General features: G+C 39.8%; 49 protein-coding genes and 1 pseudogene (1 of these 50 running past the window's edge). 47 read left to right on the top strand and 3 right to left on the bottom strand.

The window, feature by feature from the left end; genetic code table 11:
* The 5 genes in view from nadB to nadA (HZR21_RS12170) are tightly spaced (at most 49 nt apart) and all read left to right on the top strand, a layout consistent with a single transcriptional unit that may run on beyond the window.
* A protein-coding gene (gene nadB, locus HZR21_RS07575) for an L-aspartate oxidase (RefSeq protein ID WP_180747121.1) crosses the window boundary here: on the top strand, positions 1 to 1,337 show its 3' portion. It extends 154 nt beyond the left edge of the window; only the last 1,337 of its 1,491 coding nucleotides appear in the window; the start codon falls outside the window, past its left edge; it ends in the stop codon at positions 1,335 to 1,337.
* Positions 1,338 to 1,344: 7 nt separating this feature from the next.
* A complete protein-coding gene (gene nadC / locus HZR21_RS07570; RefSeq protein ID WP_180747120.1) occupies positions 1,345 to 2,211 on the top strand; it encodes a carboxylating nicotinate-nucleotide diphosphorylase in 867 nt (288 codons plus the stop codon).
* A 49-nt stretch (positions 2,212 to 2,260) separates the two neighbouring features.
* Entirely contained in the window at positions 2,261 to 2,395 is a 135-nt protein-coding gene (locus HZR21_RS12180; RefSeq protein ID WP_259276398.1) for a hypothetical protein, read from the top strand.
* Entirely contained in the window at positions 2,392 to 3,024 is a 633-nt protein-coding gene (gene nadA / locus HZR21_RS12175) for a quinolinate synthase NadA (protein WP_246307833.1), read from the top strand. The genes HZR21_RS12180 and nadA (HZR21_RS12175) overlap by 4 nt, the downstream gene beginning before the upstream one ends.
* Entirely contained in the window at positions 2,964 to 3,374 is a 411-nt protein-coding gene (gene nadA / locus HZR21_RS12170; protein WP_310592567.1) for a quinolinate synthase NadA, read from the top strand. Before nadA (HZR21_RS12175) ends, nadA (HZR21_RS12170) begins: the two co-directional genes overlap by 61 nt.
* A 53-nt stretch (positions 3,375 to 3,427) precedes the next feature.
* Here the strand turns inward: nadA (HZR21_RS12170) and HZR21_RS07560 are convergent, their stop codons facing one another.
* The 3 genes from HZR21_RS07560 to HZR21_RS07550 all read right to left on the bottom strand — a co-directional run bounded on the left by HZR21_RS07560 (position 3,428) and on the right by HZR21_RS07550 (position 7,276).
* Complete coding sequence (locus HZR21_RS07560; protein ID WP_180747119.1) at positions 3,428 to 4,147, bottom strand: GntR family transcriptional regulator; 720 nt, start codon at positions 4,145 to 4,147, stop codon at positions 3,428 to 3,430.
* A 268-nt stretch (positions 4,148 to 4,415) separates the two neighbouring features.
* Entirely contained in the window at positions 4,416 to 5,393 is a 978-nt protein-coding gene (locus tag HZR21_RS07555; protein ID WP_180747118.1) for an L-lactate dehydrogenase, read from the bottom strand.
* A 254-nt stretch (positions 5,394 to 5,647) separates the two neighbouring features.
* The gene (locus tag HZR21_RS07550; RefSeq protein WP_180747117.1) at positions 5,648 to 7,276 is read right to left on the bottom strand and encodes an Rqc2 family fibronectin-binding protein; all 1,629 of its coding nucleotides are present in this window, start codon (positions 7,274 to 7,276) and stop codon (positions 5,648 to 5,650) included.
* Between the two features lie 143 nt (positions 7,277 to 7,419).
* On the opposite strand from HZR21_RS07550, the gene HZR21_RS07545 reads away from it, so the two are divergent.
* From HZR21_RS07545 to HZR21_RS07340, 42 genes and pseudogenes are all read left to right on the top strand, one after another.
* Positions 7,420 to 7,884 (top strand): hypothetical protein, encoded by a 465-nt coding sequence (locus HZR21_RS07545; protein ID WP_180747116.1) that lies wholly within the window; start codon positions 7,420 to 7,422, stop codon positions 7,882 to 7,884.
* 46 nt (positions 7,885 to 7,930) lie between these two features.
* On the top strand, positions 7,931 to 8,917 hold the full coding sequence (gene trpX / locus HZR21_RS07540; RefSeq protein WP_180747115.1) for a tryptophan ABC transporter substrate-binding protein: 987 nt from the start codon (positions 7,931 to 7,933) through the stop codon (positions 8,915 to 8,917).
* A gap of 52 nt (positions 8,918 to 8,969) precedes the next feature.
* On the top strand, positions 8,970 to 9,809 hold the full coding sequence (locus tag HZR21_RS07535) for an ABC transporter permease (RefSeq protein WP_180747114.1): 840 nt from the start codon (positions 8,970 to 8,972) through the stop codon (positions 9,807 to 9,809).
* Complete coding sequence (locus tag HZR21_RS07530; RefSeq protein ID WP_180747113.1) at positions 9,799 to 10,566, top strand: ABC transporter ATP-binding protein; 768 nt, start codon at positions 9,799 to 9,801, stop codon at positions 10,564 to 10,566. The genes HZR21_RS07535 and HZR21_RS07530 overlap by 11 nt, the downstream gene beginning before the upstream one ends.
* Positions 10,567 to 11,001: a DUF3592 domain-containing protein gene (locus tag HZR21_RS07525; protein WP_040526054.1), complete on the top strand. Its 435-nt coding sequence runs from the start codon at positions 10,567 to 10,569 to the stop codon at positions 10,999 to 11,001. It begins immediately after the preceding gene.
* 14 nt (positions 11,002 to 11,015) lie between these two features.
* Positions 11,016 to 11,429, top strand: a complete 414-nt coding sequence (gene ndk / locus HZR21_RS07520; protein ID WP_180747112.1) for a nucleoside-diphosphate kinase — start codon at positions 11,016 to 11,018, stop codon at positions 11,427 to 11,429.
* 71 nt (positions 11,430 to 11,500) lie between these two features.
* A complete protein-coding gene (gene lepA / locus HZR21_RS07515; RefSeq protein ID WP_219605594.1) occupies positions 11,501 to 13,330 on the top strand; it encodes a translation elongation factor 4 in 1,830 nt (609 codons plus the stop codon).
* Between the two features lie 348 nt (positions 13,331 to 13,678).
* Complete coding sequence (locus HZR21_RS07510; RefSeq protein WP_180747111.1) at positions 13,679 to 14,332, top strand: hypothetical protein; 654 nt, start codon at positions 13,679 to 13,681, stop codon at positions 14,330 to 14,332.
* Between the two features lie 168 nt (positions 14,333 to 14,500).
* The gene (gene argC, locus HZR21_RS07505) at positions 14,501 to 15,538 is read left to right on the top strand and encodes an N-acetyl-gamma-glutamyl-phosphate reductase (RefSeq protein ID WP_180747110.1); all 1,038 of its coding nucleotides are present in this window, start codon (positions 14,501 to 14,503) and stop codon (positions 15,536 to 15,538) included.
* 1 nt (position 15,539) lies between these two features.
* Positions 15,540 to 16,739, top strand: coding sequence for a bifunctional glutamate N-acetyltransferase/amino-acid acetyltransferase ArgJ (gene argJ / locus HZR21_RS07500; RefSeq protein ID WP_180747109.1), 1,200 nt, complete (start codon positions 15,540 to 15,542; stop codon positions 16,737 to 16,739).
* A 15-nt stretch (positions 16,740 to 16,754) separates the two neighbouring features.
* Positions 16,755 to 17,891, top strand: a complete 1,137-nt coding sequence (gene argD / locus HZR21_RS07495; RefSeq protein WP_180747108.1) for an acetylornithine transaminase — start codon at positions 16,755 to 16,757, stop codon at positions 17,889 to 17,891.
* A 35-nt stretch (positions 17,892 to 17,926) separates the two neighbouring features.
* Positions 17,927 to 18,766 carry an acetylglutamate kinase gene (argB, locus tag HZR21_RS07490; protein ID WP_246307832.1) on the top strand — a complete coding sequence of 280 codons (840 nt, stop codon included), beginning with the start codon at positions 17,927 to 17,929 and terminating at the stop codon, positions 18,764 to 18,766.
* Positions 18,767 to 18,921: 155 nt separating this feature from the next.
* Positions 18,922 to 21,405: a DNA gyrase subunit A gene (gene gyrA, locus HZR21_RS07485; protein WP_180747106.1), complete on the top strand. Its 2,484-nt coding sequence runs from the start codon at positions 18,922 to 18,924 to the stop codon at positions 21,403 to 21,405.
* A gap of 22 nt (positions 21,406 to 21,427) precedes the next feature.
* Positions 21,428 to 22,465: an FAD:protein FMN transferase gene (locus HZR21_RS07480; RefSeq protein WP_180747128.1), complete on the top strand. Its 1,038-nt coding sequence runs from the start codon at positions 21,428 to 21,430 to the stop codon at positions 22,463 to 22,465.
* Positions 22,466 to 22,501: 36 nt separating this feature from the next.
* Positions 22,502 to 23,230 (top strand): class A sortase, encoded by a 729-nt coding sequence (locus HZR21_RS07475; RefSeq protein ID WP_180747105.1) that lies wholly within the window; start codon positions 22,502 to 22,504, stop codon positions 23,228 to 23,230.
* A gap of 102 nt (positions 23,231 to 23,332) precedes the next feature.
* Entirely contained in the window at positions 23,333 to 23,554 is a 222-nt protein-coding gene (locus tag HZR21_RS07470; RefSeq protein ID WP_180747104.1) for a hypothetical protein, read from the top strand.
* Positions 23,555 to 23,759: 205 nt separating this feature from the next.
* Entirely contained in the window at positions 23,760 to 26,048 is a 2,289-nt protein-coding gene (gene pcrA / locus HZR21_RS07465; protein WP_180747103.1) for a DNA helicase PcrA, read from the top strand.
* Between the two features lies 1 nt (position 26,049).
* Positions 26,050 to 27,420: a DUF2130 domain-containing protein gene (locus HZR21_RS07460; RefSeq protein ID WP_180747102.1), complete on the top strand. Its 1,371-nt coding sequence runs from the start codon at positions 26,050 to 26,052 to the stop codon at positions 27,418 to 27,420.
* A gap of 2 nt (positions 27,421 to 27,422) precedes the next feature.
* Positions 27,423 to 28,319 carry a tRNA pseudouridine(55) synthase TruB gene (gene truB, locus HZR21_RS07455; protein ID WP_180747101.1) on the top strand — a complete coding sequence of 299 codons (897 nt, stop codon included), beginning with the start codon at positions 27,423 to 27,425 and terminating at the stop codon, positions 28,317 to 28,319.
* Complete coding sequence (locus tag HZR21_RS07450) at positions 28,316 to 29,212, top strand: bifunctional riboflavin kinase/FAD synthetase (protein ID WP_180747100.1); 897 nt, start codon at positions 28,316 to 28,318, stop codon at positions 29,210 to 29,212. The genes truB and HZR21_RS07450 overlap by 4 nt, the downstream gene beginning before the upstream one ends.
* A gap of 175 nt (positions 29,213 to 29,387) precedes the next feature.
* Positions 29,388 to 30,524 (top strand): radical SAM family heme chaperone HemW, encoded by a 1,137-nt coding sequence (gene hemW, locus HZR21_RS07445; protein WP_180747099.1) that lies wholly within the window; start codon positions 29,388 to 29,390, stop codon positions 30,522 to 30,524.
* A 22-nt stretch (positions 30,525 to 30,546) separates the two neighbouring features.
* Entirely contained in the window at positions 30,547 to 31,362 is an 816-nt protein-coding gene (locus tag HZR21_RS07440) for a glycoside hydrolase family 25 protein (protein WP_246307831.1), read from the top strand.
* Positions 31,363 to 31,403: 41 nt separating this feature from the next.
* Positions 31,404 to 32,129 carry an acyl-ACP thioesterase domain-containing protein gene (locus HZR21_RS07435; RefSeq protein ID WP_180747098.1) on the top strand — a complete coding sequence of 242 codons (726 nt, stop codon included), beginning with the start codon at positions 31,404 to 31,406 and terminating at the stop codon, positions 32,127 to 32,129.
* 1 nt (position 32,130) lies between these two features.
* On the top strand, positions 32,131 to 32,895 hold the full coding sequence (locus HZR21_RS07430; protein ID WP_180747097.1) for a TIGR01457 family HAD-type hydrolase: 765 nt from the start codon (positions 32,131 to 32,133) through the stop codon (positions 32,893 to 32,895).
* A gap of 10 nt (positions 32,896 to 32,905) precedes the next feature.
* Positions 32,906 to 33,526 carry a TIGR01906 family membrane protein gene (locus tag HZR21_RS07425; protein ID WP_180747096.1) on the top strand — a complete coding sequence of 207 codons (621 nt, stop codon included), beginning with the start codon at positions 32,906 to 32,908 and terminating at the stop codon, positions 33,524 to 33,526.
* Complete coding sequence (gene rapZ, locus HZR21_RS07420; RefSeq protein WP_180747095.1) at positions 33,513 to 34,406, top strand: RNase adapter RapZ; 894 nt, start codon at positions 33,513 to 33,515, stop codon at positions 34,404 to 34,406. Before HZR21_RS07425 ends, rapZ begins: the two co-directional genes overlap by 14 nt.
* Complete coding sequence (locus tag HZR21_RS07415; protein WP_180747094.1) at positions 34,403 to 35,380, top strand: YvcK family protein; 978 nt, start codon at positions 34,403 to 34,405, stop codon at positions 35,378 to 35,380. The genes rapZ and HZR21_RS07415 overlap by 4 nt, the downstream gene beginning before the upstream one ends.
* Positions 35,377 to 36,282, top strand: coding sequence for a DNA-binding protein WhiA (gene whiA / locus HZR21_RS07410; protein ID WP_180747093.1), 906 nt, complete (start codon positions 35,377 to 35,379; stop codon positions 36,280 to 36,282). Before HZR21_RS07415 ends, whiA begins: the two co-directional genes overlap by 4 nt.
* Positions 36,283 to 36,459: 177 nt before the next feature.
* On the top strand, positions 36,460 to 37,785 hold the full coding sequence (locus HZR21_RS07405) for a citrate/2-methylcitrate synthase (protein WP_180747092.1): 1,326 nt from the start codon (positions 36,460 to 36,462) through the stop codon (positions 37,783 to 37,785).
* Positions 37,782 to 40,385, top strand: a complete 2,604-nt coding sequence (gene acnA, locus HZR21_RS07400) for an aconitate hydratase AcnA (protein ID WP_180747091.1) — start codon at positions 37,782 to 37,784, stop codon at positions 40,383 to 40,385. The genes HZR21_RS07405 and acnA overlap by 4 nt, the downstream gene beginning before the upstream one ends.
* Complete coding sequence (gene icd, locus HZR21_RS07395; protein ID WP_180747090.1) at positions 40,378 to 41,610, top strand: NADP-dependent isocitrate dehydrogenase; 1,233 nt, start codon at positions 40,378 to 40,380, stop codon at positions 41,608 to 41,610. The genes acnA and icd overlap by 8 nt, the downstream gene beginning before the upstream one ends.
* 570 nt (positions 41,611 to 42,180) lie before the next feature.
* A complete protein-coding gene (locus HZR21_RS07390) occupies positions 42,181 to 43,431 on the top strand; it encodes a CapA family protein (protein WP_180747089.1) in 1,251 nt (416 codons plus the stop codon).
* A 131-nt stretch (positions 43,432 to 43,562) separates the two neighbouring features.
* The gene (locus HZR21_RS07385) at positions 43,563 to 43,925 is read left to right on the top strand and encodes a CidA/LrgA family protein (RefSeq protein ID WP_003139277.1); all 363 of its coding nucleotides are present in this window, start codon (positions 43,563 to 43,565) and stop codon (positions 43,923 to 43,925) included.
* Positions 43,922 to 44,617, top strand: a complete 696-nt coding sequence (locus tag HZR21_RS07380) for an LrgB family protein (RefSeq protein ID WP_003139278.1) — start codon at positions 43,922 to 43,924, stop codon at positions 44,615 to 44,617. The genes HZR21_RS07385 and HZR21_RS07380 overlap by 4 nt, the downstream gene beginning before the upstream one ends.
* Positions 44,618 to 44,845: 228 nt before the next feature.
* Positions 44,846 to 46,270: a glycoside hydrolase family 1 protein gene (locus tag HZR21_RS07375; protein ID WP_180747088.1), complete on the top strand. Its 1,425-nt coding sequence runs from the start codon at positions 44,846 to 44,848 to the stop codon at positions 46,268 to 46,270.
* Between the two features lie 5 nt (positions 46,271 to 46,275).
* The gene (locus HZR21_RS07370; RefSeq protein WP_180747087.1) at positions 46,276 to 47,139 is read left to right on the top strand and encodes an ROK family protein; all 864 of its coding nucleotides are present in this window, start codon (positions 46,276 to 46,278) and stop codon (positions 47,137 to 47,139) included.
* Between the two features lie 317 nt (positions 47,140 to 47,456).
* On the top strand, positions 47,457 to 49,610 hold the full coding sequence (gene topA / locus HZR21_RS07365) for a type I DNA topoisomerase (protein WP_180747126.1): 2,154 nt from the start codon (positions 47,457 to 47,459) through the stop codon (positions 49,608 to 49,610).
* A 308-nt stretch (positions 49,611 to 49,918) separates the two neighbouring features.
* Positions 49,919 to 51,874 (top strand): DNA topoisomerase IV subunit B, encoded by a 1,956-nt coding sequence (parE, locus tag HZR21_RS07360; RefSeq protein WP_180747086.1) that lies wholly within the window; start codon positions 49,919 to 49,921, stop codon positions 51,872 to 51,874.
* A 43-nt stretch (positions 51,875 to 51,917) separates the two neighbouring features.
* Positions 51,918 to 53,216: a TrkH family potassium uptake protein gene (locus HZR21_RS07355; RefSeq protein ID WP_180747085.1), complete on the top strand. Its 1,299-nt coding sequence runs from the start codon at positions 51,918 to 51,920 to the stop codon at positions 53,214 to 53,216.
* 43 nt (positions 53,217 to 53,259) lie between these two features.
* Complete coding sequence (locus HZR21_RS07350; protein WP_003139287.1) at positions 53,260 to 53,913, top strand: potassium channel family protein; 654 nt, start codon at positions 53,260 to 53,262, stop codon at positions 53,911 to 53,913.
* Between the two features lie 18 nt (positions 53,914 to 53,931).
* The gene (gene parC / locus HZR21_RS07345) at positions 53,932 to 56,379 is read left to right on the top strand and encodes a DNA topoisomerase IV subunit A (RefSeq protein WP_180747084.1); all 2,448 of its coding nucleotides are present in this window, start codon (positions 53,932 to 53,934) and stop codon (positions 56,377 to 56,379) included.
* Positions 56,380 to 57,409: 1,030 nt separating this feature from the next.
* A pseudogene (locus tag HZR21_RS07340) lies at positions 57,410 to 57,671 on the top strand (transposase); the annotation flags it as partial.

The following is a 57,671-nucleotide window of genomic DNA, read 5'->3' as shown; positions in this document are numbered from 1 at the left end:
CCAAGCGTCTCGAAAAGGAGCAAGAGCCCGATAATGAAGCATCTCATGTTGCGGATACACTGTCTGCTGGTGTTTTTCATAATCAGAAAAAAGCAGTTGAGAAAATGGTACATGAAGGTCCTCAAGTGATTCAAGATTTGATTGATTTGGGCATGACTTTTGATACAACAATTGATGGTCAATTAAATATGGGGCTTGAGGGTGCGCATTCGCATAAACGAATCTTACATGCTGGTGGAGACCAAACAGGTCTTCAGTTGACGAGTTTTGTTCATGAACAGTTGAGCAAGGTTAACTGGTTGTCCCACACTTTTGCTTTAGATTTTGTGGTAGAAGAAGGCAAAGTTCGTGGTGTAAGCTATCTTGATACCAATAATCAAAGACAAACGATAGATGCAGATGAGGTTGTCTTAGCAAGTGGTGGCATTGGGCATTTGTTTCAGGATACAAGTAATGATCAGACGATTACTGGAGATGGTATCGCCATGGCCATACGTGCAGGATGCGATTTGTCGGATATGGAATTTTTACAATTTCATCCTAGTCTTTTAGACGGTGGAAAAAAAGTGCATCCGATTCTGATTTCAGAGGCTGTCAGAGGTGCTGGTGCAATTTTAGTTGATGAAAATGATTGTCCGATTATGGTTGGACGCTCCAGTAAGCTCGACCTAGCACCACGAGATGTCGTCAGTCGGGTCGTCAATGAACAGATACAAGCGGGGCATCAGATTTATTTGGATATCTCTCGTGTCACGAATTTTTCTCAACAATTTCCAGCCATTGCAAGCTATTTGAAACAGAATAATATTGATTTTGAAACCAGTCAGCGCATCCCTATTAAACCAGGCATGCATTTCCTGATGGGTGGCGTTAAAACAGACTTTTCAGGTCATACAAAGCTTGGCAACTTATATGCAGTAGGAGAAGTCGCCTTTACAGGCGTCCATGGAGCTAATCGTTTGGCGAGTAATTCTTTACTAGAAGGGCTTAGTTTTGCTAGAAGTGTGGCAGATGCTATTTTGTCAGACAAGGAGAATAGTTCTGCAAGTGAGCAAGTGCAGCAGGTCACACAATCTTCAACTAAGATGCGCCTACCAAATCGCGCAGATTTAGTCAAACGAACATCAGATGCACTTGGTATTATTCGAAAACCAGAAACCATACGTCAGTTTCAAGACTGGCTGTCAACCTTTGACTATCATATCTTAGACCAGACTTGCACAAATCGTCACCAAATTGAGACAGCTAACCTATGTCTTGTCGCAGAAACGATTGCCAATGCAGCGCTAGCTCGGACTCAAAGTCTCGGTGCACATTATCTATTACCGGAGGAATAACCGTCGCATGAATTTACAAGCAAAAGAACAACTAAAAACTTTCTTGATTGAAGATATTGGCACTGGCGATTTATCGGCGGATTTAATTTTTGATGCGCACGAACAAGCAAGCGGCGTCTTTGTTGCCAAAGCAGAAGGCATCATTGCAGGACTAGAAGTTGCCCAGCAAGTCTATGATTTACTCAGTCAGGATGCGACTTTTATCCCCACCGTGGCAGATGGTGACAGGGTTAAGAAAGGTGAGATTATCGGCCGAGCGACAGGTAACATCAGAACACTGCTAACTGGAGAGCGCGTGATTTTGAATCTCTTACAGCGGATGAGCGGTATTGCGACTTTCACCGATATAGCGATTCAAACATTAAATGATTCAACGATTAAGATTTGTGACACACGAAAAACAGCCCCGGGTTTGCGCTATTTTGATAAATTAGCCGTTAAAATTGGTGGTGGCTTTAATCATCGGGTTGGACTCTACGACGGTGTCATGCTCAAAGATAATCATATTGCTTATGCGGGTAGCATTTCAAAAGCAGTTAAAAAAGTTCGCGAGCAGATTGGCCAAATGGTTAAAATTGAAGTCGAAATCGAAACTGAGGCGCAATTGCTTGAGGCGATTGATGCCAAAGCTGATATTATCATGTTTGATAACCGAACACCAGAACAAGTCGCTGCTTGGACAAAGCTAGTGCCTGAGACGATTTTGACTGAAATTTCTGGTGGCATCACACTCGATAACTTAGCAGACTACGCGCATACAGGCGCTGACTACCTCTCGCTAGGTGCCTTAACACATTCAGTCCTAGCTTTTGATATTAGCTTTAACAGTCAAAACGGCGAAAAAGGTGAAGTAAACTTGCCTCATGTTGACTGACTAAAAGCGAGACTAAATGACCCTAGACGAGATAAGATGAGGAGAAACCATGGCAGCTAGAGAGACAACTAACCCGACATTTGACAAGAAACATATCATTCCTGAACGCTATTTACACCTATCAGACGGTGAAATGATTCGTAAAATCTATGAGAAAAAAGACAATTTGGCAACGATTTATTGATATTAGCACATCATTACCAAAAAAATGAAATTATCCCCTTTGCAGATTATGTAGGCGATTCATTACAATTAGCCAAAGAAGCAGCAGCTAATCAGTCAGCTAAACACATCATTTTTTGTGGCGTCCATTTTATGGCTGAGACAGCTGATATGCTCACAACAGCTGATCAGAAAGTCTACTTGCCAGATGCTTTAGCAGGCTGTTCAATGGCAGATATGGCTAATTTAGAGCAGTTGGAACAAGCATGGCAAGTCTTAGAAACAACCTATACTGAGCCTGTCATACCAGTTACTTATATCAACTCAACAGCAGCGGTTAAAGCATTCGTTGGTAACCACGATGGTGTCATCGTGACATCTAGTAATGCTGAGACCATTTTAAAACGTGTCTTTGACAAACACCAACGTGTCCTCTTCTTACCAGACCAGCATTTAGGGCGTAATACAGCCTACCAATTAGGGATTCCACTTGAGCAAATGGCAGTTTGGCATCCTAAGCAAAATAGATTGGAAGCAGAAGGTGTGACCTTCAAAATCTCAAAGTTATTCTCTGGCAAGGGCGCTGTTGTGTGCATCAACAATATACCGTTGAACAAATTGCAACCTTACGCAGTCAAATTTCAGACTTGAAGGTCATTGTTCACCCTGAATGTCCGATTGAGGTCGTGCAAGCATCAGATAGTTACGGTTCAACTAAAAAAATCATTGATGAGGTCGCAGCTAGCCCCGAAGGGACAAAGTGGGCAATTGGCACGGATAACAATTTAGTGAATCGCATGATTCATACCTTCCCCAATCATGACATCAGGTCTATTAATGCCTCTGCCTTTTCATGCATCACCATGAATCGCATTCGCCTAGCGCATCTTTTATGGACACTAGAAGAAATAGAGCAAGGTTCAACCATTCAACAAATAACAGTAGATGAGGCCACACAAATCTATAGCCTCAAGGCACTCGACCGGATGTTGGCAAAATAAATAGATAAAAACTCCCTCACACAAGCTAAAAGCTGATGTGAGGGAGTTTTTTATTAATCGTGTTCGTTAGCGATTAAAACAGTTTCAAAAGCAAATTCACTTGGAATATGGCTAGCGATTGAAAATTCGAAGATTCTGCCGTCATCTAGGTAACCAATTTGTTCTGTTTGCATCAGAAAATCCGTATCTTTTAATTTGAGATAGGCTTTTTCAAGAATACTTGGTCGAACACCAGCAACTTTAATGTGTGCACTTTTAATCGTTAGATTAAGTATTTTATGGATGTAGCGATAAATCGATGTTTCTAATTCTTTGGTTGTCAGGCCTGGGATAATCTCAAGTGGCATCCAGGTATATTCGATGATAGAAGGGACATTTTTAATGGTCCGAAGTCGAATGATTTTGTAAACTAAACTTTCTTTGTCAACACTTAATTTATCAGCGATGTACTGAGTAGGCGCCTCAGTTGAAAAACCAATAATTGTAGAGGTGACTTCTCCTTCATGTAAAGCAGTACTACCAGTTAAAGGTGAAAATTTAGTAATGGTCGAATTTCTAAAGTTTTTGACAAAACTACCTGAACCTCTACGACGCACGATATAGCCTTCTTGAACTAATAAATTGATGGCTTTGGTAATTGTCAATTCACTGACATTAAACTGGTCTGCGAGGATGCGTCCTTGAGGTAATTTCTCATTGATTGGATATTTACCGGACTCAATATCGTATTTAATTTGCGTATATATATCAATATACTTGGTGTTGGTTCTCATGACTGCTCCTTGAATCTATTCTATATAGATATATTATACCATTTTTATCCAAAAATAAACTATATAGTTTTTATTTGTATTGGATTTTAAAAAGTTCTTTTTATAAAAGAATATATAGCGGTACAAGAGAATAAAAAGTGTGAAAATAAGGAGAAGATGTCTAAAAGTTCCTTTAAATAGATATAGATTGATCAGTTATAAATGATTTAAATACAAAAAAACTCTCATCCTTCGAAATTTGAAAGACAAGAGCTTGCAGGAATTTTAATTATTTAACAGCTGAGCTGAATTCTTCTTGAGAGAATGCTTCATCAATGATTGATTTCAATTCTTTAGCAGAAGCTTCCATTTTTTGTTGTTCAGCATCATTCAAAGGAATGTTTACTGGACGTACGAGACCGTGAGCACCAACGATAGCTGGTTGACCGATAAAGACGTCGTTGATACCATATTGACCAGATTGGTAAACTGAAAGTGGCAATACAGCATTTTCATCATCCAAGATAGCTTTTGTGATACGTGCCAATGCAGCAGCGATACCATAGAAAGTTGCACCTTTTTTGTTGATGATTGAGTAAGCAGCATCACGAACGTTGATGAACAAGTCAACTAAACCTTGTTCGTCGATGTCACGGTTGTCTTGCAACCATTGTTCAAGTTTAACACCGGCAACGTTAGCGTGTGACCAAACTGCAAATTCAGAGTCACCGTGTTCACCCATGATATAAGCATGGACTGAACGTGCGTCAATACCGATTTTTTCAGCAAGCGCTTGACGGAAACGAGCTGAGTCAAGTGAAGTACCTGAACCGATAACGCGTTCTTTAGGGAAACCAGAGAATTTCCAAGTTGAGTAAGTCAAGATATCAACTGGGTTAGCGGCAACAAGGAAGATACCGTTGAAACCTGAAGCAACGATTTGAGTCACAACATCTTTGTTGATACGAAGGTTCTTTTGAACCAAATCAAGACGAGTTTCACCTGGTTTTTGTGGCGCACCAGCTGTTAAGACAACAAGGTCAGCGTCATGAGCATCAGCGTAAGTTGCTGAATAGATGTTTTTAGGTGAAGTAAATGCAAGCGCATGGCTCAAATCTTCTGCATCACCTTCAGTTTTTTCTTTGAAGATATCAACGATACCAAGTTCTTGAGCGATACCTTGGTTAACAAGAGCGAACGCGTATGAAGAACCTACAGCGCCATCGCCTACGAGGATTACTTTTTTGTGCAATTTTACATCAGTCATAATGAGATGAATTCCTTTCAAATTCTTGGTATTTCCAAGTTTTTCAAACAGTTAAATTATAACATTTTAGAATGGCTTTGTCAGGTATTATGTTAAATTTTTTCAAGAAAATTTCTGCAAACGTTTTCTAAAAATGCGACAAAATTAAATCATAGGTGTTATTTTGTAGAAAATTAGAAAATCAAAACTCAGCACATATGACAGAATTAAAATAAAAGCTCACCGTTGTATTGCATCAACGATAAGCTTAAAGATTAATCACATTTCATCTCACGAATTTTAGCCTCATTAGCTGTTACCCGCAAGGTTTTTTGCCCAACATAAGTCACAAAACCAGGCGGTGTCCCCGTTGGTTTATGTAATTTTTTGACATCAATCATATCAACCTGTACCAGATTGGATAGACGTGCTTTTGAAAAGTAGGCAGCAAGTTCAGCAGCCTCAGTAATCGTTTCATCAGAAGGTGTTGGATTACCCGTGATAATAACATGAGAACCAGGAATATCTTTGGCGTGAAACCATAAATCCCCTTTTCGAGAAAGTTTAAAACTAACCTGTTCATTTTGTAGATTATTTTTACCGACTAAGATAATCGTGCCATCAGATGCTTGATATTTTTCAGGAGGCAATAATTTTTGTTTCTTATTATTACGGTGTTTCTGCTTGATAAAACCAGTCTGAATCAATTCTTCCTTGATATCTGTAATCTCAGTTACAGTGGCTTGCTCTAGCGCATTCTCAACGGACTCTAAATAGGTAATCGTCTGTTTAGTGTTGGCAATTTGCTCACCCAAAAATTTGACAGCTTGCTTGAGCTTAGAGTATTTATGGAAATATTTTTGAGCATTTTGATTAGGCGTTAAAGCTGGATTAAGCGCAATCTCAAGTGGCTCATTCGTATAGTAGTTATCCAGAGTAACAGACGGTTTATTGTTAGGGACTTCATGCAAGAAAGTCGTCAAAAGCTCACCTTTTTGACGAAAAATTTCAGCATTATCCGTCGCTTTCAATTCACGCTCTTGTTTTTTCAATTTCTTACGATTTTTATCTAGCTCACCAGCCACCTTGCGAATCACCTCGCTTGCAACTTGACGAACCCTATCGCGTTCCGCCTTATTTTGGTAATAATGGTCTAGCATAGCAGATAAGGTATCAAAAGATTGGTAATCGTCAGATAATCGAATCGCAGAAAACGTATCATTCGTATAAATGGAGGGTGTCGCCGTCATTAAGATAGACTTGAAGTCAGCTAGACTCAAACCTTTTAAAGCCATAGCGTTATCACGCCCCAATCCTTGAAACACTTGCTGTAAATTGTCACCAGTTTGCAAAACTTCAAATATCTTTTCATCAGATGCCGTGAAAGGATTGACTTTACCATCACTAGGTGGTGCGATATAAGTCGAGCCAGGAAGGATTGTTCGATATTGGTTTTGTGAAAAGCCAACATGCTTAATGGATTCAAGAATCTTATTAGATTCTCGGTCCATGAGAATAATATTACTATGTTTCCCCATAATTTCAGCGATCAAGGCAATTTTCATACGGTCGCCGATTTCATTTTTAGATGAAATTTCAAAGATGATTTGACGGTCATTGTCAATCTGATAAATCTTTTCAATAAAAGCACCACTGAGATATTTCCTTAAAATCATGGTAAACGTCGTCGGTGTTTTAGGGCTCTCAAAAACAGTTTGCGTTAATTGGATACGCCCAAAAGTTGGATGAGCGGACAATAATAATTTATGTGATTTTTGATTACTACGAACTTGCAGCACCAATTCATGGTCGAAAACTTGATTAATTTTCTGTATGCGACCACCTGTTAATTGCTCAGTTAATTCCTGAGTCATGTGGTGTAAAAAAATACCATCAAAAGACATGGTAACTCCCTTCTGTTGATCTCACTTTGTGAAATCTTGAAACTTGACCTATCTTGGCACAAAATAAATAGAGACTTTTGCTCTTTTCTACTATTTTATCAGAATTTTTTGTAAAATGCCCATTTTTCAGTTATAATGATAACATGAATAAAAAATATAGAATTTGGGGAATATGCGTCGTCGTTGTTTTGTTTTTGGTTATCATAACACCAAACATTCATCGACACGTTCGACGTGAGGAAGGTCGAATTATTCCCAAGGTTACGGTAACAGACCAAATTCAGGCCGTGCCAAATGATGATATCAATGCACTGCTTAAATCCCACCCCAAAGCAACCTTGATTATTTTGAATGTTCAAAATTCAAAACTTAATAAAAAATTTGATGCGTTTATCAATCAAAATCAAAATTTAGGTTTATCTCAAACAATCTATATTTTTCAAGAACTCTATCATGATAAAGTTCTTGCGAAACTTAATCTCGACAAGACAGCCATCAATGTCGTGCAATTTGAAGGTGGAGAGCCACAAGCCATCTATCCGATTACATCAAAAACTGCTTTTGATCAAAGTTTAGTCGACCAACTAAAAAAACTTTCGGCTAATTAAGTCGAGTTTTCTTGCCCCCTATCTTTTATAAAGGAGTTATTACCCAATGAAAAATAAAAAAATGATACTTGTTGTTGCTATTATTGTTATCCTAGGTTTGGGCTCAATTTTCATTCCTAAATTTTTCAAACAACAAAACAAGGTTAAATCAGCTGATGTTAAAATTGGCGTCTTACAATTCGTGACTCATCCTGCCTTGGATGAAATTTACAGTGGTATTAAAGAAGGCTTAGCTGATGAAGGCTATTCAGATGCTAAAATCAATTTTTACAATGCGCAAGCTGACCAATCAAAAGTAACGACAATGGCAAGCCAACTCGTAGATCAAAAAAATGATGTACTCATTGGTATCGCGACGCCGACAGCTCAAGGCTTAGCTAATGCGACATCAGACGTACCAGTAATCATGGGTGCTGTATCAGATCCAGTAGGGGCTAAACTCGTTAAAAATGTAAAAAAACCAGAGGGTAATGTAACGGGTGTATCAGATAAGTTTCCGGTTGCGAAAGAAATAGATCTGATTAAAGAAATGACACCCAATGTTAAAAAAATCGGTATTTTGTACAGCTCATCAGAAGATAACTCTAAATCACAAGTTGCTGACTTTAAAAAAGTTGCGAGCGAGCAAGGTTATGAAGTTTCTGAATATGCCGTTTCATCAACTAATGACATCACGACAACAGTTAACGTTGCACTTTCAAAAGTAGATGCCCTCTATGTACCTGTAGATAATACAATTGCCTCAGCATTTCCGACAGTTATCGAGCTATCAAATGCAGCCAAAATTCCAGTTTTTCCATCAGTTGATACAATGGTCGAACAAGGAGGTTTAGCGGCAGTTACTATTAATCAACATGATTTAGGTGTGGCAACAGGGAAAATGGCAGCACAAGTCTTAAAAGGTAAAAAAGTTTCAGAGCTACCCGTTGAGTTTTACGATACAACAAAACCAGTGATTAATGAAACTGCAGCTAAAACTTTAGGCATTACTATTCCTGAAAGTGTTGCTAAAGCTGCAAAAGCAGCAGAATAGAAGGGGACAAAATAAAGCATCGTGTCAAAATAAATGATGCTTTAGATTTACTATGATATTATCAACGATTAATCAAGGTTTATTATGGGCGATTTTGGGTCTGGGCATCTTTATGACTTTCCGGATTTTAAATTTTCCAGATATGACGACAGAAGGGTCATTTCCTTTGGGTGGTGCGGTTGCCGTGACACTCATCACACAAGGTGTTAATCCTGTCATTGCAACGTTTGTTGCCTTTCTTGCAGGATGTGTGGCAGGTCTCGTGACCGGTTTACTCTACACCAAAGGTAAAATTCCGACGCTTTTAGCCGGGATTCTGGTCATGACATCGTGTAACTCTGTCATGCTCATGATTATGGGGCGTGCTAATCTAGGTCTACTTGGTGCTGATAAGCTCAAAAGCACTTGGATTAGTGTATCTGCCGTCCTCCTTGTGTTAATGCTCATTTTCTATTTTCTCAATACCAACCTAGGTCAGGCATTCATTGCAACAGGTGACAATGTCGAGATGGCTCAGTCATTTGGGATTAACACGGGAAGAATGGAAGTCTTAGGCTTAGTCGTGTCCAATGGTGTCATAGCGCTATCGGGTGCTTTAATTTCACAAAACGATGGGTATGCAGACGTTTCTAAAGGAATCGGTGTCATCGTCATAGGACTTGCCAGTATCATTATTGGTGAGGTTTTCTTTGGTAATGTCTCACTTTTTGAACGTTTGTTTGCAATTGTTATCGGATCGATTTTTTATCAATTTTTGATTTTGGCTGTGATTAAACTTGGTTTCAATACCAATTATCTCAAACTTTTCAGTGCCATTGTCTTAGCTATTTGCTTGATGATTCCGACCTTTAAAGACAAATTTTTTAAGGGGGTGAAGCTCAATGCCAAATGACAAGAACCCAATTATTGAACTCAAAAATGCGACGAAAGTCATTGAAAATGGTGACGAGCGTAAAGTTATTTTAGATGATGTGTCATTAAAAATATTCGACAAAGATTTCATTACTATTTTAGGTGGAAATGGTGCTGGAAAATCAACTTTATTTAATGCGATATCAGGTACTTTAACACTAACTTCAGGTTCAGTGTTCATCAAGGGCAACGATGTGACAAATCACAGTCCAGAAAAACGTGCTGCTGCCATTTCACGAGTGTTTCAAGACCCAAAAGTGGGCACGGCGCCTAGGATGACGGTTGCGGAGAATATCGCAATTGCTGCGCTACGTGGGCAGAGAAGAAGTCTCAGATTACGTAATATCGCCAAGTATAAGGAGAGTTTTGCTAGTCTTGCTGAGCAAATCGGTAATGGCTTGGAGAAACATCTGGATACGCCAACAGGTAATTTATCTGGTGGGCAAAGGCAGGCACTGAGTTTGTTGATGGCGACGATTGTGCCACCAGATTTGCTTTTATTAGATGAGCATACGGCGGCATTGGATCCGAAAACGTCAGTGGCTTTGATGCAGTTGACGGATGATTTGGTTACTAGCAAAGATTTGACTGCGTTAATGATTACGCATCACATGGAGGATGCGCTCAAATATGGTAATCGTTTGATTGTCATGAAGGATGGTCAAATCGTACAAGATTTGCCAACTTCGGAGAAAGAACAGATGAAGTTAGAAGATTTCTATAGGATATTTGATTAAATGAATAAGATACTACAAAGAATTTCACGGGTGATATTGGGATTTTTCGCTCTGATTCTACTGTTTGTCGGGGGGATGAATTTCCAACGTTACTTGACGGAGCATAAAGAAGTTAAGACTTTGGTTATCGGTCAGGTAGTCAAAAATTCTGAGCATGGCAAAATGGTGGCTTATACTTTTGAGGGAAAGGACTATCAGGCTGTACCGGTAGCTAATTTTCTAAAAACTTTTGGTAAAGTGGGGACGCAGATTCCTGTCTATGTTAACCATAATCATCCGACAAAAATCTACATCAGAAAAGGTGCGACCAGTCTTTTGATTTTAGCGCTGGCTTTGATTGGGTGGGCGATGTTGATTGTGCTGGTCTTATTCTTCGAATATTGGTTTCTTCATAAATTGAAGAAGATGGCTAGAGAAGAAAATAAGGAATTATAAAAGGGAGAATTCAAATGGAAAACACTTTTTTTATCATCAAACCTGATGGTGTTCGCAGATCTTTGGTTGGTTCAGTACTTTCTCGTATTGAGCGTCGTGGGTTTACGATTGAAAAATTGGAGATGCGTCAAGTCACAAAAGAAATCCTTGATCAACACTACGCAGATTTGGTTGATCGGCCTTTTTATCCTGATATTGTGACTTACATGACGACTGGTCCAGTAGTTATCGGCATTTTGAGGGGGTCAAATGTCATTAGCTCTTGGCGCAAAATGATGGGCGCGACAGATCCAGCAGACGCATTGCCTGGAACGATTCGTGGCGATTTTGCTCACTCTTCTGATAATGGTTGTGTCGAAAATATCGTCCATGGTTCAGATTGTCTTGAGTCAGCTGAACGTGAAATTGCCCTTTGGTTTGGTAAATAACAACTATAAATAAAGATAACTTGTCTTCGGACAGGTTTTTTATTTGGAGAAAATATGGTAAAATAAAGCTTATGACTATAGACTTAAATGAAATTAAAACACGGCAAAAAAATATTCGAAATTTTTCGATTATTGCCCATATTGACCACGGGAAGTCGACGCTGGCTGACCGTATTTTGGAGCAAACCAAAACGGTAACGGCGCGTGAAATGCAAGCACAACTTCTAGATTCGATGGATTTGGAGCGTGAGCGTGGGATTACAATCAAGCTGAATGCGATTGAGCTGAATTATGCAGCTAAGAATGGTGAAGATTATACCTTCCATTTGATCGACACGCCCGGACACGTCGATTTTACTTATGAAGTGTCACGTTCTCTTGCGGCTTGTGAGGGTGCGATTTTAGTTGTCGATGCGGCGCAAGGAATCGAAGCTCAAACCCTTGCCAATGTTTATTTGGCCTTGGACAATGACCTTGAAATCTTGCCGGTTATCAATAAAATTGACTTGCCAGCAGCAGACCCTGAGCGTGTTCGCGCAGAAATTGAAGATGTCATTGGTTTAGATGCCTCTGAAGCAGTCTTGGCATCAGCTAAGGCAGGCATCGGGATTGAAGAAATCTTGGAACAAATTGTTGAAAAGGTACCAGCACCGCAAGGCTCTGTCGATAATCCTTTGAAAGCTTTGATTTTTGACTCAGTTTATGATGCCTATCGTGGCGTTATTCTTCAAGTTCGGGTCATGGATGGCATCGTCAAACCGGGTGATAAAATTCAACTCATGAGCAATGGCAAAACCTTTGATGTCACAGAAGTTGGTATTTTCACGCCCAAAACAGTTGGTCGTGAATTCTTAGCAACAGGTGACGTTGGTTATATCGCTGCTGCCATTAAGACAGTTGCTGATACGCGTGTTGGTGATACCATTACCTTGGCGGATAATCCTGCAGAAGAACCGCTCCATGGCTACAAACAGTTGAACCCAATGGTCTTCGCGGGTATTTATCCGATTGAATCGAATAAATACAATGATTTGCGTGAAGCCTTGGATAAATTGCAGCTTAACGATGCCAGTCTCCAGTTTGAGCCTGAAACATCACAAGCTCTTGGCTTTGGTTTCCGTTGTGGTTTCCTTGGCTTGCTGCACATGGATGTCATTCAGGAACGTTTGGAACGTGAATTCAATATTGATTTGATCATGACAGCCCCAAGTGTGGTCTATCATATCAATACGACAGATGGTGAAGTATTAGAAGTAGCCAATCCCTCTGAATTTCCTGATCCGACGCGCGTTGATAATATTGAAGAACCTTTTGTCAAAGCACAAATTATGGTGCCTCAAGACTATGTTGGTGCCGTAATGGAGTTAGCACAACGTAAACGTGGGGATTTTGTGACCATGGATTATCTGGATGAAAATCGCGTCAACGTGATTTATCAAATGCCACTGTCAGAAATTGTGTTCGACTTTTTCGATAAGCTGAAATCAAGTACCAAGGGCTATGCCAGCTTTGACTATGAAATTTCGGAATACCGTAAGAGTTCTCTTGTTAAGATGGATATCATGCTTAACGGTGAACGTGTCGATGCCTTGAGTTTCATCGTCCATAAAGAATTTGCCTACGAACGTGGTAAAATTATCGTGGACAAACTCAAGAAAATCATCCCACGTCAACAATTCGAAGTCCCAATTCAAGCCGCCATTGGGCAAAAAATTGTCGCCCGTAGCGATATCAAAGCCTTACGTAAAAACGTCCTCGCCAAATGTTACGGTGGTGATATTTCACGGAAACGTAAACTCCTCGAGAAACAGAAAAAAGGTAAGAAACGCATGAAGTCTATCGGTTCTGTCGAAGTGCCACAAGAAGCTTTCTTGAGCGTTTTGAGTATGGATGATGAGTAGGTTTAGCAAACTATTGAAAATTCGCAGAGATGCGTTTTTTTTCGATTTAATTTCATATTTAACTACAATCATTACGACAGAAAAGGGATCAAAACGAAATTTTAAAATAAGGAAGCACCTGAAAGTCGTTATTAAACAGTTAACAGGTGCTTTTTTGTATATATTTTTATCAAATAAAACTTTATTTCTGGTATAATAAGCTTTGGTATTTTTGTGCTTATTAAACTTTATTTGAAAGATTTTCAAGTAATCTATGTACCTGCACTAACATCCAAAGTGATAGGACTTGTTTTAGCAGTTGCTTATGGTTGTTTGACATATACTTGGTTGAAAGAAAGGGATTAATTGATGGCTGGTGAAAAATATCGCGTGCAGCTTACAGCTTTAGCGGAAAACTTAAATCCTAAAAATCGATTATATTTTGATCGTCTGTACGATACTTTGTTGCTTAATGGTGCAATCTATAATTCAGAAGTTGTTTCTGAATTAGCTTATGATGTTTTGCTAGATTTGTTGGATGCACAAGCTGACGGCATTGGTGCTGAATCATATTTTGGTCTTAGTGCTATCCAGATGTCCAAAAAATTATTGAAGCAAGTTGATAAGAAAACAAAGAGTTTAAGAAATTTAACGATTTGGACTGTATTGATAGGTTTATTTTGGAATTATGCAGTCAGTATTTCTTGGTTTGGAATAGAGCCAACACCAATTTCTTGGGTTTGCTATTTATTTGAAATTATTTTGCTGAGTTCAGGTGTCTTTTTATTGTTCAAAGTTTTCTGGTTCAGTTTGCTTGTCAAAAGTAAGCGATTATCTGTTATTATCCTTTGGGGTTATATTTTTATCGTACTCAGTGTATTTTTGTGGGGACAGAGATTTTTGAAGGATTTTCAAGCACTCTATATTTCTAGCTTTTCTTCTAAAATTATCTGTCTTATTTTATTTTCGCTATATGTCTTATGGGCGATCAAATTTATCAAATCAACGGCAAATAAATTATAAAAAGTTCTTTACTATCTATCCAAAATTCGCAGAGATGCGATTTTTTTGTATACCAAGACAGGATTCCTGAAAATCTTGCATAAAGTTGCAAAATAACCCACATTCCACTTGACAAATGCAAAAATATACATTATTATTGTATATATATTCAATTAAAGGATAACGCTTATGAAAAAAATAGCCATCATTGGTATCTCGGGATACTCAGGATTAGAATTGCTGAGGCTGCTCCATAGTCATCCAGACGCTGAAATCGTCAATGTCTATGGCACGTCAAATATCGGCGCCAAATTAGCTGATCTTTTTCCAAAACTGCTCAATTTTCCAAAATATGCAGCTTTGACCATCAAGACCTTTTCGTCTGATGAAATCATGGCTACAGCAGATTTGGTATTCTTTGCGACACCAGCTGGCATTGCGGCAGAGTTAGCAACAGATTTCATCGCAGCAGACTTTCCAGTCGTCGATTTGTCAGGCGATTTCCGTTTGAAAATTCCTGCGCAATATGAAAAATGGTACAAAAAAACAGCCGTCCATAAAAATTTATTATCAAAAGCGGATTATGTCTTAGCTGATTTTGACCGACCGACGCAAGCTTATATCTCTAATCCCGGCTGTTATGCGACTGTAACGCTATTAAGCCTAGCACCGCTTTATCAAGTCAACCTGATTCAGCTAGACAGTGTCATCATCGATGCCAAATCAGGTTTGTCAGGTGCAGGTAAGAAATTGACCGACAGCAGTCATTACGTTAATGCTAACGAAAATGTCAGTCTCTACAAACTTAATCAGCACCAACACATACCGGAAATCTTTAACAAATTAGTCTCTTGGAATGTCAATGCTAAACCAATCCAATTTTCAACGTCTCTGATTCCGGTCAATCGTGGGATTTTTGTTTCAACCTATGCCAAATTAGCTGAGGGAATCACCTTCTCAGATGTGGTAGCGGCTTATCACCAGACTTATGACGATAAATACTTCGTCAGAGTCTTAAATGATGGTCTCTTGCCTGATTTGCATAGTGTTGTTGGTACAAATTTTACCGACATTGGCCTTGGCTATAATGAACTGACTAATACCTTGACGGTTGTGACCGTTATTGATAATCTCGTGAAAGGAGCGGCAGGGCAAGCGATTCAGAATATGAACCACTTTTTCGGTTTTGACGAAAAAGCAGGGCTTGACCTCGTGCCGATTTTATAACATGACAAAATTTAAAGCAATCAAAGGAAATATCGCCTCACCTAAGGGGTTCACGGCAGATGCCACACATGCGGAGCTTAAATTCCAAAAACTGGACTTAGGGCTCATCCTTTCAGACGTTCCCGCAGCAGTTGCTGGTGTCTTTACGACAAATAAAGTCGCAGCTGCACCGATTGATCTGGATAAAGCAGTGGTCGCAGGTGGCGTGGCGCAAGCTATTATTGTCAACTCAGCCATTGCAAACGCCGTGACAGGAGATGAAGGGATCACGAATGCCAAAAAAACGCAGCGTTTGTTGGCAGAAAAATTCGACCTCAACCCAAGTCATGTGGCGGTTTGCTCAACAGGTGTTATCGGCAAACAACTTCCCATGGACAAAATCGCATTGGGCATTTCCAAACTATCTGCTGAAAATGGGCATACCAACGGTTTCGCTGAGGCTATTTTGACAACTGATCTGGTCACAAAAGAAGTGACTTATGAAGTTGAGATTGCAGGCAAAACGTTCACGGTTGCAGGTGTCTGCAAAGGTTCAGGCATGATTCATCCCAATATGGCGACCATGCTTGGATTCATCACAACCGATGCCAAAATCGCCCAACCCTTGCTGCAGGACATGCTATCAGAAATAATTGAAACGACTTTCAATCAAATCACGGTAGACGGCGATACTTCTACCAATGATACGGTGCTAGTCATGGCAAATGGTAAAGCTGACAATGCTGAAATCCTAGTCGATACCGAAGATTACCAAGTTTTCAAAGCTGTCCTAGCTATCGTCTGTCAAGATTTGGCGAAAAAAATCGCAGCAGACGGTGAAGGTGCAACCAAACTTATCGAAGTCAACGTTACCGGCGCACCAGATGAGCTGTCAGCACGTCTGATTGCCAAACAGATTGTGGGCTCTAGCCTTGTTAAAACAGCGATTTTTGGTGCTGACCCTAACTGGGGGCGCGTGATTTCAGCAATTGGGCAAGTCGCACCTTTTGACGTCCCAGATATTGAGTTGGAAATTCAAGGTGATTTGGTCTTACTTCATTCAACACCTGTTGATTTTGATCAAGCAGAACTCTCTGAAAAACTCAAAGAAAAAATCGTTATTATTGATGCAGATCTCAACAATGGCACACAATCTGGAACAGCTTGGGGGTGTGATTTAACCTACAAATACGTTGAAATCAATGCCCTTTACCATTCTTAAGAAAGAAAAAAGCCTATGACACATTTACTCCAAAATTACGGAACTAGAATTCCCATGACCTTTACGCATGGCGAAGGCGTTTATTTATTTGATGAAACTGGCAAAAAATACTTAGATTTCACGAGTGGCATAGGCGTGATGAACCTAGGCTATTCTTTTGAAGCGGGCAAAGCTGCTGTAAAAACACAAGTGGATGCCCTCGCCCATCTCTCTAACCTCTACAACAATCCTTTGCAGGAAGAAGTGGCGGATTTACTAGAACAGGCGGACGACTACAAGGCATTCTTCGCAAACTCTGGCGCAGAAGCCAATGAAGCAGCACTAAAGCTAGCCCGTTTGATCAGACCAGGCAAAGAAATCTTGGCCTTCGAAGACGGCTTTCACGGTCGGACTTTCGGCGCCATGTCAGCCACCATGCAGGACAAAATCCAAAATGGCTTCTCGCCCATGGTATCAGGCTTCTCAAAAGCCATCTATAACGATGTCGACAGTCTTAAAGCCTCTGTCACACCTCAAACGGGTGCCATTCTTTTTGAAATCGTCCAAGGTGAAGGAGGCGTGACCCCACTCACAGCAGAATTTGCGGCAGCACTCAAAAGCTGTCAAGAACAGGGAATTTTGCTGATTGTGGATGAAGTTCAAACTGGTAATGGTCGGACGGGTAAATTATTTGCCTTTGAACATTTCGACCTGCAACCGGATATCTTTACGACAGCTAAAGGTCTGGGCAATGGTCTACCAGTTGGCGCCATGTTGGTTAAAAATTGCTACGCTGACTGTTTTAGTGCCGGCAAGCACGGCTCAACTTTTGGTGGGAATCCTTTAGCCATGGCAAGTGCTAAGGCTGTCTTGACTGAACTGACTTCCGATGGTTTTTTAGCTGAAGTGGCAGATAAAGCAGACTTTCTCAAAGCGCAGCTCAAGGAAAAATTAGCAAGCAAACCAACTGTTAAAGCCATCCGAAATCTGGGTCTCATGGTCGGTATCCAACTCACTGACGGGACTCAGTTGCAAGAAATCTTGTCAGACGCCAGAGCGCAAGGTCTCCTAGTCTTGTCCGCAGGTAAAGACGTTGTTAGACTGCTGCCACCATTAGTCATGACGAAAGCGCAGTTGGCGGACGGCGTTGCGATATTGGAGGGAATTTTATGAATGTACCTGAAACGCTGACGGCGGCGTTGCCTTTCATGCTCAAGTATCAGGGGCAGACGGTCGTTATCAAGTATGGCGGCAACGCCATGACAGATGCTGCTATCAAAAAATCAGTCCTGAGTGATATTTTGCTGCTGAAGACACTGGGGATCAATGTCGTTCTTGTGCACGGTGGCGGACCTGCCATTAATGAATTGCTAGTCAAGTACGGCAAAGAATCGAAGTTCATCAACGGCTTGCGCTACACCGACGAGGAGACCGCTGAGCTTGCACTGACGGCCTTGTCGGGCATGGTGAATAAAAGTCTGGTTCGGGATATTCAACGACTAGGGGGCGAAGCGATTGGCATCTCTGGCATTGATGGGCGGATGATTGAAGTCGAGCAACTGTCTGAAGACTTGGGCTACGTTGGGAAGATCACCAAGATTAATACTGAAATCATTGAACGGATTGCGAAGACCTCGGCTATTCCTGTCATTGCGACTGCGGGTGTTGATGCGGCGGGCGAGATTTATAATGTCAATGCCGATACCGCAGCTAGCCGAATTGCAGGAGAATTACAGGCTGAACGCTTTATTTTATTATCAGATGTTCGTGGTTTGTATTCGAATTTTCCAGATGAAGCGTCATTTTTACCAGAAACGACGCTGGCAGAAATTGATCACTTGATTGCGGCAGGTAAAATTTCCGGTGGCATGATTCCGAAACTGGAGGCCATTAAATACGCCATGCAAAATGGTTTAAACGAGGCAGTGTTGTTAGATGGTTGTATGAAAAATTCTTTGATTTTTGAATTATTCACAAGCGAAGGCTTTGGGACGTTAATTAAAAAAGACAATCTTGATTTGACAAAATATAACCAACTAACGTCTTAAAATAAGGACATATTATGGGTTACGATAAACTTGTCTATCGTTGCTATTTATAAGACTAACGAAATACTGTAGAGCTAGGACATGCCTAGCTTTTTTCCTATTTTTTTGGTACAATAGAAACAATACGTGATTAGTATTTGAAAGGCTGTAAATCAATGCAAGACAAAAATTTGGTCAGTGTCAATCTGGCTAGTGAAATGAAAACAAGTTTCATCGACTATGCTATGAGTGTCATTGTGGCACGGGCGTTACCCGATGTACGTGACGGTCTAAAACCAGTGCATCGCCGTATTCTTTATGGGATGAACGAACTGGGTGTGACCCCTGATAAAGCACATAAAAAATCTGCCCGTATTACTGGTGATGTCATGGGTAAATATCACCCACATGGCGATTCGGCTATTTATGAATCAATGGTTCGGATGGCGCAATGGTGGAGTTATCGCCATATGCTTGTCGACGGTCATGGTAACTTCGGTTCTATGGACGGTGACGGCGCCGCTGCCATGCGTTATACAGAGGCGCGGATGAGCAAGATTGCGCTTGAAATGTTGCGCGATATTAATAAAAAAACAGTCGATTTTATCGATAACTATGATGGCACAGAACGTGAACCTGTTGTACTTCCTGCCCGTTTCCCTAACCTTCTGGTTAATGGGACGACAGGGATTGCAGTTGGTATGGCGACCAATATTCCACCGCATAATCTTGGTGAAACGATTGATGCCGTCAAACTCCTCATGACCAATCCTGAGGCGACAACTCGTGATATTATGGAAGTGATGCCTGGTCCTGACTTTCCAACAGGTGCTCTTGTCATGGGACGTAGTGGCATTCACCGCGCCTATGAAACAGGGAAAGGTAGCATCACTTTACGTGCCAAATCAGAGATTGAAGTGACAAAAACTGGTAAGGAACGCATCGTTATTACTGAATTTCCTTACATGGTTAACAAGGCTAAATTGCATGAGCATATCGTTCGCTTAGCGCAAGAAAAACGGATTGAAGGCATCACTGCAGTCCGTGATGAATCTAACCGAGATGGCGTTCGATTTATTATTGAAGTACGACGTGATGCATCTGCCAATGTTATCCTGAATAACCTTTACAAATTAACTAGCGTTCAGACCAACTTCAGCTTTAATATGCTGGCAATCGTTGATGGTGCACCGAAAATCCTGTCAGTTAAAGAAATCCTGACACATTATATTGCGCACCAAAAAGAAGTCATTACCCGCCGGACTCAGTTTGATAAAGAAAAAGCTGAAGCGCGTGCGCATATTTTAGAAGGCTTGTTGATTGCCCTTGATAATATTGATGAAATCATCAAAATTATTCGTGGGTCTGAAACAGATGCCATTGCCCAAGCTGAATTGATGTCACGCTTTGAACTCTCTGAACGTCAATCACAGGCCATTTTAGACATGCGTCTGCGTCGTTTGACTGGTTTGGAACGTGATAAGATTCAAAAGGAATATGATGATTTATTAGCTTTGATTGCTGATTTGATTGATATTCTAGCGAAACCTGAGCGCGTTGTTGCCATTATCACGGAAGAAATGAAAGAGATTAAGCGTAAATTCGCAGATGCGCGTCGGACAGAACTGCTCGTTGGTGAAGTTCTCAGTGTAGAAGACGAAGATTTAATCGAAGAAGAAGATGTCTTGATTACCTTGTCAAATAAAGGCTATATCAAACGTCTCAACCAAGATGAATTCCGTGCGCAAAACCGTGGTGGCCGTGGTGTACAAGGCTCTGGTGTGTCAGATGAAGATTTCATCAAACACATGGTGTCAACCTCAACACATGATCATCTCCTATTCTTCACCAATCGTGGCCGTGTCTACCGGATGAAAGCTTACGAAATTCCAGAGTATGGTCGTCAGGCAAAAGGTTTGCCGATCGTCAATCTGCTTAAACTAGATGAAGGCGAATCAATTCAAACAGTCATTAATGTTGAGAAATCTGACCAAGAGCGTTTCCTACTCTTTACTACCTTGCGTGGTATCGTTAAACGGACTAATGCCAATCACTTTGCCAACATTAGAACCAATGGTTTGAAAGCTCTCAACCTTCGTGAAGATGATGAGCTAGTCAACGTTTTACTTACAACTGGTCAGGAAGAATTAATTATTGGCACACATGACGGATATTCTGTTCGCTTTAAAGAAAATATTCTCCGTGACATGGGTCGTGCAGCGACAGGTGTTAAAGGGGTTAACCTCCGTGACGGTGACTTTGTTGTCGGTTCAAGTACGATTAACGACAGCCAGGAAGTCCTCGTTGTCAGTGAAAATGGTCTCGGTAAACGGACAAGCGCTGAACAGTATCCAACCAAAGGACGTGGTGGTAAAGGGATTAAAGTCATGAACGTGACCGAGCGAACTGGTAAATTAGCCGGCCTCGTGACCGTCAATGGTGACGAAGACCTCATGCTGATTACTGATACAGGTGTTATCATCCGGACCAACGTCGACAACATTTCCCAAACCGGCCGTAGCGCCCAAGGTGTGAAAGTCATGCGTCTGGATAAAGAAGCTCACATCGTAACTTTTGCCTTAGTCGAGCGAGAATCTGAAATGACGGAAACTGAAACAGCTGAAAATGGTTCTGAGGAAGTGACAAGTGAAGAAGTTTAAAAAAGGACTAGGCTTATTTGCCATGCTTTTAAGCCTCTGTCTAGTTTTGATAGCTTGCAGTACACACAAGCGTGATTTACGTTCAAAACCCTATGTCAAAGAAGTCTTTACAATGGGAACCTATGTCAAAATCACATCCTATGATAAAGGTCACGAAAAAGATGTTGCGTCAGCGCTTGCAATTGCCAAAGATTACGATAAGAAAACCTCAGTTAATCAATCTGGTAGCGAGCTAGACGAAGTAAATGACCAAGCCGGTATCAAACCAGTCAAAGTTTCAAAATCAGTTTATAAACTGTTGAAAGAAGCATATGACTATTCTGATAAACAGACAGGTTTTGATATGATGATTGGGGCTATTAGTAGCCTCTGGCATATTGGATTTGACGATGCCAGAAAACCAAGTCAAAGTGAAATTGATCAAGCCCTACCACTGGTATCTCATCGTTTAATTAAATTCGATGATAAAAAACAAACAGTTTATATCACCCAAAAAGGCGCAAAAATTGATTTGGGTGCCATTACCAAAGGTTATGTATCAGATAGGATGACTGATTATCTAAAAGAACATGGGGTGACAACAGCGATTGTTGATTTGGGCTCATCAAGTCTATCTCTGATTGGTCATTCGTATCGAGGAGATAATGAGCCTTGGACGATTGGTATTAAAGACCCCAATAAAGAGGTCTCTACTCAAGTTGGTCTCTTAGAGGCGCAAGATGAATCTGTTTCAACCTCTGGTATCTACGAACGCTTTTTAAAAGTAGATGGTAAAATCTATCCGCATTTACTAGACCCCAAAACGGGCTATCCTTTTGATAATGATATTCAAAGTGTCACGATTGTCAGTAAAAAAGGGGTAGATGGTGATGCGCTTTCAACCACAATCTTTTCTTTAGGCACCAAAAAAGGTTATGAGTTTGTCGAGCAGCATAAAAATATCGAAGCCATTTTTGTTGATAAAGATAATAAAGTCTACGTTAGTAAAAATCTGAAAGAACGCTTTGAAATTGATAAAAAATCTGAGTATCAACTCGGTGATATCGCTGATTTAAAATAATGCAATAAGTTACAAGTGTAGCAAGGGAGAGACCTAATGAAAAAATTGAGACGCTGGTTAGTGAATATCTTTCTGATATTGCTATTATTGCTAGGCTTATTACTCATTTTTAACAAGGGTTATCGAAACATGATTATGGCATGGAATGCCAATAAGTATCAGGTGACGAAGATTGATAAAAAAACATTGAAGGATAATGATAAAGATGGCGTCGGTGATTTTGATTTTTCAAAAGTGAATCCAATTTCCTTTGAAGATGTCATGAAGAATCAATTAAATGCTCAGAAATTACCAGTAATTGGGGGCATCGCTATCCCTGATCTGGGCATCAACCTTCCAATTTTTCGTGGTATTGGCAACGTTGAACTTACTTATGGTGCTGGTACTATGAAACCTGATGCTGTTATGGGGCAAGGAAACTATGCCCTGGCAAGCCACCATGTCAGCGGAGTGACTGGTGCACCTCAGTTACTATTTACACCACTTGAACGTGCTAAAAAAGATATGGTGATTTATATCACGGATAAAGAAAAAATTTATCAGTATAAAATTCGGGATGTCCAAGTCATGACACCTGAACATGTTGAAGTGATTGACGATCATCCCGGTAAGAAAGAATTGACGCTTGTTACTTGTGATGATATTGAAGCTGTAAATCGGATTATTGTTTTTGCAGATTACGTCAATGAATTTCCTTTCGATACGGCTAAAAAAGATGTTAAACAAGCTTTTGAAGTGAGTTATAATCAATTTACTAATTTTTAAAGGGAATAAGAGAAGTCCTGAGTATCTATTAAAGATGCCAGGGCTTTTTAGTTTAAGGTAAAATTAAGAAAAATATATTATTGTCTAATTAAAGGAGATGAAATGCTTAAATTTGAAGAAAAGTTTCAGCACCCCAACTTGGTGCATTTGACTGTCATGCTTGTTTTAGCTCTGCCATTTTTGATAAGTATGGTGAATTTTTATCGACATGGTTATATGCTAGTCATGTTTAAAAGTATCCCAGTAACACTTTTTTGGTTACTGAGTCCAGTAATGATTTACTTGCTCATTATTCTTATGATGAAAAAGTTTAAACGTCAATAAAACAAGAGATCTCTAAAAAATAGACTAGAAAATTTTGAATTCTGGTCTATTTTTTATTTTTGGTATTCATTTTTTTACTAAACTGCGCGGTAATTCCACCATACTTATGTTGCAAAAATGAGGGTGTTTTCAAACGTCACTGTTTCTACACCTTTAGTCATTTATGTTATAATAATAGAGATGTCAAACAGGAAAAGAGAGTAAAATGAATCCATTATTACAAGGTATGAACGACCGCCAAGCTGAGGCGGTACAGACAACAGAAGGCCCGCTTTTAATCATGGCGGGAGCAGGTTCTGGTAAAACACGTGTTCTAACGCATAGAATTGCGTATTTGATTGAAGAAAAAATGGTCAATCCTTGGAATATCCTTGCGATTACCTTTACTAATAAAGCAGCGCGAGAAATGCGCGAACGGGCGATTGATCTTAATCCTCGCACACAAGACACTCTTATCGCAACTTTTCATAGTATGTGTGTTCGCATTCTCCGTCGTGATGCCGACCATATCGGTTATAATCGAAACTTCACGATTGTTGACCCAGGTGAACAGCGCACTCTTATGAAACGTATTTTAAAAGAGCTCAATGTTGACCCGAAAAAGTTTACAGAGCGTACGATTTTAGGGACAATTTCTAACAGTAAAAATGATTTAGTCACAGCAGAAAGCTATGCTAAAAACGCCAACTACCTCTACACTGAAATCGTCGCCAAGGCCTATAAATGCTATGAAACAGAACTCAAGCGCAGCGAATCTATGGACTTTGACGACCTCATTATGAACACGATTCTTCTTTTCGATAAAAATCCAGATGTTCTTGCTTATTATCAAGGGAAATTTCAGTACATTCACGTTGATGAGTACCAAGATACCAACCATGCCCAGTATCAATTGGTGCAGCTATTAGCTAAACGCTTTAAAAACTTATGCGTCGTAGGGGATGCAGACCAATCTATTTATGGCTGGCGTGGCGCTGATATGCAAAATATTTTGGATTTTGAGCAGGACTATCCCGAGGCTAAAGTCGTTTTGTTAGAAGAAAATTATCGTTCAACTAAAACAATCCTACAAGCTGCCAACGAAGTTATCAATAACAACCAAAAACGTCGCCCTAAAAAACTCTGGACGCAAAATGCGGACGGAGAAAACATCATTTATCATCGGTCTGGTGATGAACGTGAAGAGGCCAATTTTGTTGCGGGACAAATTAACCATGAACTGCAAGAAAACAAGCGGCAGTACTCAGACTTTGCTGTTTTGTATCGCACCAACGCCCAGTCTCGTGCCATCGAGGAAGCGCTCCTTAAATCTAACATTCCTTACACCATGGTCGGAGGCACTAAATTCTACTCTCGTAAAGAGATTCGGGACGTTGTTGCTTATCTCAACGTCATTGCAAATGTTCGTGATAACATCTCGTTTGAGCGGATTGTCAATGAACCTAAACGCGGCGTCGGTCCTAAGGCGCTTGAAACACTTCGCGATTTTGCGACTCAGCAAGATGTTTCTTTGTTGGAAGCAGCGCGCGATGTGACGCTCAGCTCGCTTAAAGGCAAGGCGGCATCAGAACTCTTTAATCTAGCGCATATTTTGCTTAATCTCGCCGATGATGTGGACCAGTTTACCATTACTGAGTTAGTCGAAAAAGTCCTAGATAAAACGACTTACAAAAAAGCGCTAGAAATTCAAACAACTAGTCTTGAAGCCCAAAATCGTCTGGAAAATATCGAAGAATTCTTGACCGTTACCAAAAGCTTTGATGACAAGGAAGCTGAAAACGCAGTTGAAGACGAGACAGGTTTAGATAAACTTAGTCGATTCCTAAATGACCTTAGCTTGGTCGCAGATACCGACAGTTACGACGAAACATCGCAAGTGACCCTCATGACCTTGCACGCGGCTAAAGGCCTAGAGTTTCCTGTTGTATTCCTCGTCGGCATGGAGGAAGGCGTCTTTCCACTCAGTCGGCAAGCCGAAGATGAAGACGAATTAGAAGAAGAACGCCGACTAGCATACGTCGGTATCACACGAGCAGAAGAAGTTTTGTATATGACAAATGCCAGCTCACGCATGCTCTTTGGTCGTTCAAGCTATAATCAACCGTCGCGTTTCTTACGTGAAATTGACGATGAGTTGCTGACTTATACAGGTCAAGCCAGAAAAGCTAATACGAGCTTTAATGCAACTTATAAATCTTCCAGCACATCGTCAAGAAGTCAATTTGGTTCAGGTGTCAGCTTAGCAGATGCTATTAAAGGTCGGAAATCCGCAGTGTCATCGACTGGCTCAGTTTCAGCAAGACAAGGTGCGACAGAAAAACCAGTTGGCAACTGGAGCATCGGCGACACCGCCCACCATAAAAAATGGGGAGATGGCACGGTCTTAGATGTTTCAGGTACAGGCTCAAACATGGAATTGAAAATCGCCTTCCCAGAAGTTGGCTTAAAACGCTTGCTGGCGCAGATGGCACCGATTGAGAAAAAGGAAAATTAAAATGAATCAAATCAAATGCCCACATTGTGGGGAGGTCTTTACGGTTGATGCATCAGGTTTTGCGGATATCTTGGCACAAGTTCGGACGCATGAATTTGAGCAAGAAATCGATGCGCAGCTTGAAAAAGAAAAAGAAATCCTAACCGTTCAGTCTGATGCTAAGTTAGCTGAGCTTGAAAGCCAGCTCAAAAACTTGGAAGTGTCGAAAAATGCTGAAGTGAAATTGGTTGAAGAACAGACAAAGTCTGCCTTACAAACAGAGTTAACGGATTTAAAAGCAGCTCTCGAAAAAGCGCAGCTTGAACGTGAAAATTTGGAGCAAGCGAAAAATGCTGAAGTGAAATTGGTTGAAGAACAAACCAAATCAGCCCTCCAGACTGAACTGTCAGAACTCAAAGCGCAGTTACAGCAGCTTGAATCTGAGAAACAACTCACGTTACAACAAACAGTGTCCGAAAACGAAAAAGCCCTAGCGGAACTTGCCAAAGAACGGGATGCGATTAAAAATGAACTCCTGTTAACCGAAAAAGAGCAAGAACTGAAAGCCAATGCTATCAAAAATGAGTACGAGATTTTACTCAAGGCAAAAAACGATGAAGTGGATTTCTACAAAAACTTCAAGGCCCAGCAATCCACTAAAGCCATTGGCGAAAGTCTCGAGAACTTTGCTGAAAATGAATTCAATAAAGTGCGTGCGACCATGTTTCCAAAGGCTTATTTTGAAAAAGATAATGACGCGAGAACAGGCAGTAAGGGCGATTTCATCTACCGTGAAAATGATGAATATGGCAATGAAATCATCTCTATCATGTTTGAAATGAAAAATGAAGGTGATGAAACAGCAACCAAGCATAAAAACCGTGATTTCTATAAGGAATTAGACAAAGACCGCAAGGAGAAAAACTGTGAGTATGCTGTCTTAGTGACCATGCTAGAAGCCGATAATGATTATTTCAATACTGGGATTGTGGATGTTTCGCATGAATATGCTAAAATGTATGTTGTACGTCCCAATTTCTTTATTCAATTGATTGGTTTGTTGCGCAACGCTGCCATGAACTCACTGGATTATAAACAAGAACTTGCTTTGATTCGTGAGCAAAATATTGATATTACAACATTTGAGGCTGACTTAGATATCTTTAAAACAGGTTTTGCTAAGAATTATACTTCAGCTAGCAAAAATTTTGCTAAGGCAATTGATGAGATTGATAAATCAATCAAACGCATGGAAGAAGTTAAAAAAGCACTCTCAACGAGTGAAAATCAATTACGTTTGGCTAACAATAAACTAGAGGATGTCTCTGTTAAGAAATTAACCAGAAAAAATCAAACCATGGCTGAGAAATTTGCCAATCTAAACAAGGACTAAAAATGACAGTTAACGGAATTTTAAATATCTATAAAGAAGCAGGCATGACCAGTCATGATGTCGTTTTCAAATTGCGTAAGATTTTACAGACGAAAAAAATCGGGCATGGCGGGACTTTGGATCCTGACGTGACTGGTGTTTTACCGATTGCTGTTGGTAAAGCGACGCGCGTGATTGAGTACATGACTGAGGCCGGAAAGGTCTATGAGGGGCAAGTTACCCTGGGTTATTCGACGGAAACAGAGGATGCAAGTGGTGCAGTGGTCGCATCTACTCCCGTTCTAAACATGCCAACGACGACAGAGATTGATGCTGCCATGGTCGACTTTGTCGGCGAAATCACGCAGATTCCACCGATGTACTCAGCAGTTAAAGTCAATGGTCGCAAACTTTATGAGTATGCGCACGCTGGTGAGACGGTTGATCGACCGGAGCGACAGGTGACGATTTCAGAGTTTTCAAGAACGTCTGAACCTACTTTCGATGCGGCAAATGGTCTTGTTAGATTTGATTTCCGTGTTGTTTGTAGTAAGGGAACGTATGTCAGAACTCTGGCTGTTGATTTGGGTGAAAAACTTGGATTTGCCAGTCATATGTCTTACCTACAGCGGACAGCATCAGCTGGCTTGACGATTGACAAGGCATTTAAATTATCAGAAATTGAGCAACTTAAAGCCGAAAATCGGTTAGATGAGGCTTTCTTGCCTATTGAATATGGTATCTTTGATTTAGAAAAAGTTGAATTGACTGAGGCGCAAGTTTCAGAGATTGGCTTTGGGCGTTTTGTCAAGATTACGGCTGAGAACAAAATTGTCGCAGGTATTCAAAACGGTCAACTTATTGCGATATTAGAACAAAGAGACGGTCAACTTTACAAACCTAAGAAAGTAATCAAATGAAAGTTATTAAATTTAAGGAAGAAGATCTTGATTCAGCCCCAACAATACTTGTTTTAGGGTATTTTGATGGTCTGCATCGAGGACATCAGGCTTTGTTTGATAAGGCGCGTGATTTGGCGGCTGAAAAAAATGCCAGTATTTCGGTGCTGACATTTCCTGAGAGTCCTGTACTCGTTTTTAAAAAATTTAATGAAGATTTATTTAAACATCTGACATCACCGGATAAACGCTTAGCGCTTTTTGAAGAGAATGGCGTTGATTTCCTTTATTTGACTGATTTTACCAGTCATTTTGCCAAGTTAACCAGCCATGATTTTATTCAAAAATATGTGAGTCACTTGAATATTGCTGCGATTGTTGTAGGGTTTGACTATCGATTTGGTTCAGACCATGGTGAGCTCAGTCAGCTTTCTGAGTATGAATCTTACCAAATTGCGCAAGTGTCAGATGCAGGTGAAAAGATTTCATCAACTAGAATTCGTCAAGCGGTTCTTGATGGTGATGTCAGTCTTGCCAATCGACTTTTAGGCTACGATTATGAGGTCTCTGGGATAGTCGTTCATGGTGAGGCAAGAGGGCGCACCATTGGTTACCCGACTGCTAATATTGAGTCTAAGCATTACCAATATTTACCAGCTATTGGTGTTTATGTTGTCGATATTGAGGTTTCTGGTGTACGTTACCGTGGCATGGCCTCTATTGGCTACAATGATACCTTTGGTGGTAAGAATAAAACACTTGAAGTCAATATTTTTGATTTCCATGATGAAATTTATGGTGAATCTGTAACAGTGTATTTCTTAAAACTGATTCGTGGTATGATTAAGTTTGATGGTGTTGATGCTTTGATTACACAAATGAATAGTGATGAAAAATTATCTCGTGAGTTTTAAAATTGGGGATATTTTGGCTATCAAGCAAGCTGATAAAACATGTCTCAAGTCTGAGGACTTGAGTTTTTTATTGCCTACAATAAAGACAAAGCGATTAAACTTGACATGACAAGCTAAAAATAGCATAATGAGCAATGAGACTTGTTCGAAATCAAGAAGAAATGAAAGAATATTAATGAAAAAAGTTAGTTACAAACCGAGCTCAGCCTATGTCCATATTCCATTTTGTACGCAAATTTGTTACTATTGTGACTTTGCTAAGGTTTATATCAAAAATCAACCAGTAGATGCTTATATTACGGCACTTTTGGAAGAGGTTGCTGCAGAAAAAATCTCTGAACTTAAGACCCTTTATATTGGTGGTGGCACACCAACAGCTTTAACTGCTGAACAACTTGACAGATTATTAGCTGGTTTGACTCAAAATTTAGACTTGACAATGTTACAAGAATTTACAGTGGAGGCCAATCCGGGTGATTTGTCAGATGATAAAATTGCGGTTCTGAAAAAAAATCATGTCAACCGAGTTTCTCTTGGGGTACAGACTTTTAATGACAAACTTCTCAAGAAAATTGGACGTAGTCATAACTCGCAAGATGTCTTTGATAATGTGGCAAAACTTCGAGCAGCAGGCTTTGATAATATCACAATTGATTTGATTTACGCGCTGCCTGGTCAGACCATGGCTGATGTCAAAAAAGACATTGAAAATATTCTGAGTTTAAATTTACCACACGTTGCTTTATATTCACTGATTCTTGAAAACCACACCATTTTCATGAATAAAATGCGTCGTGGTCGACTTGATTTACCAAGTGAAGATACCGATTTTGAGATGTATAATTATATTATTGATAGCTTGCAAGCTGCGGGGTATGAGCATTATGAAATCTCGAATTTCGGGAAAGCGGGTTATGAGAGTGCCCATAACCTCATGTACTGGGATAATGCGGAATATTATGGTTTTGGTGCTGGGGCTAGTGGATATCTCAATGGTGTGCGTTATAAGAATCATGTGCCAATTCACCATTATCTGGAACATGCGGATAAGCAAGCTGTCAAAGAAAAGCTCACGCAGAAAGAACAGATGGAAGAAGAGCTGTTTTTGGGGCTACGCAAAAAATCAGGTGTGAATATGCGACACTTTTCTGAAAAATTTGACCAAAATTTTGATTCGATTTACGGACAAACAGTTAGTCAATTGATAGAAAAGCAATTGCTTGAAAAATCAGGTGACCAGATTTTTATGACGCGTCAGGGGTTAATGCTTGGTAATGATGTATTTGAAACGTTTATACTAGACGATGACTAGGTTTTTTTGATATAATGTGATAATGAATATGATGCGAAAACATTTGAAGCCGCCAGGGATTTTGCTGGCCCTATTTTTCTCACTTGCCCTTGTTGCGCTCTTTGTTAAGTTAAATATTACAAAAATTGACAATACTGGAGATGATACGGTAACTAAGGTGTCGCTGAATCATGGTGTCGACCTTAAAAAACCGATTATCGATATTTCTGGTTGGCAATTGCCGTCAGAAATGGATTATGATACATTGTCGCAACAGGTCAATGGTGTCATTGTTCGTGTGCAGCATGGTATTAGTATGAAGAAGAAAAATAATGCGGCTTATGAGAATGGCAAAGATAAGGCGATGGATACGCATATAGAAGAGTTTCAAAAACGAAACGTCCCAGTTGCTGTCTACGCCTATGTCAATGGTAAATCGGAAAGCGAGATGCGTAAGGAAGCTCAGAAGTTTTATGAGCGTGCTGAAAAATATAAACCAACCTATTGGTGGTTAGATGTTGAAGAAGTGACAATGAAAACAGATTTTAATCGTGGCATTGAAGCTTTCCGAGATGAATTAGCCAAATTTGGCGCTAAAAATATTGGTATTTATACACAAGATTGGTTTATCACAGCCAATCAATTAGATGTTGAGCCTTTTAGCAGTGTTTGGTTGGCACATTACGGTGGTGATACAGGGTATTGGGATACATCACCTGATACAACTATTCCATATGATTTGCATCAATACACCAGTCGAGGTCGTCTTAATGGTTTCGCAGGGGATTTAGACTTTAATCGCGTCACAAATATTGAAGACTATAATAAACTCTTTAATCATGGACAACCTATCAAATAACTAAAACGCCAATTTCGGCGTTTTTTTGGTAAAATAAGAGTATGCTAACTTACAAGAAAAAATATACTGTTCCTTATTATGAAACTGATGCTAATGGCAACATGAAATTACCTAGCCTTTTCAACATTGCCTTGCAACTATCCGGTGAACAATCTCATAGTCTCGGCATTAGTGATGATTGGTTAAAAGAGACCTATAATTACGCTTGGGTTGTCGTCGAATATGATGTAACCATTCAGCGTTTGCCTAGGTTTAGTGAAATCATTACGATGTCAACATTTCCTAAATCCTACAATAAATTTTTCTGCTACCGAGATTTCGTTTTCTATGCTGAAAATGGTGACACACTCCTAACGATTAATTCGACCTTTGTGTTAATTGATACCACGAGTCGGAAAGTTGCGCATGTCGAGGATGACATTGTCGCCCCTTATCAGTCTGAGAAAATCTCGAAGATTGTTCGCGGCCACAAATACACGGCCTTGTCTGATACGCCGCTTGAAAAAAGCTATCACGTGAGGTTCAACGACATTGACCAAAATGGGCATGTCAATAATAGTAAGTATTTTGACTGGATGACAGATGTCCTAGGCTATGATTTTTTGAGCAGTCATGTACCGTCAAGAATTCATTTGAAATACAGCAAGGAAGTGCTTTACGGCGCTAACGTGACATCACGTGTGGATTTGGTGGGGGTGCAGTCGTTTCACGAAATTGTATCGGAAGGTAAGCATGCTCAGGCTGAGATGACTTGGAGAGAAAAATAAGATGACGACATACAAAGGTTATTTGATTGACTTGGACGGCACGATTTATCTTGGAGAAGACCGTATTGAGGCGGGAACGCGATTTGTCAAACGGCTACAAGAAAAAAATATCCCACATTTATTTGTAACTAATAATACAACAAAAACACCGGCACAAGTTCAGGCAAGATTGCAAGAAAAGTTCGATATTACGACTTCTGAAGCGACTATCTATACTGCAACTCTAGCAACACTTGAGTATATGGATGATATGGCAAAAGGCAAGACGGCATATGTCATTGGTGAGTCGGGTCTCAAATCTGCGATTTATGGCAGCTACCAACGGGATACTGAAAATCCTGCTTATGTGGTCGTGGGGTTGGACAATGATTTGACCTATGAAAAATTGACGCTAGCAACGCTTGCTATTGCAAAAGGTGCTATGTTTATTGGGACTAACCCTGACTTGAATATTCCAACAGAACGTGGTTTATTACCGGGAGCGGGTAGTATTAATAAATTATTGGAAGTTGCCACACGAGTTAAACCGATTTTTATCGGCAAGCCCAATGCGATTATCATGAATAAAGCTGTTGAGCGAATCGGGATTGCCCGACGTGACCTCTTGATGGTTGGTGATAATTATTTGACAGATATTCGAGCTGGTATTGATAATGATATTGATACTTTGCTTGTAACGACAGGGTTTACCCGAGCAGAAGAAGTACCAGACTTACCGATTGCACCAACGCATGTTGTCGCAACATTGGATGATTGGGTGATGTGAGTAGCAACTTATGAAAACTAAAGCTCATTTTTTGCTGACGATAATTTGGTCAATTTCGGCTAGTGCCACACTTACGATTTTAGCTGCTATTCCTTTGTTTCATGGCCTAATCAATATCTTTCAGTTACCAGAATTGACTTATCTGAGTGAAAAAACGATTAGCTATAATTTTGATAAGTTGATGCGTTACTTACTTAACCCTGCTATCCAAAAGTTAAACATGCCAGATTTCACGAGTTCACAGGCAGGATTGAAACACTTTGCTGATGTTAAGCAGCTCTTTCTATTGGCCATTTTGTTAACCGTGGTATTACTCGTCCCGACATTTTTGTTTATCAAGAAAAAGCGTTACATTCAATTCTATCAGGGCATAAAAATTTGCCTAGTCATTTCAGTTTTTATCGGAATTATTGCTTTATTTGGTGGCTTTGACTCAATTTTCATCAGTTTTCATCAAATTTTCTTCCGAGATGCCACCTGGCTTTTTGATCCTGCCACCGATCCAGTTATTAATATCCTTCCTGAAAACTATTTTATGCTATGTTTCATGATTTTTGGTGTGATTTACATGGTATTTTGGTCTTACTTATTGCTCAAAACGAAAAGGAGTTTTTCAAATGAAAAAAATTAATTTAGTGATTATCACTGGGATGAGCGGTGCCGGTAAAACGGTCGCCATTCAATCTTTTGAGGACATGGGCTACTTTACAATTGATAATATGCCTGCGAACCTAATTGAAAAATTTATTAGTTTATTGACAACTTCTGAAAGTTCAGATATTGATAAAGTCGCAATGGTGGTGGATATGCGGAGTCGTAGCTTTTTTGATGCCCTATCTGACATCGTCAATGACCTTTCAGATAATCCACAAGTTGATTTTAGACTGCTCTTTTTGGATAGCTCTGATGAAGAACTGGTTGCACGTTATAAAGAAACGCGCCGTAGTCATCCTCTTGCAGAAGATGGTCGTGTTTTGGATGGTATCATGCGTGAACGCGAACTGCTTTCACCCTTAAAATCATTTTCACAAAACGTGATTGATACGACAGAGTTAACACCTAGAAATCTTCGCTCACAAATTATCCAACAATTTGCGACTGAAAATACCAAAGCTGCCTTTAGAATTGAGGTTATGAGTTTTGGTTTTAAGTATGGCCTGCCTTTAGATGCTGATTTAGTATTCGACGTGAGGTTCTTGCCTAATCCGCATTATGTACCAGAATTACGTAATCAAACAGGACTTGATGATGCCGTTTATCATTATGTCATGGATGCACCGGAATCTGAGTCTTTTTACCAAAACTTGATGACCATGCTCAATCCGATTATTCCTGGTTATGAAAAAGAAGGAAAATCAGTGCTCATGATTGCTGTTGGCTGTACTGGCGGTCAACACCGAAGTGTCGCTTTTGCTAAACGTATCTCTGAAGAACTAGCTGCTAACGGCTGGCTAGTTAATCTTAGTCATCGTGATAAAGACAGAAGAAAGGAAACGGTAAACCGCTCATGAGAAAGAAAAAAATTGTTGTCATTGGCGGTGGTACAGGTATTCCAGTTATTCTAGCCTCTTTACGAAAAGAAGATGTCGAGTTAACAGCGATTGTGACGGTCGCTGATGATGGTGGGAGTTCAGGCAAATTAAGAGGCACACTTGATATTGCACCGCCCGGTGATTTGCGTAATGTTCTAGTTGCCATGAGTGATATGCCTAGCGTGTATGGGCAGATTTTCCAATACCGTTTTAGAGCTGAGGATGGTCCGCTTAGTGGTCATCCTATTGGCAATTTAGTTATTGCGGGCGTTTCTGAAATGCAGGGTTCGACTTACAATGCCCTTAAAATTTTATCTAAATTTTTCCATGTGCAAGGTCGTATCTTGCCTTCAAGTGAATCAGCTCTGACTTTACATGCCGTGTTTAAAGATAAGACAGAAATCGTTGGTGAGAGTCGTATTGCGGATTATCCAGGCACAATTGATCATGTTTATGTGACCAATACCTATAATGAAGATCAGCCTACGGCATCTCGCCATGTTGTTAATGCGATTATGACGGCAGATATGATTGTCATGGGGCCAGGTAGTCTTTTTACATCAATTTTGCCGAATGTTGTCATTCCAGAAATTCGAGAGGCACTTGTGAGAACCTTAGCTCAAGTTGTCTATGTCTGCAACATTATGACGCAACGTGGTGAAACAGAAAATTTCACAGATGCTGACCATGTTAGAATCTTGCATGAACATGTCGGTGTATCTTTTATTGATACAGTTTTAGTAAACGTTGAGGCGGTTCCAGATGCCTACATGAACTCTAATGAATTCGACGAATATCTCGTCCAAGTGACGCATGATTTTAAAGGATTACAGACTGAGAATGTGCGTGTCATTTCCGCAAATTTCTTGAAATTAGTAGACGGTGGTGCCTTCCATAATGGCGATGCAGTCACTGAAGAAATCATGAGAATCAGTGAGCGTCGCAGTCAATGAGTTTTTCAGCTGATGTGAAGAAAGAATTGACCCAGTTAAAGGTCACAGATGGGGTTATTATTGCACTAATTCGAATGAACGGTGTCCTCGGTATCTCAAACGGTTTGTCACTCTCTGTTACGACGGAAAATGCCACAACTGCACGCTTTATCTATGCGACCTTATCAGAAGAATATAGCATCAAATCTGTTATTAAAACGCACCAAAAGACGACCCTGTCTAAAAATCGCGTTTACACCCTGATGATAACAGACAATGTGTCAGAGGTCCTCGACCGTTTTGAGCTGGCAGATAGCCTTTTACTCGACCATGGCGTCCCTGATACCGTTAAATTCGACGAAAAAAAAGCTATTGGCTACCTACGTGGCGCTTTTTTGAGTAGTGGAAGTGTGACAAATCCTGAAAATGGCAAGTATCATTTAGAGATTGCCTCATATTATGAGGAGCATGCGTCTGACTTGCAGTATTTACTTGAAAACTTTGGTATCGCAAGTAAACTCATTGCTCGTAAAACACGAGTTATCACCTACCTATCAAATTCTGAGATGATTATAGATTTTCTCAGCCTCATTGGGGCCAATGCCGCAAGATTTAAGTATGAAGATGCAAAAATCGTCCGCGAAATGCGCAACACTGCTAACCGTCAGACCAATTTTGAAGCAGCCAATATCGGTAAAACAGTCAACGCTGCCCAATCTGCGATTGAAGACATCAAATTTTTACAAAGCCATGATAAATTACCAGATAATTTACGTGAATTAGCAGTTGCGAGAATCGCAAACCCTGATGCAACGATTGTCGAATTAGGACAAAAATTAGCAACACCATTAGGTAAATCAGGTGTTAACCACCGTCTAAGAAAAATTAAAGAATTAGCCAGCCAACTTCGTCAGACACTCTGATGAAGTTTTTTTGATAGTCAAGCCAGTTCAGCATTACAATCGCTTACAAAAATACGAACTATTAAAATAAAAGTAATAATAGAATACATCTAAAAACTTGTAAATATCTTTAAAATAAATTATAATAAGGCAATATCAAAATTTTCAGAAGATTCATTCGAAAGGTTGACGCATTTCATGAATAAATATACAGAAAAGATTAAAAAAAATTCTATCATTCCACTTGAGTTTTACCAGCAATATGACGTTAAAAAGGGGCTCCGTGATGTCAATGGTAAAGGGGTATTAGCAGGGTTGACTAACATTTCAGCCATTCATTCCTTTGATGAAGAAGGGGACCCGATGCCCGGTATCTTAGAGTATCGTGCGATTAATATTAAAGATATATCAGAGCATCTTAAAGCAGAAAATCGTTTTGGTTTTGAAGAGATTACCTATCTTCTCCTTTTTGGTGAGTTACCGACGCTTGAAGAACTCACAACATTTACCCAGGTGCTTGCAGCAAAACGACAGTTACCAGAAGACTTTGTGCGAGATATTATTTTGGAAGCGACGTCTTGTGATATCATGAATTCTATCAGCCGAAGTATTTTGAGTTTGGCGACTTTTGATTCTAAAGCGAGTGAAATGACACTTGAAAATGTATTAGACCAATCGCTCTGTTTGATTGCTAATTTTCCGTTGCTTGCGATTTATGCCTATCAGGCTTATAATCACTATGAAAATGGCAAGAGTCTCTATATTCACTATCCAGATGAAAATTTGACGACAGCGCAGAATATTTTGCGTCTTTTGAGATCGGACAAGCAATTTTCGGATATAGAGGCAAAAGTTTTAGATTTAGCTTTGATTCTGCATATGGAACATGGTGGTGGTAACAACTCGACTTTTACGACGCACGTTGTGACAAGTTCTGGAACGGATACTTACGCCTCAGTTGTCGCCTCTCTATCTAGTCTTAAAGGGGCTAAACATGGTGGCGCTAATATCCAAGTTGCAAAAATGTTAGATAATATTTGGGAAAATATTTCTGACCCTAGTGATGAAGTAGAAATCTCTGAGTATTTACGAAAAATTTTGAACAAGGAAGCTTTTGACAAACAGGGCTTGATTTACGGTATGGGACATGCTATTTATTCAGTCTCTGATCCACGTGCGGAAGTGCTTAAATCATATGTCAAAGAACTTGCTGAAGAAAAAGGCTTGCATGATGAGTACAATTTTTATAAAAAAATTGAACGTCTCGCACCGCAAGTTATTGCCCAAGAAAGAAATATTTATAAGGGCGTTTCGGCAAATGTCGATTATTATAGTGGCTTTGTTTACCAAATGTTGGGATTGCCTGAGGAGCTTTACACGCCTTTATTTGCGATTGCCCGGATTGTTGGTTGGAGCGCCCACCGCATGGAAGAAATGCTGAATATGAATAAAATTATTCGTCCGGCTTACGAAAGTGTGTTGACGACTAAAAAATATACAAAAATAGAGGATAGGAACGCATGACATCGAAAAATTATAAGAAAATGCTGACGGTTAATGGGACTGATTATACCTATTTTGATATTCAATCTGCCATTTCAAATATTGAGACCTTCCCTTATTCATTACGTATTTTAGCAGAAGGGATTCTTCGTAATTTTGATGGTGTCAAATTTACCTCAGAACATCTCGAGAAGTTGCAGCAATATGATGGTAAAATACTTGATTCAGAAGAGATTCCTTTCAAGCCTAGTCGTGTCATCTTGCAAGATTTTACGGGTGTGCCCGCTGTTGTTGACCTTGCCGCCATGCGTGATTCAGTCAAAGCATTAGGTGGTCAGCCTGAGTTGATTAATCCAGAAGTATCCGTTGATTTGGTCATTGACCATTCTTTACAAGTCGATTATTCAGGTTCTGAGCAAGCACTGCAATTCAATGCCAAACGTGAGTTTGAGCGTAATAGTGAGCGTTATGAATTTCTTAAATGGGCGACTGAGTCTTTTGAGAACTTCCGAGTTGTCCCACCAGCAACAGGGATTATTCACCAAGTCAACATCGAATTTCTCTCAGATGTTGTCAGTGTGAAAGATGGTGTCTTACTTCCTGATACTGTTTTTGGTACAGATAGCCATACGACCATGATTAATGGATTAGGCGTACTTGGATGGGGTGTTGGCGGTATTGAGGCGGAGGCTGCTATTTTAGGAGAAGCCTCTTATTTCCCAATGCCTGAAGTTATTGGTGTTCGCTTTGTCGGTAAGCTCAATCCACTTGCAACAGCAACTGATTTAGCTTTAACTATGACAAAAATTCTTCGTGACAAAAATGTTGTGGGGAAATTTGTCGAGTATTTCGGGCCAGGTCTTGCGAGTTTGACACTTGCCGACCGGGCTACGGTTGCCAATATGGCACCTGAATATGGTGCAACTTGTGGTTTCTTCCCGATTGATGATGAAACACTGAATTATCTAACCAATACCAACCGAGATGAAAAACTAGTATCATTGGTTGAAACCTACGCCAAAACCAATCATTTGTTTTACGATGCAACAAAAGAAGCAGCATATAACCAAATCATTGAAGTTGATTTAGCAACGGTTGAAACTTATCTGTCAGGACCCAAACGTCCCCAAGATTTGATTGCTTTAGGGCAAATGGCATCTGAATTTGAGACTTTTTCAAAAGACCTTGCGACTAACCAACCTAAAGCTGATAGCCTCATGCAAGAAGGTGACATTGCGATTGCCGCAATCACTTCTTGTACTAATACCAGTAATCCTTATGTCATGATGATGGCAGGACTCTTAGCGAAAAACGCAGTAGCTAAAGGGTTGACAGTACCTAAAACTGTAAAAACGTCATTAGCACCCGGCTCAAAAGTCGTTACCGCCTACCTCGAAGATGCCGGCTTGATGGCACCACTTGCAAGCCTAGGATTTGATGTTGTTGGCTATGGCTGTACAACTTGTATCGGGAACTCAGGCCCTCTCGCTGACGATGTGTCTGAGGCTATTCTTGACCAAGATGTGCTCGTGACCTCAGTTCTTTCCGGTAACCGAAACTTTGAAGGCCGCATTCATCCACTTGTCAAAGCCAATTATTTGGCGAGCCCACCGCTTGTCGTCGCTTACGCCATTGCAGGCAATGTCAAAAAAGACCTAACAACGGTGCCACTTGGCGTGGATCAAGAAGGACAGGCTGTTTATCTCAAAGATATCATGCCTGATTATGAAACCGTTAAGGCAGAAGTGGATAAATATGTTACACGTGAGCTCTATGAGACTTACTATGCACATGTATTTGATGCTAATGAAGCCTGGAATAACATCAAATCATCAAAATCCGAAACCTATAACTGGGATGAAAGCTCAACATATGTAGCCAATCCACCCTATTTTGACGATTTGAGTTTGGCTGACAACGCTAGTCATGCACCACTCACGAACTTACGTGTCTTAGCAAAATTTGGCGATTCTGTCACAACAGATCATATCAGCCCAGCCGGTAATATTGCCATGAAATCACCTGCAGGAGAATTTCTGTCTGCTGCTGGCGTTGAGCCACGTGATTTCAACTCCTATGGTAGCCGACGTGGGAATGATAAAGTCATGACGCTTGGCACATTTGCCAATATTCGCATTAAAAATCAATTGACACCAGGTATTGAAGGTGGTGTGACTAAATATGGTGAAGATGTGCTACCGATTTACGATGCAGCCATGAAATACAAGGCTGACGGCACATCGCTCGTCGTATTAGCTGGTAAAGACTATGGTATGGGCTCATCACGTGACTGGGCAGCTAAAGGGACTAATCTTCTAGGTGTTAAAGTCGTCATTGCTGAAAGTTTTGAGCGGATTCACCGCAGTAATCTTGCCATGATGGGCTTGATTCCACTGCAATTTTTACCAGGTGAAACAGCAGACAGTCTTGGTTTGACAGGATTTGAAACCTTTAGTTTTGAGTTCCCTGAAAAACCAGAAATCGGTCAACTGATTACAGTTCATGCAGATGACAAAACGTTCCAAGCTAAACTACGTTTTGATTCACAAGCTGATTTAGAGTACTACGAAAATGGTGGTATCTTGCAAATGGTGATTAAGAAAAAGGTGACAAATGGCTAAGATTGAAATGATTGACGGGAAGTTAAGTGTTCCTAATAACCCTGAAATTCCTTATATTAATGGCGATGGTGTGGGGATTGATATCTCTCCTGCTATGATTGAAGTGGTGGATACAGCGGTCGCTAAAAGCTATGCTGGTGAGAAAAAAATTACTTGGCAGGAATTGCTGGCGGGTGAAAAAGCTTTTGAGACAACAGGTGATTATTTACCAGAGACAACTTTGACGAGCTTGACGGAAAATCTCATTGCTATCAAAGGACCATTGATGACCCCAATTGGTGGAGGTTTCCGCAGTTTAAATGTAACTTTGCGCCAAAATTTTGACTTATTTGCGAATGTTCGGCCAGTTGCTTATTTCACGGGTGTTGCCTCTCCAGTTAAGCATCCTGAAAATGTTAATATGACGATTTTTCGTGAGAACACTGAGGATATCTATGCTGGGATTGAATTCGAAAGTGAAAGCGCAGACGCTCTTCGTTTAATTGAGATTTTAAAGTCTGACTTTGGCATTAATAAAATCCGTTTTGACAAAACCTCTGCCATTGGCATCAAACCTGTTTCACCAGATGGTACGAAACGTTTGGTTAGAGCAGCTTTCGACCATGCAATTGCTAATGGGAATACGCGGTTGACGCTTGTTCATAAAGGTAATATCATGAAATTTACTGAGGGTGGCTTTAAGAAATGGGGCTATGAGGTCGCAAGTGAGTACCCGACTTTCACGGTGAATGAGTTTAATGATATTAAAGCAGCATCAGGTATTGAGGCGGCAAAAAAAGTTAAAAATCAAGCTTTGGCAGAAGGCAAAATCTATGTGGATGATGCAATTGCGGATAATTTTCTACAACAAATTTTGCTCAATCCGTCAGACTATCAGGTGGTCGCAACACTTAATCTTAATGGTGATTACATTTCTGATGCTTTAGCTGCACAGGTCGGTGGGATTGGTATTTCGCCAGGTGCTAATATCAATTTCATCACGGGCCACGCGATTTTTGAAGCGACACATGGTACTGCACCAGATATCGCCGGCTTAGGCCTTGCCAATCCGTCAAGTCTGATCTTATCAAGTGTGATGATGCTTGATTTTATGGGCTGGGGAGAGGCTGCATTGCTTGTTAAATCAGCACTGGCTAAAGCTATTGCAAGTGGTCAAACAACACGGGATCTAGGCGGTCAATTAACAACGGCTGAATTTACTCAAGCAATTATCTCAAACATTTAAAGGACTTTAAGTGTCTTATTATATAGGCAAGGATAAAGTTCACGGACAAAAAAGAGGAAAGCAAACTAGGTAATCAAATTAAGCCTACCTGTTTGTTTTTTTCTTTTTGTATTGTTTCGTAGAAATAATATGAGTCTACAACGAAATCAACATATTTTTACCAATTTCGCATTGTGTTGGCAAAAGAATACCGATTTGGTAAAAAATCAACACTTTTCTTACTAATTTCGCATTGTTTTGGCAAAAGAATACCAATTTGGTAAAAAGAATAATGTTTTTTAATCAATTTTGTAGTATTAATAATCTTGTTTTACAAATTTAAAAAATAACGTAGTAAATGGCTATGAATGATTTCGATTTACATCAGAAATCATTTATAGCCTATTTTTTAGGGGGCTTTTATCTCAATCTCTTTCAATTTATAAACAAATAACATATTGTCTGTGATATAATTATGCTGTACCGGTGTTAATGGTAGAACATCCAGTCATTTAAGGTATCTTGTGTACACGACTGATTGATGAGGGTGAAAATAAAGGGGATATCTTGGGGAGATATCAGGGGTGAAAATTGGATACTAGGCATGATAAAAAACAAAGTTCTGAAAAAATACCAAAGCGTTTGTATGCGATATTACTAGTTTTAGGTGTACTATTAGTTATTTTATTTGTTGGGGAATATGTTTTAAATCCAGCAAAAACAGTACAAGAGCAATCTGGAACAAGTCAAGTTAAGTCTAAATCAGGAATGAAAAAGTCTAAACAGTCAAAAGAATCTAAACAAATTCAGAAAGCAACAATTATGGCGAGTGGTGATATGTTGTATCACGATATTGTCTATGGTAGTGCTTTTGATGGAGAAAAGTATGATTTTTCAAACGATTATGAGCAGATTACGCCACTGATTTCTTCTGCTGATTTAGCCTTAGGAGATTTTGAAGGAACGATTAATCCAGATTATGAATTGGCAGGGTATCCTATCTTTAATGCCCCAGAATCTGTGATAACATCAATTAAAAATGCAGGTTATGACGCTTTGGATTTGGCACATAATCATATTTTAGATACTGGACTTAGTGGCCTGAAATATACGGCGAATGCGTTTCAAAAAGCAGGACTAGATACTTTTGGTGTCAATGTACCGGATGATAAAATACTTGTTAAAAATGTGAATGGCATCAAAATTGCCATTCTAGGCTTTAGCTATGGCTTTAATGGTATAGAGGCAAGTATTAGTCAGGAAGATTACGACAAGTACTTAAATGACCTAAACATGGCCAAGGTTGAGAAGAAAATTAAGGCAGCAAAAGAAATGGCTGATTTGGTGGTTGTTATGCCTCAATCAGGTGTTGAATACAGTTTAGAGGCAACACCTGAGCAAGAGACGACCTACCGTCAAATGGTTGATTTTGGTGCAGACATTATCTTTGGTGGGCATCCTCATGTGGCTGAGCCAACCGAAATCATTGAAAAAGACGGTGAAAAGAAATTTATTATCTATTCTATGGGAAATCTTTTGTCAAATCAGCGTTTCGAGACACTAGAAAATTATTGGACTGAACGTGGCGTGATTATGGAAGTTCAAGTCGCTAAAAAAGCTGGCAAAACAAGTTTGACAGCTATTAAAGCTCATCCAACATGGGTATCAAGAGAACCAATTAATCGGACATTTTTGGGTTACCCTGCCTATGATTACCAAGTTTATTTAGCAGAAGATTATATTAAAGGCGGCAAGTATTTTAATCAGGTTTCTGAGGATAAACAGCAGAGAATTGAAACGGCTTATCATGAAATGATGGCCTTGTTGAATATTAAATTTTAGTCAATCAATATCATGAAAAAAATCTGTTAAACAATAGATTTTTTATTTGTCAGAAATTAGTATTTTTTCCTGTAATTTTCAGAAAAAAGCGCTATAATAAGCTTATCTACCAGAAAGGTCACAATGTTGCAATGAAAATTTATTTTCAGTTTATGTATATCCTCTTATTCTCTATCGTTGGAGAAACCTTATCCACAGTACTCAAACTTCCGGTACCAGGCTCGATTATTGGCATGGTTTTATTATTTTTTGCCCTTAAATTTCGATTTATCAGATTACGTCAGATTTATGATGCAGGTCAATTTATGATTGAAAATATGACCATTCTTTTTCTTCCAGCTGGCGTTGGGATTATGAGCCATTGGGATGCTATTTCCAAGTATTGGTGGCAAATTATTGTGATTACAGTGCTTGCGATTGTTGTCAATATCGCAGTCATTGGCTTTGTCACACAATTTGTCAAACATCGTTTTGAGGGGGATTACAGAAAATGAAAGAAGTTGTAGCAAATCCATTATTTGGTCTCACCTTATCCATTTTTGCTTATTTTATTGCGGCACAAATTCATCGGAAATGGACAAATCCTGCGACAACGCCATTATTATTAGCTGTCATGATGGTGATTATTTTTTTGAAAGCCACTGGAATTTCTTACAGCGATTATTACGTTGGCGGTTCTTATCTCAATACCTTGATTATCCCTTCAACAGTCGCCCTAGGCATCCCACTCTTTCAAGCTTTTAAACTCATGAAATTTCATGCGCGCAGCATCATCGCAGGTGTTGTGATTGGTGCTATTGTTAACACGACTTTAACAGCACTCCTCGCCAAAGCCTTTGGTATGAATTTTTTCCTTGCTATTAGTCTCTTTCCTAAATCCGTAACTACCGCCATGGCCATAGGAATTACCAGTAAAATGGGGGGGATGACGACGATTACGCTTGTTGTTGTGGTGGCGACTGGGATTTTAACCTCAGTCGTTGGGCCTGTGTTGCTTGATTTATTTGGGATTAAGGACAAGGTGGCGAAAGGTGTAGCTCTGGGTGGCACGGGTCACGCTATTGGAACAGGTGCAGCTATGCAGTTGGGGCAAATTGAAGGCGCGATGGCAGGTCTATCTATTGGGGTGACAGGCATTGTTTACGTTATTGTTAGCCCAATTATTGCTGCTATTATTTTGAAATAAACAACTGGACTTGAGGCAACAGCTATCTAATTTTGAGATAGCTGTTTTTTTATGTTGGTCAGTTCCATAAAATATCTAGTTATTTTCTTGACAAATATAAGGCTTTCCTTTAGACTGAATTTATAGAAAAGATAGCGTTTTCATTCATCGAACGACTTATAAATATAAGATACTGTTTGATAAAGAAGTATGAAGGGTATCTAAAACTATATAGAAAGTAGACAGAGTATGACGACTTTAAATTTCCCTGACGATTTTTGGTGGGGAGCTGCGACATCTGGGCCACAAACCGAAGGCCGTTTCAAAAAAACTCATGCCAATATATTTGACTATGAGTTTGAAATTAAACCTGAGCAGTATTGGCATGGTATTGGTCCTGATACGGCATCGAATTTTTACAATGATTATAAAAATGATATTGCATTGATGAAGGCAGCTGGCTTGAATTCCGTGAGAACATCCATTCAATGGACACGTTTGATTGATGATTTGGAAAACGTTACGGTTAATCCTGATGGGGTGAGATTTTATAATGCTGTCATTGATGAGTTCCTTGCGCAAGGCATTCGACCAGTGCTTAATTTACACCATTTTGACGTGCCAGTTGAGTTGATTCATCAGTATGGTGGGTGGGCATCAAAGCATGTTGTCGACTTATTTGTCAAGTTTGCTGAGAAATGTTTTGAGCTTTTTAGTGACCGTGTAACAGATTGGTTCACGCATAACGAGCCAATGGTTGTCGTTGAAGGTGGTTATCTCTACCAATTTCACTATCCAGATGTAGTTGATGGTAAAAAAGCAGTACAAGTGGCTTATAATTTGCAGTTGGCATCGTCAAAAGTGATTGCAGCATTTCGACGATTGAACAAAAATCCTAATGGTAAGGTTGGTGTTATTCTAAATTTAACTCCTAATTATCCAGCGACTAAGTCTGCAGCGGATTTAGCTGCAGCACATTTTGCAGATTTGTGGCAAAATCGATTATTTATGGATGCCTCTGTTAAGGGGGAATTTCCAGAAGAACTAGTCGAAATTTTAATAAAAGACGAAGTACTTTGGGAGTCAACACCGGATGAATTAGCCATTATTCGTGAAAATACGATTGATTATTTAGGTGTGAATTTTTATCATCCCAATCGTGCGCAAGCACCAAAGTATTCATCAGATTCCCTTGCCGTAGATTGGCTACCCAATAAATATTTTGAGGCTTATGATAAACGCGGTGTCCGAATGAATATTGATAAAGGCTGGGAAATTTATCCAAAAGCCCTATACGACATTGCCAAAAACATTCAAGAAAATTATGGCAATATTGCTTGGTTTGTCTCAGAAAATGGTATGGGCGTTAGTCGTGAAGAACGTTACTATGACTCCGAAACAAATCAAATCAAGGACGATTATCGCATCCAATTTATCAAAGAGCACCTTTATTATGTTCATAAGGTTATTGCAGAAGGTAGTAACTGTTTTGGGTATCATTTGTGGACGCCAATCGATTGCTTTAGCTGGCGCAATTCTTATCGTAATCGCTATGGCTTAATCTCAGTCGATATTCGACGACAAATTAAAACCTTGAAAAAATCAGCCTACTTCTTTAAAGATCTAGCAGACACCTCAAGACTTGAATTACATGAATCAGAAATGGAGAAATAACACAAATGGCACTTTTAACAATTGACGTCGGTGGGACAAGTATTAAATACGCAAGCTTTGACAAGGGACAACTTGCAAACAAAGGCACAAAGGCAACACCTAAAACTCTAGACGCCTTTTATCAGGTCTTTTCAGAAATTAAAGAAGAAGTCTCACAACATACTGATCTGACAGGTATCGCCATTAGTTGCCCAGGTGCGGTTAGTAAAGCTGACGGAGTCATCTATGGTGCATCAGCTCTGCCATATATCCATAATTTCCCAATCAAGACAGCTTTTGAGGAACTGCTTGGCTTACCTGTTTCAGTCGAAAATGACGCCAATTGTGCAGCATTGGCTGAAGTGTCATATGGTGCAGGAAAAGACTATCAAGACTTGCTATTTTTCGTCATTGGAACAGGCATCGGCGGTGTGGTCGTTCTAGATAAAAAAATTCGACACGGCGCGCATCTCATGGGCGGAGAATTTGGTTTCATGCTCATGGGTGATAACACTTTATCCGTTGATGCAAGCCCTGTTCGCATGGCGCAAAACTATAATACAGCACATAATACAACCTATAATGGTCAGCAGATTTTTGCTCTGGCTGAAGGGGGAGATCAGGCAGCACAAGACCGTGTTGCGACCTTATTTGACAGTCTGGCGCGTGCTATCTTTAATTTACAGTACGCATTAGACCCAGAAATCATCCTCTTAGGAGGTGGTATTTCGCAGGCAGATTTCCTCATTCCAAAACTACAAGCAGCCTTGCAAGTCGTTTATGACAAAGTAGGGATAGCAACAATGATGCCCAAAATTGCCGTGTGTGAATTTCAAAATGATGCCAACTTAATTGGTGCGGCTGCTGATTTCTTAGCTGAGAATAGTTAAGCATGATGCCATAACAAAAACTTTCATTTTAAAAGTGGAAGTTTTTTTGATATGAACAGTGTGGCTATTTCTATCAATAAACATCTCATCTATGACTGCTCTGTAAGGCAAGAATCATCATTTCATTATTTTGTATCATGACAATCAGTCGGTGTAGTCACCAATTCGCTAGTGCCAAAGTGTTGCTTGACTATAAAATTCTTTTATTTTACATCAAATAAACGTGTTTCTCCTATAAGAAAACATATTTGCCTTGACAATCAGAAAAAAAGCCGTTATCATAGGTTGAGTAATCTGATAGAAAGTTGGCTAACCTCATGGTAACAGCGACAACAAAGAAAGCAACCGTTAAAAAAACGGCTGCTAAAAAACCGACAACGAAGAAAACAACTAAGAAAAAAGCAGCAACAAAAATTAAGAAAAATTTGGTCATTGTCGAATCACCAGCTAAGGCAAAGACAATCGAAAAATATCTCGGTCGCAATTATAAAGTCGTTGCGTCTGTTGGACATATCCGTGATTTGAAAAAGTCAACCATGTCTGTCGATATTGAACACGACTATGAGCCTCAATATATTAACATTCGAGGCAAAGGACCATTAATAAATTCCCTTAAAAAAGAGGCTAAAAATGCTAAAGCCGTCTATCTCGCAAGTGACCCGGATAGAGAGGGAGAAGCTATCGCTTGGCATTTAGCGCATATTTTAGGTCTTGATGTACATGATAAGAATCGTGTCGTCTTTAATGAGATTACCAAAGATGCTGTCAAAGATGCCTTTAAAGAACCACGTTCGATTGATTTAGACTTGGTAGATGCGCAACAAGCACGCCGTATTTTAGACCGCTTAGTCGGCTATTCTATCTCGCCAATTCTTTGGAAGAAGATTAAAAAAGGCTTGTCAGCAGGTCGTGTTCAATCTATTGCACTAAAACTAATTATTGACCGTGAAAATGAAATCAATGCCTTTATTCCAGAAGAATACTGGTCAATTGAAGGTAATTTCAAAAAAGGTGCTAAGAAGTTTGCAGGTAGTTTTTACGGTCTTGACGGCAAGAAGAAGAAACTACACAAAAATTCGGATGTGCTTGAAGTCATGGAACGCTTGACAACAGACGAATTTACAGTCGATAAGGTTGATAAAAAGGAACGTCGTCGCAATGCGCCACTACCTTATACAACGTCTTCTCTCCAACAAGATTCAGCCAATAAAATTAACTTTAGAGCGCGTAAGACCATGTCTGTCGCCCAACAACTATATGAGGGTATCACGTTAGGTCCCAATGGTCATCAAGGCTTGATTACCTATATGCGTACCGACTCGACACGTATCTCGCCAGTTGCCCAAGCGGCAGCGGCTAGCTATATCGTCGATACCTTTGGCGAAAAATATAGTAAACACGGCAGTAAAGTTAAGAATGTTGCCGGTGCTCAGGATGCTCATGAGGCCATTCGGCCGTCCAACGTTTATAATACGCCTGAGGCCATTGCCAAGTATCTTGATAAAGACCAGCTCAAACTCTATCGTCTGATTTGGAATCGTTTCGTTGCCAGCCAAATGACGCCTGCTGTTTTTGATACGGTTAAGGTCAATCTTTCGCAAAATGGTGTCATGTTTACGTCAAATGGCTCACAAGTCAAATTTGACGGTTATATGGCCGTTTACAATGACGCGGATAAGAACAAGATGTTGCCGGAAATGGCTGAGGGTGATGTTGTTAAGAAAGACAACATCAAGCCAGAGCAACATTTTACGCAACCACCAGCACGTTTCAGTGAGGCTACGCTAATCAAAACATTGGAAGAAATCGGTGTCGGTCGTCCGTCAACCTATGCGCCAACGCTTGAAACGATTCAGCGCCGTTACTATGTCAAGCTCTCAGCTAAGCGCTTTGAGCCGACAGAACTCGGTGAAATCGTCAATAACATGGTCGTCGAGTTCTTCCCCAATATCGTCAATACAGAGTTTACAGTCGATATGGAGCAGTCACTGGACGATGTCGAACACGGCATGCGCAAATGGGTGGAGGTCGTCGATGAGTTCTATAAACCTTTCGCCGTTGAGCTTGAAAAAGCTGAAACCGAAATCGAAAAGATCCAGATAAAAGATGAGCCTGCCGGTTTCGACTGTGATGTCTGTGGTCATCCTATGGTGATTAAACTTGGCAAATACGGCAAGTTTTACGCCTGCAGTAATTTCCCAGACTGTCGCAATACCATGGCTATTGTTAAGGAAATTGGCGTCGTCTGCCCGACTTGTCATGAAGGTCAAGTCATTGAACGCAAGTCTAAACGCAATCGGATTTTCTACGGCTGTGCCCGCTATCCAGACTGTGAATTCACCTCATGGGATAAACCAATCGGTCGAGATTGTCCAAAATGTGGTCAATTCTTGGTTGAGAAGAAAGTCCGTGGTGGTGGTAAACAAGTCGTGTGTAGTAATGGAGATTATGAAGAAGAGAAAATTAAGTAATTTAAATTAGGTTATATTCAAAACGCTGTCAGTTGATAGCGTTTTTTGCTTTTTTTTAATTTCATTCAATACGTGAATAGAAAGTGCTTTAGAATCTGTATCATATGAAAACATCTCAAAAGAGGTGTTTTTTTGACAAAATGAATCGTCGTGTAAACTTAAATCAGAAGATTTTTGCCAAAATCAAAAAAATAAGGTATTCTAGAGTATGGAGCTTTTTTAAAATCATGTCAGAAGGAAAGCCTAGAGAGGTTTAAACGCTGGTTTGATTTGAAAAATCTAGACTGTATGTCCAAAGGAAAAGTAAATTGACAATAGATATTAATAATTACAATGATGATGCCATTCAGGTTTTGGAAGGCCTAGATGCGGTCCGTAAACGTCCAGGGATGTATATTGGCTCGACAGACGGGATTGGTCTCCACCATTTGGTTTGGGAAATTGTTGACAATGCTGTTGATGAGGCTTTGTCAGGGTTCGGTGACCAAATCAATGTGACAATTCATAAAGATGGTTCACTAACTGTTTCTGATAGCGGTCGTGGAATGCCAGTTGGTACTCATGCAACAGGTATTCCAACAGTTGAAGTTATCTTCACAGTACTTCACGCGGGTGGTAAGTTTGGTCAAGGTGGCTATAAGACCTCAGGTGGTCTTCATGGTGTCGGATCATCCGTCGTGAATGCCCTCTCAAGTTATCTTGAAGTTGAAATCACGCGTGATGGTGTTGTCTATCGCCAACGTTTTGAAAATGGTGGCAAACCAGTCACAACGCTTGAAAAAATCGGTAAAGCACCAAAGTCTAAAACAGGGACAAAAGTCCACTTTATGCCAGATGCAACGATTTTCTCAACAACAGACTTTAAATATAGCACCATTTTTGACCGTCTTAATGAATCAGCTTTTCTTTTACCTAATGTCACATTGACACTGACAGATGAGCGCAATGAAATTGATGGTCAACCTGAATCAGCAAGTTTTCACTATGAAAATGGTGTGCAGGATTTTGTCGCTTACCTCAATGAAGATAAGGATACTTTAACGCCTGTCATGTATTTTGCAGGGGAAGCTGAGAATTTCCAAGTCGAAGTAGCGATTCAGTACAATGACGGCTACTCTGACAACATTCTCAGTTTCGTCAATAACGTTAAAACAAAAGACGGTGGGACGCACGAAGCGGGGCTTAAACAAGCCATTACCAAATCCATGAATGAGTATGCCAGAAAAACAGGCCTGCTTAAAGAAAAGGATAAGAACTTAGAAGGCTCTGACTACCGTGAAGGTCTGACTGCCATTCTGTCTGTACTTGTACCAGAAGAGCATCTCCAGTTTGAAGGTCAAACCAAGGATAAATTGGGTAGTCCAAAAGCACGTCCAATCGTTGATAATATTGTTAGCGATAAATTAGCTTTCTTCTTAATGGAGAATGCGGAATTATCACAAAACTTGATTCGTAAAGCCATTAAAGCGCGTGATGCGCGTGAGGCAGCTCGAAAAGCGCGTGATGATGCGAGAACGGGTAAAAAAGGCAAGAAAGATAAAGGTCTCTTATCGGGGAAACTCACACCTGCTCAGGGTAAAAATCCTGCTAAAAACGAACTTTATCTGGTCGAAGGAGACTCAGCCGGTGGTTCTGCTAAGCAAGGTCGTGACCGTAAGTTTCAGGCTATCTTACCACTTCGAGGTAAGGTCATCAATACTGAGAAAGCCAAGATGGCAGATATTCTCAAAAATGAAGAAATCAATACCATGATTTATACCATTGGTGCGGGAGTTGGTGCGGATTTTGATATTTCGGATATTAACTACGATAAAGTCATCATCATGACCGATGCCGATACCGATGGTGCGCATATTCAAACCTTGTTACTGACATTCTTTTATCGCTACATGAAACCACTCGTTGAAAATGGCCATGTCTACATTGCCCTGCCACCGCTTTATAAAATGAGTCAAGGTAAGGGGAAAAATGAGAAGATTGAGTATGCTTGGACTGATGGTGAATTAAACGAGGTTCGTAAGAATTTTGGTAAAGGTGCGATTTTACAGCGTTACAAAGGACTGGGTGAGATGAATGCTGACCAGCTCTGGGAAACGACTATGAATCCTGAATCGAGAACTTTGATTCAGGTGACCTTGGATGATGTGGCACAAGCTGAAAAGCGTGTGTCTGTCCTCATGGGTGATAAGGTTGAGCCGCGTCGTAAATGGATTGAAAATAATGTTGAATTTACGCTTGAAGAGAAAAGTGAAGTGATGCAATAAGATGCACGTACCCCAATTGATAAAAAATATGAAACCGCCACAGATGATTATTTTCGGATTTTTATTTGTGATTCTGATTGGCTCGATTTTTCTAGCCTTACCAATTTCGGACCAAAATGGCCAAGCGACTTCTTACTTGGACAGTCTTTTTATGGCTGTTTCAGCAACTTGTGTGACGGGTTTAGCTGTTGTGAATACTGCCGACCACTGGAATACTTTTGGTCAGGTGATTATTCTCATCATGGTTGAAGTGGGCGGTCTGGGGTTTATGAGTTTCTTAGTACTCTTGTTGAACATGACAGGACAACATCCGTCTTTCAAATCTAAAATGCTGATTCGTGATGCCTACAACTTTACGAGTTTCAACAACGGTGATAAATTGGTCAAGTCCATTGTCAAATTGTCCTTGGTGACACAGTTTATCGGTGCGGTGTTGCTGAGTGTAGATTTTATCCCTAAATTTGGTTTGGGGAAGGGGATTTGGTTTAGTATATTCCATTCGGTTTCGGCTCATTCTAATGCGGGGTTTGATTTATTTGAGACGTCACTGTTTCAATTTAAGGACAATCCTTATGTCTTGATGATTATGAGTTTACTGATTTTATCAGGTTCCTTTGGCTTTATTGTCTGGTTTGACTTGATTAATTTTCACGAAGTTAAAAAAATCACCTTGCATTCTCGCCTGGCATTGACGATGACAGCTATTTTAGTTGTCTCTGGTACGATTTTATATAGTTTACTTAATATAAAAAGCTTTGACGGTCATCCAGTTACTTACCTGGCTCAAAACTTTTTCCTGAGTATCACACCGCGTTCTGGTGGCTTTACCTTTAGTAATTATAATGCGACGAGCTATGCCAGTCTTGTTTTGACTATGGTGTTAATGTTTATCGGTGGGACGTCAGGTTCGACTGCTGGAGGGGTTAAGACGACGACTTTTGGTGTTCTGGTGATGAATATTCGTTACATTTTTAGTAATCGTTTCAAAACAATTTATCATGAAAGACAAATTCCGCGTCGGATTATTCGACGTGTTTATGAAATCATCTTTATTTATTTAGCAATTATCTTTACCTTCTCTTTTGTTTTATTGATAACGGAGGACTTACCGCTAAATAATGGGATTGAATATGTCTTTTTTGAAGTCATTTCAGCACTAGCGACGGTTGGTCTATCCTTGGGGTTGACACCAGATTTGACTGCAATTGGTAAACTCTTAATTATGGTACTAATGTTTATTGGGCGAATTGGGATTATGACAGTCATTTATGCTCTTGGTAGCCATGCTAAGATAGATGAAGAATTGATTCAATATCCAGAAGAAGAAATTGTTGTTGGTTAGGGATTGACTTAACCTACCTGGGACTTTAAAGAAAGAATATGAGATGAAAAGTTTTTGTGTGATTGGCTTGGGGCGATTTGGCTCTAGTGTGGTGCTAAGTTTAGTCAAAAATGGTCATGAAGTGGTGGCGATTGATACTGACGCCAAGAAAATTGATGATTACAAGGACATTGCGACACACGTCATGATTGCTGATGCGACTGATGAACGAGTGCTTAAAAATGTCGAAATTGATAAATTTGACGGTGTGGTTGTCGCAATTGGCAAAAATGTGCAAGCTAGTATTTTGACGACGATGATTGTGATTGAGGCTGGCGCTAAAAACGTCGTGGCTAAAGCAACGACCGATGTGCAAATCAAAGTCTTGACGAAAATTGGTGCTGATAAAATCATTCAGCCAGAAAAAGATGCTGGTGAACGAGTTGCCGATAATTTAGCACACCCAGATATCTCCGAATACCTAGATTTATCGGATGATTATTCATTTGCTAAGATTGTCGTCAAGAACATCAAATTTAATGGCCTGACCCTATTTCAAGCAAACCTAACACAAGACTATCATGTTAATGTTGCTTTTGTTAAGAAAGCAGATGGCTCTGCCAGTATCGGAAAACATAATACCAAAATCGTTTTAGACGATGTCCTTTATGTTGTCGGTACCAAAGCAGATATCGAAAAATTCTCTGAAATCATTTAAAAAGAAAAAGAAGAAATTATGAGCAATGTACAAAAACTCTCTCTCGAAGAGATTATGGGCGACCGATTTGGTCGCTATTCTAAATACATCATTCAGGAACGGGCTCTGCCTGATATTCGGGATGGCCTAAAACCCGTTCAACGGCGGATTCTCTATTCGATGAATAAAGATGGCAACACATTTGACAAGAGCTACCGGAAGTCCGCCAAGTCAGTCGGAAATATCATGGGTAACTATCACCCGCATGGTGATAGTTCGATTTATGATGCCATGGTCCGTCTCTCTCAGGACTGGAAAATGGGACAAGTTCTCGTCGAAATGCACGGTAACAATGGCTCAATGGATGGTGATCCACCCGCTGCCATGCGTTATACAGAGGCACGTCTATCTGAAATTTCCGCCTATCTCTTACAAGATATCGACAAAAACACCGTGCCCTTTGCATGGAATTTTGATGATACCGAAAAAGAACCGACCGTTTTACCAGCTAGCTTTCCAAATCTCTTGGTCAATGGTTCAACAGGGATTTCAGCAGGGTATGCGACGGACATTCCGACGCATAATTTAAGTGAAGTTATTGATGCCACAGTTTATATGATTGACCATCCGAACGCGGGCGTTGATAAACTGATGGAGTTCCTACCTGGTCCAGACTTTCCAACGGGTGCGATTATTCAAGGCAAGTCTGAGATTAAAAAAGCTTATGAAACCGGTAAAGGTAAAGTAGTCGTTCGTTCTCAAACAAAGATTGAAGAACTTAAGGGTGGAAAAAAGGAAATTGTCGTCACTGAAATTCCTTACGAACTTAACAAAGCTACCCTAGTTAAAAAAATTGATGATGTTCGTGTGAATGCCAAAGTAGCTGGCATTGCTGAAGTTCGCGATGAATCTGACCGCGACGGCTTACGGATTGCCATTGAGTTGAGAAAAGATGCAGATGCTGAATTAATTCTGAATTATTTACTCAAATACACGGATTTGCAGGTCAATTATAACTTCAATATGGTTGCGATTGACAATGCAACACCACGTCAAGTCGGGATTGTCCCAATTCTATCAAGCTATATCAGCCATAAACGTGATATTATTCGTTCTCGCTCAATCTTTGACCGCGATAAGGCTGAAAAACGTCTGCATATCGTCGAAGGTCTGATTCGTGTCCTGAGCATTTTGGATGAAGTCATTGCCCTTATCCGTGCCAGCGATAATAAAGCGGATGCCAGAGAGAACTTGATGGCATCTTACGACTTTAGCGAACCGCAAGCTGAAGCAATCGTGACTTTACAACTGTATCGATTGACAAATACGGATGTGGTCACTTTGCAAAGTGAAGAAGCAGAGCTCAAAGAGCGCATCACAACATTGTCAGCCATTATCAATGATGAAAAAACAATGTTTAACGTGATGAAACGTGAACTTCGAGAAGTTAAGAAGAAATTCGGTCAACCTCGTAAAAGTATTTTGGTGGATGAAGTGGTCGCAGTTGAAGTTGAAGCTGCCTCACTCATCGTTAAAGAAGAAACGATTGTCAGCGTGACGCGTTCCGGCTATGTCAAACGCACAACGCCACGTAGTTTTTCAGCCTCTAAACTGGAGGAGATTGGTAAACGTGAAGATGATAGTCTCATTTTCCACCAACCTGCCTTAACCACGCAGCATCTGCTGATGTTCACAACCTTCGGCAATGTCATCTATCGACCAATTCATGAATTGGATGACGTTAAATGGAAAGATATTGGCACCCACAGCTCTTCTTTGGTCAATAACTTTTCTCAAGAGGAAGAGATACTATTCGTCCAAATATTAGACGATTTTGATACAGAGACTCGGGAGCTTATGGTGTCGACCAAATTTGGTTTAATCAAAAAAGTAGCACTCGCTGACTTTAAGGCTTGGCGGACTTACCGCTCTAAATCTGCGCAATATGCGAAATTTAAACAAGCTGATGACCGTGTTGTTTCAGTTGCCTTCGATAAAAATGCCGACATGATGCTAGTGACACACAATGGTTATGCCTTGAGATTTCCATCTCAGGATGTGCCAGTTGTAGGTGCAAAAGCAGCAGGTGTTAAATCTATTAACTTAAAAGACGATGATTTTGTCGTTGCAAGTTATTTTGCTGATACCGATTCATTCTATATTTTGACGCAGCGTGGTTCTCTGAAACGTGTGAATTTCAATGAAATTCCAGCTAAAAGCCGTGCAGGTCGTGGCTTACAAGTACTCCGTGACCTCAAAAAAGCACCACATAAAGTCTTTGCCTCAGGTACAGTGAAAAACGTCTATGGAGGCGATTTATTCTCTGAAACTGACCAAGAATTACAAATGCTACAAGTCCTATCACAAACTGATAAATTATTTGAAATCAATTTACCAGACTTAAATCTGCTCGACCGGACATCAAACGGTTCCTTTATCTTTGATGAGGCGATTGAGGGTGGCGTTAAGTTGGCTAATATCAAATAAATATTTCGTAAAATTTAGGATGATGTTACTTACAAATCTAAAAACCCAAAAGACCAAAAAACTCTATTTTAGTCTCAAAATAGGGTCTGTATACACTATAAAGAGCCTTCAATTCGAAGACTCTTTTTCTAATTTATAAACTGATTTTCTGGAAAAAGTAAAAAAATTGACTGTATTTCTTAGAATAATCAATTCTATGAAATATAGTTAATTCTAAGAAAGATAACCTATGTAACAAAATTATTATACTAAAGTTTTTTAAATTTTGCAAGCCTGTTATTTTTTGCATCAATTTTTTTGTGAAATAAGACTTAGCAAATGGTAAAATTGGACGGTAGAGAAATGGATCAATCTTTTAGAAAAAATTTTCACTTTTAAAAAATGCTAGGAAATAGAAATCTATCTACTAGAGGTAGCTATAAATAGGCTTTTGCGCTAACAAAAAAGATAATCAGTTAGTTCAATTTTAATATATAAACGATAGAAAATTTTAAAATGTGGAGATTCCAGTTGTAAAATAACCAATTTAATTTTAATCTTCACTGTTAAGATATCTAAGTATGATATTGAAATTTATATATTATCTATAAAGGTCAATACAAAATTATATAGGAAGTGTTAAGTTGTTAATGAAAAAGAAACTTGTCTATTTAGATCTAATTTTAAAACAGTCAGGTGACTTGTGAAATACGAAAAAATTAAAAAATACTAACTTATACGATGTGGAAAGGAAGAAGATTATAAGTATTAATTTAGAGTAAAGGAGAAAGAAAAGAGGGAGAAAAATAGTATCATTGGGGATATGTTCTATTTTTCTAGTTCACTATTTTTGTCATATGTTTTATTTGACGAACATATAATTTCAAATTTTTATTTTCTAGTATGAGATATTTTGGTTTATCAGCGTGAGATAAAAGTAACGAAGTTACAAACCGTCAAAATAGCCGTCAAAAATAAATATGAAAAGGGGTTTGATGTTATCCTTAATTCTTAGAGTCACTATTGTATAATTTAGACAAAGGACAAAAACATGAAAAAACGCTACTTAAAAGAATTTAAAGAAACCCTTATCGCCTTCTATCATTCTGGTCAATCCGTCACCCAGCTGTCTAAAGAATACGACGTGGCCCTGCAACAATTTATAAATGGATAGACCTCTACTCTAAATCTAATGAAAGCTCCGTCTCTAAAGCTGATTTTCTAGAATTAAAAAGACAACTGGCTAAAGTTAAGGAAGAACGAGACATCTTAAAAAAAGTATTGACCATATTCGCCGAGAAAAAGAAGTGAGT

Origin of the sequence: Pseudolactococcus laudensis, assembly GCF_013449735.1 — a bacterium.
GTDB classification, from domain to species: Bacteria; Bacillota; Bacilli; order Lactobacillales; family Streptococcaceae; genus Pseudolactococcus; species Pseudolactococcus laudensis.
The sequence above is the reverse complement of the archived record's forward strand: the minus strand, read 5'-3'. Positions and strand labels throughout refer to the sequence as shown.

Excerpts from the sequence above, each read along its gene's own strand:
- argD (WP_180747108.1), top strand. The coding sequence starts at position 16,755 with ATGACACATTTACTCCAAAATTACGGAACTAGAATTCCCATGACCTTT.
- HZR21_RS07430 (WP_180747097.1), top strand. The coding sequence starts at position 32,131 with ATGACGACATACAAAGGTTATTTGATTGACTTGGACGGCACGATTTAT.
- icd (WP_180747090.1), top strand. The coding sequence starts at position 40,378 with ATGGCTAAGATTGAAATGATTGACGGGAAGTTAAGTGTTCCTAATAAC.
- argB (WP_246307832.1), top strand. The coding sequence starts at position 17,927 with ATGCTCAAGTATCAGGGGCAGACGGTCGTTATCAAGTATGGCGGCAAC.
- whiA (WP_180747093.1), top strand. The coding sequence starts at position 35,377 with ATGAGTTTTTCAGCTGATGTGAAGAAAGAATTGACCCAGTTAAAGGTC.
- HZR21_RS07425 (WP_180747096.1), top strand. The coding sequence starts at position 32,906 with ATGAAAACTAAAGCTCATTTTTTGCTGACGATAATTTGGTCAATTTCG.
- nadC (WP_180747120.1), top strand. The coding sequence starts at position 1,345 with ATGAATTTACAAGCAAAAGAACAACTAAAAACTTTCTTGATTGAAGAT.
- HZR21_RS07525 (WP_040526054.1), top strand. The coding sequence starts at position 10,567 with ATGAATAAGATACTACAAAGAATTTCACGGGTGATATTGGGATTTTTC.
- ndk (WP_180747112.1), top strand. The coding sequence starts at position 11,016 with ATGGAAAACACTTTTTTTATCATCAAACCTGATGGTGTTCGCAGATCT.
- topA (WP_180747126.1), top strand. The coding sequence starts at position 47,457 with ATGGTAACAGCGACAACAAAGAAAGCAACCGTTAAAAAAACGGCTGCT.
- HZR21_RS07435 (WP_180747098.1), top strand. The coding sequence starts at position 31,404 with ATGCTAACTTACAAGAAAAAATATACTGTTCCTTATTATGAAACTGAT.
- HZR21_RS07480 (WP_180747128.1), top strand. The coding sequence starts at position 21,428 with ATGCTTTTAAGCCTCTGTCTAGTTTTGATAGCTTGCAGTACACACAAG.
- HZR21_RS07470 (WP_180747104.1), top strand. The coding sequence starts at position 23,333 with ATGCTTAAATTTGAAGAAAAGTTTCAGCACCCCAACTTGGTGCATTTG.
- HZR21_RS07380 (WP_003139278.1), top strand. The coding sequence starts at position 43,922 with ATGAAAGAAGTTGTAGCAAATCCATTATTTGGTCTCACCTTATCCATT.
- argC (WP_180747110.1), top strand. The coding sequence starts at position 14,501 with ATGAAAAAAATAGCCATCATTGGTATCTCGGGATACTCAGGATTAGAA.
- argJ (WP_180747109.1), top strand. The coding sequence starts at position 15,540 with ATGACAAAATTTAAAGCAATCAAAGGAAATATCGCCTCACCTAAGGGG.
- acnA (WP_180747091.1), top strand. The coding sequence starts at position 37,782 with ATGACATCGAAAAATTATAAGAAAATGCTGACGGTTAATGGGACTGAT.
- truB (WP_180747101.1), top strand. The coding sequence starts at position 27,423 with ATGACAGTTAACGGAATTTTAAATATCTATAAAGAAGCAGGCATGACC.
- HZR21_RS07510 (WP_180747111.1), top strand. The coding sequence starts at position 13,679 with ATGGCTGGTGAAAAATATCGCGTGCAGCTTACAGCTTTAGCGGAAAAC.
- lepA (WP_219605594.1), top strand. The coding sequence starts at position 11,501 with ATGACTATAGACTTAAATGAAATTAAAACACGGCAAAAAAATATTCGA.
- trpX (WP_180747115.1), top strand. The coding sequence starts at position 7,931 with ATGAAAAATAAAAAAATGATACTTGTTGTTGCTATTATTGTTATCCTA.
- HZR21_RS07530 (WP_180747113.1), top strand. The coding sequence starts at position 9,799 with ATGCCAAATGACAAGAACCCAATTATTGAACTCAAAAATGCGACGAAA.
- HZR21_RS07440 (WP_246307831.1), top strand. The coding sequence starts at position 30,547 with ATGAATATGATGCGAAAACATTTGAAGCCGCCAGGGATTTTGCTGGCC.
- HZR21_RS12180 (WP_259276398.1), top strand. The coding sequence starts at position 2,261 with ATGGCAGCTAGAGAGACAACTAACCCGACATTTGACAAGAAACATATC.
- HZR21_RS07460 (WP_180747102.1), top strand. The coding sequence starts at position 26,050 with ATGAATCAAATCAAATGCCCACATTGTGGGGAGGTCTTTACGGTTGAT.
- HZR21_RS07475 (WP_180747105.1), top strand. The coding sequence starts at position 22,502 with ATGAAAAAATTGAGACGCTGGTTAGTGAATATCTTTCTGATATTGCTA.
- HZR21_RS07450 (WP_180747100.1), top strand. The coding sequence starts at position 28,316 with ATGAAAGTTATTAAATTTAAGGAAGAAGATCTTGATTCAGCCCCAACA.
- pcrA (WP_180747103.1), top strand. The coding sequence starts at position 23,760 with ATGAATCCATTATTACAAGGTATGAACGACCGCCAAGCTGAGGCGGTA.
- HZR21_RS07415 (WP_180747094.1), top strand. The coding sequence starts at position 34,403 with ATGAGAAAGAAAAAAATTGTTGTCATTGGCGGTGGTACAGGTATTCCA.
- gyrA (WP_180747106.1), top strand. The coding sequence starts at position 18,922 with ATGCAAGACAAAAATTTGGTCAGTGTCAATCTGGCTAGTGAAATGAAA.
- HZR21_RS07405 (WP_180747092.1), top strand. The coding sequence starts at position 36,460 with ATGAATAAATATACAGAAAAGATTAAAAAAAATTCTATCATTCCACTT.
- HZR21_RS07560 (WP_180747119.1), bottom strand. The coding sequence starts at position 4,147 with ATGAGAACCAACACCAAGTATATTGATATATATACGCAAATTAAATAC.
- parC (WP_180747084.1), top strand. The coding sequence starts at position 53,932 with ATGAGCAATGTACAAAAACTCTCTCTCGAAGAGATTATGGGCGACCGA.
- HZR21_RS07350 (WP_003139287.1), top strand. The coding sequence starts at position 53,260 with ATGAAAAGTTTTTGTGTGATTGGCTTGGGGCGATTTGGCTCTAGTGTG.
- HZR21_RS07375 (WP_180747088.1), top strand. The coding sequence starts at position 44,846 with ATGACGACTTTAAATTTCCCTGACGATTTTTGGTGGGGAGCTGCGACA.
- HZR21_RS07545 (WP_180747116.1), top strand. The coding sequence starts at position 7,420 with ATGAATAAAAAATATAGAATTTGGGGAATATGCGTCGTCGTTGTTTTG.
- HZR21_RS07370 (WP_180747087.1), top strand. The coding sequence starts at position 46,276 with ATGGCACTTTTAACAATTGACGTCGGTGGGACAAGTATTAAATACGCA.
- hemW (WP_180747099.1), top strand. The coding sequence starts at position 29,388 with ATGAAAAAAGTTAGTTACAAACCGAGCTCAGCCTATGTCCATATTCCA.
- HZR21_RS07555 (WP_180747118.1), bottom strand. The coding sequence starts at position 5,393 with ATGACTGATGTAAAATTGCACAAAAAAGTAATCCTCGTAGGCGATGGC.
- rapZ (WP_180747095.1), top strand. The coding sequence starts at position 33,513 with ATGAAAAAAATTAATTTAGTGATTATCACTGGGATGAGCGGTGCCGGT.
- HZR21_RS07535 (WP_180747114.1), top strand. The coding sequence starts at position 8,970 with ATGATATTATCAACGATTAATCAAGGTTTATTATGGGCGATTTTGGGT.
- HZR21_RS07355 (WP_180747085.1), top strand. The coding sequence starts at position 51,918 with ATGATTATTTTCGGATTTTTATTTGTGATTCTGATTGGCTCGATTTTT.
- HZR21_RS07385 (WP_003139277.1), top strand. The coding sequence starts at position 43,563 with ATGAAAATTTATTTTCAGTTTATGTATATCCTCTTATTCTCTATCGTT.
- HZR21_RS07550 (WP_180747117.1), bottom strand. The coding sequence starts at position 7,276 with ATGTCTTTTGATGGTATTTTTTTACACCACATGACTCAGGAATTAACT.